Origin of the sequence: Streptococcus sp. DD13 (genome assembly GCF_001578875.1) — a bacterium.
In the GTDB taxonomy this organism is placed as follows: domain Bacteria; phylum Bacillota; class Bacilli; order Lactobacillales; family Streptococcaceae; genus Streptococcus.
This window is the reverse complement of the sequence record NZ_KQ969507.1, coordinates 57,672-115,342: the sequence shown is the minus strand read 5'-3', so window position 1 is coordinate 115,342 and position 57,671 is coordinate 57,672. Positions and strand designations below refer to the sequence as shown.

Annotated in this window: 54 protein-coding genes and 3 tRNA genes (2 of these 57 cut by a window edge); 12 read left to right on the top strand and 45 right to left on the bottom strand. The window is 45.4% G+C overall.

The features are described 5' to 3' along the window. On the bottom strand, positions 1 to 955 hold the 5' portion of the coding sequence (locus STRDD13_RS06850; protein ID WP_067103527.1) for an adenylosuccinate synthase. Its footprint begins 332 nt before the window's first position; only the first 955 of its 1,287 coding nucleotides appear in the window; its start codon is at positions 953 to 955; its stop codon lies beyond the left edge, outside the window. A 315-nt stretch (positions 956 to 1,270) separates the two neighbouring features. Between STRDD13_RS06850 and gshAB the strand changes: the two genes are divergently transcribed. Continuing rightward, on the top strand, positions 1,271 to 3,523 hold the full coding sequence (gene gshAB, locus STRDD13_RS06845) for a bifunctional glutamate--cysteine ligase GshA/glutathione synthetase GshB (RefSeq protein WP_067103385.1): 2,253 nt from the start codon (positions 1,271 to 1,273) through the stop codon (positions 3,521 to 3,523). Positions 3,524 to 3,634: 111 nt separating this feature from the next. On the opposite strand, the gene STRDD13_RS08525 is transcribed toward gshAB, so the two are convergent. Then, entirely contained in the window at positions 3,635 to 3,793 is a 159-nt protein-coding gene (locus tag STRDD13_RS08525; RefSeq protein WP_156471287.1) for a hypothetical protein, read from the bottom strand. Positions 3,794 to 3,968: 175 nt separating this feature from the next. On the opposite strand from STRDD13_RS08525, the gene hslO reads away from it, so the two are divergent. Continuing rightward, positions 3,969 to 4,844, top strand: a complete 876-nt coding sequence (gene hslO, locus STRDD13_RS06840) for an Hsp33 family molecular chaperone HslO (protein ID WP_067103383.1) — start codon at positions 3,969 to 3,971, stop codon at positions 4,842 to 4,844. Next, complete coding sequence (gene dusB / locus STRDD13_RS06835) at positions 4,828 to 5,805, top strand: tRNA dihydrouridine synthase DusB (protein WP_067103381.1); 978 nt, start codon at positions 4,828 to 4,830, stop codon at positions 5,803 to 5,805. Before hslO ends, dusB begins: the two co-directional genes overlap by 17 nt. A gap of 85 nt (positions 5,806 to 5,890) precedes the next feature. Here dusB and STRDD13_RS06830 read toward each other — a convergent pair whose 3' ends face one another. Continuing rightward, a complete protein-coding gene (locus tag STRDD13_RS06830) occupies positions 5,891 to 8,347 on the bottom strand; it encodes an ATP-dependent Clp protease ATP-binding subunit (RefSeq protein ID WP_067103379.1) in 2,457 nt (818 codons plus the stop codon). A gap of 1 nt (position 8,348) precedes the next feature. Then, the gene (locus STRDD13_RS06825) at positions 8,349 to 8,807 is read right to left on the bottom strand and encodes a CtsR family transcriptional regulator (RefSeq protein ID WP_067103377.1); all 459 of its coding nucleotides are present in this window, start codon (positions 8,805 to 8,807) and stop codon (positions 8,349 to 8,351) included. A 187-nt stretch (positions 8,808 to 8,994) separates the two neighbouring features. Between STRDD13_RS06825 and traF the strand changes: the two genes are divergently transcribed. Beyond that, the gene (gene traF, locus STRDD13_RS06820; protein ID WP_067103375.1) at positions 8,995 to 9,330 is read left to right on the top strand and encodes a DUF6568 family protein; all 336 of its coding nucleotides are present in this window, start codon (positions 8,995 to 8,997) and stop codon (positions 9,328 to 9,330) included. A gap of 395 nt (positions 9,331 to 9,725) precedes the next feature. Here the strand turns inward: traF and tsf are convergent, their stop codons facing one another. The 13 genes from tsf to STRDD13_RS06755 form a co-directional block, all read right to left on the bottom strand. After that, a complete protein-coding gene (gene tsf, locus STRDD13_RS06815) occupies positions 9,726 to 10,766 on the bottom strand; it encodes a translation elongation factor Ts (RefSeq protein ID WP_067103373.1) in 1,041 nt (346 codons plus the stop codon). A gap of 81 nt (positions 10,767 to 10,847) precedes the next feature. Next, positions 10,848 to 11,633 (bottom strand): 30S ribosomal protein S2, encoded by a 786-nt coding sequence (gene rpsB / locus STRDD13_RS06810; protein WP_067103371.1) that lies wholly within the window; start codon positions 11,631 to 11,633, stop codon positions 10,848 to 10,850. A 272-nt stretch (positions 11,634 to 11,905) separates the two neighbouring features. Continuing rightward, positions 11,906 to 12,238 (bottom strand): hypothetical protein, encoded by a 333-nt coding sequence (locus STRDD13_RS06805; RefSeq protein ID WP_067103369.1) that lies wholly within the window; start codon positions 12,236 to 12,238, stop codon positions 11,906 to 11,908. Positions 12,239 to 12,240: 2 nt separating this feature from the next. Then, a complete protein-coding gene (locus tag STRDD13_RS06800; RefSeq protein WP_156471286.1) occupies positions 12,241 to 13,110 on the bottom strand; it encodes a hypothetical protein in 870 nt (289 codons plus the stop codon). 97 nt (positions 13,111 to 13,207) lie between these two features. After that, positions 13,208 to 14,125: a hypothetical protein gene (locus STRDD13_RS06795; RefSeq protein ID WP_067103365.1), complete on the bottom strand. Its 918-nt coding sequence runs from the start codon at positions 14,123 to 14,125 to the stop codon at positions 13,208 to 13,210. Continuing rightward, complete coding sequence (locus tag STRDD13_RS06790; RefSeq protein ID WP_067103363.1) at positions 14,122 to 16,206, bottom strand: hypothetical protein; 2,085 nt, start codon at positions 16,204 to 16,206, stop codon at positions 14,122 to 14,124. Before STRDD13_RS06790 ends, STRDD13_RS06795 begins: the two co-directional genes overlap by 4 nt. Positions 16,207 to 16,217: 11 nt before the next feature. Next, a complete protein-coding gene (locus STRDD13_RS06785; RefSeq protein ID WP_067103361.1) occupies positions 16,218 to 16,586 on the bottom strand; it encodes a hypothetical protein in 369 nt (122 codons plus the stop codon). 9 nt (positions 16,587 to 16,595) lie between these two features. Beyond that, on the bottom strand, positions 16,596 to 21,023 hold the full coding sequence (essC, locus tag STRDD13_RS06780; RefSeq protein ID WP_067103359.1) for a type VII secretion protein EssC: 4,428 nt from the start codon (positions 21,021 to 21,023) through the stop codon (positions 16,596 to 16,598). Between the two features lie 12 nt (positions 21,024 to 21,035). Continuing rightward, positions 21,036 to 22,265 carry a type VII secretion protein EssB gene (gene essB / locus STRDD13_RS06775; RefSeq protein ID WP_067103357.1) on the bottom strand — a complete coding sequence of 410 codons (1,230 nt, stop codon included), beginning with the start codon at positions 22,263 to 22,265 and terminating at the stop codon, positions 21,036 to 21,038. 51 nt (positions 22,266 to 22,316) lie between these two features. Beyond that, positions 22,317 to 22,565, bottom strand: a complete 249-nt coding sequence (locus STRDD13_RS06770; protein WP_067103355.1) for an EsaB/YukD family protein — start codon at positions 22,563 to 22,565, stop codon at positions 22,317 to 22,319. Continuing rightward, entirely contained in the window at positions 22,555 to 23,046 is a 492-nt protein-coding gene (locus STRDD13_RS06765; protein WP_067103353.1) for a hypothetical protein, read from the bottom strand. The genes STRDD13_RS06770 and STRDD13_RS06765 overlap by 11 nt, the downstream gene beginning before the upstream one ends. After that, positions 23,033 to 26,089: a type VII secretion protein EsaA gene (esaA, locus tag STRDD13_RS06760; RefSeq protein ID WP_067103351.1), complete on the bottom strand. Its 3,057-nt coding sequence runs from the start codon at positions 26,087 to 26,089 to the stop codon at positions 23,033 to 23,035. Before esaA ends, STRDD13_RS06765 begins: the two co-directional genes overlap by 14 nt. A 58-nt stretch (positions 26,090 to 26,147) precedes the next feature. Continuing rightward, complete coding sequence (locus tag STRDD13_RS06755; RefSeq protein ID WP_067103349.1) at positions 26,148 to 26,435, bottom strand: WXG100 family type VII secretion target; 288 nt, start codon at positions 26,433 to 26,435, stop codon at positions 26,148 to 26,150. Between the two features lie 250 nt (positions 26,436 to 26,685). Between STRDD13_RS06755 and STRDD13_RS06750 the strand changes: the two genes are divergently transcribed. Beyond that, positions 26,686 to 26,756 (top strand) — tRNA-Cys (locus STRDD13_RS06750). On the opposite strand, the gene STRDD13_RS08515 is transcribed toward STRDD13_RS06750, so the two are convergent. From STRDD13_RS08515 to pbp2a, 5 genes are all read right to left on the bottom strand, one after another. Next, positions 26,748 to 26,912: a hypothetical protein gene (locus STRDD13_RS08515; protein WP_156471285.1), complete on the bottom strand. Its 165-nt coding sequence runs from the start codon at positions 26,910 to 26,912 to the stop codon at positions 26,748 to 26,750. The genes STRDD13_RS06750 and STRDD13_RS08515 overlap by 9 nt on opposite strands. 489 nt (positions 26,913 to 27,401) lie before the next feature. Next, positions 27,402 to 27,938, bottom strand: coding sequence for a transcription termination/antitermination protein NusG (gene nusG / locus STRDD13_RS06740; protein WP_067103345.1), 537 nt, complete (start codon positions 27,936 to 27,938; stop codon positions 27,402 to 27,404). Between the two features lie 90 nt (positions 27,939 to 28,028). Next, the gene (gene secE, locus STRDD13_RS06735; RefSeq protein ID WP_067103343.1) at positions 28,029 to 28,208 is read right to left on the bottom strand and encodes a preprotein translocase subunit SecE; all 180 of its coding nucleotides are present in this window, start codon (positions 28,206 to 28,208) and stop codon (positions 28,029 to 28,031) included. A gap of 9 nt (positions 28,209 to 28,217) precedes the next feature. Further along, entirely contained in the window at positions 28,218 to 28,370 is a 153-nt protein-coding gene (gene rpmG, locus STRDD13_RS08305) for a 50S ribosomal protein L33 (protein WP_082781214.1), read from the bottom strand. A 48-nt stretch (positions 28,371 to 28,418) separates the two neighbouring features. Beyond that, entirely contained in the window at positions 28,419 to 30,620 is a 2,202-nt protein-coding gene (gene pbp2a / locus STRDD13_RS06730; protein WP_067103341.1) for a penicillin-binding protein PBP2A, read from the bottom strand. A 167-nt stretch (positions 30,621 to 30,787) separates the two neighbouring features. Between pbp2a and STRDD13_RS06725 the strand changes: the two genes are divergently transcribed. Together STRDD13_RS06725 and STRDD13_RS06720 are read left to right on the top strand one after the other, a co-directional pair. Then, positions 30,788 to 31,759 (top strand): NAD(P)/FAD-dependent oxidoreductase, encoded by a 972-nt coding sequence (locus STRDD13_RS06725; protein ID WP_067103339.1) that lies wholly within the window; start codon positions 30,788 to 30,790, stop codon positions 31,757 to 31,759. Between the two features lie 17 nt (positions 31,760 to 31,776). Then, complete coding sequence (locus tag STRDD13_RS06720) at positions 31,777 to 32,676, top strand: RluA family pseudouridine synthase (RefSeq protein WP_067103337.1); 900 nt, start codon at positions 31,777 to 31,779, stop codon at positions 32,674 to 32,676. 63 nt (positions 32,677 to 32,739) lie between these two features. Here STRDD13_RS06720 and purR read toward each other — a convergent pair whose 3' ends face one another. The 6 genes from purR to rsgA form a co-directional block, all read right to left on the bottom strand. Then, positions 32,740 to 33,552, bottom strand: coding sequence for a pur operon repressor (gene purR / locus STRDD13_RS06715; protein WP_067103336.1), 813 nt, complete (start codon positions 33,550 to 33,552; stop codon positions 32,740 to 32,742). Between the two features lie 87 nt (positions 33,553 to 33,639). Beyond that, the gene (locus STRDD13_RS06710; RefSeq protein WP_067103334.1) at positions 33,640 to 34,581 is read right to left on the bottom strand and encodes a 3'-5' exoribonuclease YhaM family protein; all 942 of its coding nucleotides are present in this window, start codon (positions 34,579 to 34,581) and stop codon (positions 33,640 to 33,642) included. Continuing rightward, entirely contained in the window at positions 34,553 to 35,824 is a 1,272-nt protein-coding gene (locus tag STRDD13_RS06705) for a DNA recombination protein RmuC (RefSeq protein ID WP_067103333.1), read from the bottom strand. The genes STRDD13_RS06710 and STRDD13_RS06705 overlap by 29 nt, the downstream gene beginning before the upstream one ends. Position 35,825: 1 nt before the next feature. Next, positions 35,826 to 36,461: a thiamine diphosphokinase gene (locus STRDD13_RS06700; protein WP_067103331.1), complete on the bottom strand. Its 636-nt coding sequence runs from the start codon at positions 36,459 to 36,461 to the stop codon at positions 35,826 to 35,828. After that, complete coding sequence (gene rpe, locus STRDD13_RS06695) at positions 36,454 to 37,113, bottom strand: ribulose-phosphate 3-epimerase (RefSeq protein WP_067103329.1); 660 nt, start codon at positions 37,111 to 37,113, stop codon at positions 36,454 to 36,456. Before rpe ends, STRDD13_RS06700 begins: the two co-directional genes overlap by 8 nt. A gap of 14 nt (positions 37,114 to 37,127) precedes the next feature. Next, entirely contained in the window at positions 37,128 to 38,003 is an 876-nt protein-coding gene (gene rsgA, locus STRDD13_RS06690; RefSeq protein ID WP_067103327.1) for a ribosome small subunit-dependent GTPase A, read from the bottom strand. A 199-nt stretch (positions 38,004 to 38,202) separates the two neighbouring features. Here rsgA and STRDD13_RS06685 point away from each other — a divergent pair. Next, positions 38,203 to 38,285 (top strand) — tRNA-Leu (locus tag STRDD13_RS06685). A 115-nt stretch (positions 38,286 to 38,400) separates the two neighbouring features. Then, positions 38,401 to 38,489: transfer RNA gene (locus STRDD13_RS06680), tRNA-Ser, on the top strand. Positions 38,490 to 38,781: 292 nt separating this feature from the next. Here the strand turns inward: STRDD13_RS06680 and rsmA are convergent. From rsmA to rnpA, 9 genes are all read right to left on the bottom strand, one after another. After that, complete coding sequence (gene rsmA / locus STRDD13_RS06675) at positions 38,782 to 39,669, bottom strand: 16S rRNA (adenine(1518)-N(6)/adenine(1519)-N(6))-dimethyltransferase RsmA (RefSeq protein WP_067103326.1); 888 nt, start codon at positions 39,667 to 39,669, stop codon at positions 38,782 to 38,784. A 21-nt stretch (positions 39,670 to 39,690) separates the two neighbouring features. After that, positions 39,691 to 40,287: a ribonuclease M5 gene (rnmV, locus tag STRDD13_RS06670; RefSeq protein ID WP_067103324.1), complete on the bottom strand. Its 597-nt coding sequence runs from the start codon at positions 40,285 to 40,287 to the stop codon at positions 39,691 to 39,693. A gap of 32 nt (positions 40,288 to 40,319) precedes the next feature. After that, positions 40,320 to 41,099 (bottom strand): TatD family hydrolase, encoded by a 780-nt coding sequence (locus STRDD13_RS06665; protein WP_067103525.1) that lies wholly within the window; start codon positions 41,097 to 41,099, stop codon positions 40,320 to 40,322. Positions 41,100 to 41,457: 358 nt separating this feature from the next. Further along, a complete protein-coding gene (gene rpmH / locus STRDD13_RS08300) occupies positions 41,458 to 41,595 on the bottom strand; it encodes a 50S ribosomal protein L34 (RefSeq protein WP_082781213.1) in 138 nt (45 codons plus the stop codon). A gap of 89 nt (positions 41,596 to 41,684) precedes the next feature. Beyond that, positions 41,685 to 41,852 carry a hypothetical protein gene (locus STRDD13_RS08510; RefSeq protein ID WP_156471284.1) on the bottom strand — a complete coding sequence of 56 codons (168 nt, stop codon included), beginning with the start codon at positions 41,850 to 41,852 and terminating at the stop codon, positions 41,685 to 41,687. A 695-nt stretch (positions 41,853 to 42,547) separates the two neighbouring features. Further along, positions 42,548 to 43,204 (bottom strand): ribonuclease P, encoded by a 657-nt coding sequence (locus STRDD13_RS06655; protein WP_067103320.1) that lies wholly within the window; start codon positions 43,202 to 43,204, stop codon positions 42,548 to 42,550. Positions 43,205 to 43,527: 323 nt separating this feature from the next. Further along, positions 43,528 to 44,478 (bottom strand): RNA-binding cell elongation regulator Jag/EloR, encoded by a 951-nt coding sequence (gene jag / locus STRDD13_RS06650; RefSeq protein ID WP_067103319.1) that lies wholly within the window; start codon positions 44,476 to 44,478, stop codon positions 43,528 to 43,530. Positions 44,479 to 44,488: 10 nt separating this feature from the next. Further along, entirely contained in the window at positions 44,489 to 45,298 is an 810-nt protein-coding gene (locus tag STRDD13_RS06645) for a YidC/Oxa1 family membrane protein insertase (RefSeq protein ID WP_067103317.1), read from the bottom strand. Further along, positions 45,282 to 45,641 carry a ribonuclease P protein component gene (rnpA, locus tag STRDD13_RS06640; RefSeq protein ID WP_067103315.1) on the bottom strand — a complete coding sequence of 120 codons (360 nt, stop codon included), beginning with the start codon at positions 45,639 to 45,641 and terminating at the stop codon, positions 45,282 to 45,284. Before rnpA ends, STRDD13_RS06645 begins: the two co-directional genes overlap by 17 nt. Positions 45,642 to 46,513: 872 nt before the next feature. Between rnpA and STRDD13_RS06630 the strand changes: the two genes are divergently transcribed. Together STRDD13_RS06630 and STRDD13_RS06625 are read left to right on the top strand one after the other, a co-directional pair. Beyond that, positions 46,514 to 46,951: a LytTR family DNA-binding domain-containing protein gene (locus STRDD13_RS06630; protein WP_067103311.1), complete on the top strand. Its 438-nt coding sequence runs from the start codon at positions 46,514 to 46,516 to the stop codon at positions 46,949 to 46,951. Continuing rightward, the gene (locus tag STRDD13_RS06625) at positions 46,948 to 47,406 is read left to right on the top strand and encodes a DUF3021 domain-containing protein (protein WP_067103310.1); all 459 of its coding nucleotides are present in this window, start codon (positions 46,948 to 46,950) and stop codon (positions 47,404 to 47,406) included. The genes STRDD13_RS06630 and STRDD13_RS06625 overlap by 4 nt, the downstream gene beginning before the upstream one ends. Positions 47,407 to 47,516: 110 nt before the next feature. Here STRDD13_RS06625 and gltX read toward each other — a convergent pair whose 3' ends face one another. From gltX to STRDD13_RS06590, 7 genes are all read right to left on the bottom strand, one after another. Continuing rightward, positions 47,517 to 48,977 carry a glutamate--tRNA ligase gene (gltX, locus tag STRDD13_RS06620; RefSeq protein ID WP_067103308.1) on the bottom strand — a complete coding sequence of 487 codons (1,461 nt, stop codon included), beginning with the start codon at positions 48,975 to 48,977 and terminating at the stop codon, positions 47,517 to 47,519. 130 nt (positions 48,978 to 49,107) lie between these two features. Next, on the bottom strand, positions 49,108 to 49,353 hold the full coding sequence (locus STRDD13_RS06615; RefSeq protein WP_067103306.1) for a hypothetical protein: 246 nt from the start codon (positions 49,351 to 49,353) through the stop codon (positions 49,108 to 49,110). Between the two features lie 14 nt (positions 49,354 to 49,367). Continuing rightward, positions 49,368 to 50,816, bottom strand: coding sequence for a sucrose phosphorylase (gene gtfA, locus STRDD13_RS06610; protein ID WP_067103305.1), 1,449 nt, complete (start codon positions 50,814 to 50,816; stop codon positions 49,368 to 49,370). A gap of 20 nt (positions 50,817 to 50,836) precedes the next feature. Beyond that, positions 50,837 to 51,661 carry a carbohydrate ABC transporter permease gene (locus tag STRDD13_RS06605; RefSeq protein WP_067103524.1) on the bottom strand — a complete coding sequence of 275 codons (825 nt, stop codon included), beginning with the start codon at positions 51,659 to 51,661 and terminating at the stop codon, positions 50,837 to 50,839. 17 nt (positions 51,662 to 51,678) lie between these two features. Beyond that, positions 51,679 to 52,551 carry a carbohydrate ABC transporter permease gene (locus STRDD13_RS06600; protein WP_067103303.1) on the bottom strand — a complete coding sequence of 291 codons (873 nt, stop codon included), beginning with the start codon at positions 52,549 to 52,551 and terminating at the stop codon, positions 51,679 to 51,681. 92 nt (positions 52,552 to 52,643) lie between these two features. After that, positions 52,644 to 53,882: an extracellular solute-binding protein gene (locus STRDD13_RS06595; protein ID WP_067103301.1), complete on the bottom strand. Its 1,239-nt coding sequence runs from the start codon at positions 53,880 to 53,882 to the stop codon at positions 52,644 to 52,646. Positions 53,883 to 53,891: 9 nt separating this feature from the next. Beyond that, complete coding sequence (locus tag STRDD13_RS06590) at positions 53,892 to 56,057, bottom strand: alpha-galactosidase (RefSeq protein ID WP_067103299.1); 2,166 nt, start codon at positions 56,055 to 56,057, stop codon at positions 53,892 to 53,894. 114 nt (positions 56,058 to 56,171) lie between these two features. Here STRDD13_RS06590 and STRDD13_RS06585 point away from each other — a divergent pair, with 114 nt between their 5' ends. After that, complete coding sequence (locus tag STRDD13_RS06585; RefSeq protein WP_067103297.1) at positions 56,172 to 57,014, top strand: AraC family transcriptional regulator; 843 nt, start codon at positions 56,172 to 56,174, stop codon at positions 57,012 to 57,014. A 188-nt stretch (positions 57,015 to 57,202) separates the two neighbouring features. Here the strand turns inward: STRDD13_RS06585 and STRDD13_RS06580 are convergent, their stop codons facing one another. Further along, positions 57,203 to 57,671, bottom strand: the 3' end of a protein-coding gene (locus STRDD13_RS06580) for a S8 family serine peptidase (protein ID WP_067103295.1). 3,950 nt of this gene lie beyond the right edge of the window; only the last 469 of its 4,419 coding nucleotides appear in the window; its start codon lies off the right edge, out of view; its stop codon occupies positions 57,203 to 57,205.

The following is a 57,671-nucleotide window of genomic DNA, read 5'->3' as shown; positions in this document are numbered from 1 at the left end:
GGCGGCTATGGCGCATGACGACAGAGTCAAACCAGCCGACACGGCGAGGACGTCCCGTCGTAGTCCCATATTCGTGACCGACCTCTCGGATCCGCTCTCCCACTTCGTCAAAGAGCTCGGTCGGAAACGGCCCATCTCCTACCCGACTCGTATAGGCCTTGCAGACCCCCACGACCTTATCAATCTTAGATGGTCCGACGCCACTTCCGATAGTCACCCCACCTGCTACTGGGTTGGACGAAGTGACAAACGGATAGGTCCCTTGGTCGATATCCAGCATGACCCCTTGCGCTCCTTCAAAGAGCACGCGCTTGCCGTTGTCCAAGGCATCGTTTAGGATGACAGAGGTGTCTGTCACATATTTTTTGATCTCTTGTCCGTATTGATAATACTCTTCAAAGACCTCTTCAAAGGCGATTGGCTCTGCATTGTAAAGTTTGGTAAAGACGCGGTTTTTCTCTTCTAGATTGATGCGCAAACGCTCAGCAAAGACGTCCTTATCAAGCAAGTCTGCAATCCGAATCCCGACACGCGCTGCTTTGTCCATATAAGCTGGCCCGATCCCTTTGATAGTGGTTCCGATCTTGTTGTCGCCTTTTGACTCTTCTTGCAGGCGGTCGAGCTCGATATGGTAGGGCAAGATGACATGAGCCCGATCAGAGATCCGCAAACTGTCTGTTGAGACCCCTTCTTCTCTCAGGTAGTTTAGCTCCCGTACCAGCGATTTCGGATTGACCACGACACCATTTCCAATGACCGAGATCTTTTCTGGGAAAAAGATCCCTGACGGAATCAAGTGGAGCTTAAACTTCTTCCCATCAATCACGATGGTATGACCGGCGTTGTCCCCTCCTTGGTAGCGGGCGATGACTTCTGCATTGGCGGATAAAAAGTCCGTGATTTTCCCTTTACCTTCATCGCCCCATTGAGTTCCAACTACAACTACTGATGTCATATTTCCTCTTCTTCCATAGATAGCCAGGCTATCCATGCCTTTCTTCAAACAAATGGCAGGAGTCTCACCTGCAAGTCTGTCTTACACCTTATTATAGTATTTCTCCCCCGTTATTGCAATGCAAGAGGCGATTTTTCCTCCTCTGCCAAAGGGACCATCCCGCTCAGAAAGCCCCTTGTTTCAGACAGGTTAATAGGGTCGAGCTCATTTTTCACCCGCTCGGATCGTTCGGTTTTCGTTGAAAATCATTTCAAAAAATTGTATTATATAGCCAATTCGACTAGACTGAAACTAGCATATGACAGGGAGATTTGCATGAAACGTGATCACTTACTACAAGAACTAGATGCCCACACACCGCTTTTGCAAGGACAGTTTGGCCTCGAACGAGAAGGCCTTCGTCTGACACCCACAGGTCGTGTCGCACAGACCCCTCACCCAGCCGTCTTTGGCTCACGCAGCTATCACCCCTATATCCAGACAGACTTTAGCGAGGCCCAGCTAGAGCTCATCACCCCGGTGGCCTCCTCTACCTCTGAAGCCCGCAGAACTTTAGGGGCCATCACGGATGTCGTGGGACGAAGTTTAGATAAAGAGGAGCTTCTCTGGCCCTTGTCCATGCCTCCTGAAATCACCGATCAAGAGATCCAGGTCGCCCAACTTGAAAATCCCATTGAGCAAGCCTACCGCGAAGGCTTGGCTCGAAAATACGGGACCAAGCTCCAGGCCATCTCCGGGATCCACTATAACTTCCAGCTAGGAGACTCTTTGGTACAGGCCCTCTTTGATCATAGCGGAGAGACGGATCTTCCATCCTTTAAGAGTGGCCTCTATCTCAAACTAGCCCAAAACTTCCTTCGTTATTACTGGTTTGTGACTTATCTCTATGGTGCAGCCCCAATCGCTGAGGCAGGCTTTTTTGACCAAGACATCCCACAGCCCGTACGCTCTCTTCGGACGAGCGACTATGGCTATGTCAACGAAGAGTCTGTCGTTGTCTCCTATGCCTCTCTAGAGCAGTACGTGGCAGATATCGAGCGGTTAGTTTCTAGCGGTCAGCTCAGTGCAGAAAAGGAATTTTACTCGCCGGTTCGCTTCCGTGGGCAAAAAAAGAACCGTGACTATCTCCAACATGGCATCACCTACATCGAACTCCGATGCTTTGACATTAACCCATTTGATCCACTCGGGATCAGCCAAGATACACTGGACACCATCCACCTCTTTCTCCTAGCCCTTCTCTGGTTAGAGAGCCCACAGGATGTCTCTTTGGATCTAAAGAAGGGGCATGACTTAAACCAAACCATCGCAACAAGTCATCCACTAAGCCCACTTCCGGACCAAGCCGTCAGAGAAGCCGAGACTCTCCTTGCTGCCATGGAAGAGCTGATCCACCACTTTGAACTCGATACGAATTATACCGACTTGGTCGCGCATTGTCGCAAGCAATTTCATGACCCAAAGCTCACCCTATCTGGACAATTGCTGGAGCATATCAAGCAGGATAGCCTCCTCACCTTTGGTTTAGAGAAAGCCCAGGCCTATAAAGACTATGCTTGGCAAGCCCACTATGCTTTAAAAGGCTACGAAAACATGGAACTCTCCACCCAAATGTTGCTTTTTGATGTCATCCAGCAGGGGATTAACTTTGAGATCCTAGACGAGGAAGACCAGTTTCTCCGTCTCAAGCGAGGAAACCATATCGAGTATGTCAAAAATGGAAACATGACTTCTAAAGACAACTATGTCACCCCCCTCGCCATGGCCAACAAGACGGTGACCAAAAAGATCCTGCAGGATGCTGGATTCCCAGTGCCCGCTGGCTTCGAATATTCCTCACTGGATGGAGCCATCCGCTCATACTCCCTCATCGCCGGGCGCCCGATTGTCGTCAAGCCAAAATCCACTAACTTTGGCCTTGGCATCTCGATTTTCAAGGAAGGAGCTAGTCGTGAAGACTATCAAAAAGCCCTGGAAATCGCCTTTTCAGAAGATCAGTCCGTTCTGGTAGAAGACTATATCCCAGGGACCGAGTATCGCTTCTTTGTATTAGATGGTCAGTGCGAAGCTGTCCTCCTACGCAAAGCTGCAAATGTCATCGGCGATGGAGAGCATAGCATCCGCCAGCTGATTGAGCTGAAAAACCAAAATCCGCTGCGAGGTCAAGATCACCGTGCCCCTCTCGAGAAGATCCAGCTGGGCGAGATTGAGTTACTCATGCTGGACCAGCAAGGCTACACTCCCGATGATGTCCTCCCAGCAGGAGTCCAAGCAGACCTACGTCGCAATTCAAATATCTCAACAGGCGGCGACTCCATCGATGTGACAGAGGAGATGGACGCCTCCTACAAGGAACTTGCAGCTCAGATGGCTTCTGCTATCGGCGCTTGGGTCTGTGGTGTAGACCTCATCATCCCAGACCCTCAAGTCCCAGCTAGCCCAGAAGAGCCTCACTGCACCTGCATCGAGCTGAATTTCAACCCCTCCATGTACATGCATACTTACTGCGCTTATGGACCCGGCCAATCTATTACGCCTAAGATATTGGCCAAGCTCTTTCCAGAATAATCCCGTTCAGACAGGAGGGCCAGAATTTCTGTCCTCCTTTGCACATAGAAAAAACCAGCCCCAGGGCTGGTTTTTCTATTGGACTCGGCTCTCCTAAAGCCGCGTCTTCCATCAGGAATGATGCCAGAAACGATGCCATTGATCATGAACATCTAGCCCGGTTTCCTCTTGAGTAAGGAGGAGGTGGGCCCAGACTCCTTCTAGCCATTCCAGTAAAAGATAGATAAGCGCTAGAGCAAATCCCAACGCAACAACGATATCACCATGCATGGTCGTCACCTTCCTTTTCTCATAGGACAAGGCCTATCCACTATCTCATTTCAACTTCATTATATCACTTTTGAAATCGATTTCAACCTTTTTTCTACTCCCTTCTTCGCCCTGATAAAAAGCGACAAGTTCCAGATATTCCCTCCTTTTTCCAAAATATGGTAAAATGGAGCCTATGGATACACTACTAAAAACAATCTCAACAAATGGAAACTTCCGAGCCTATGTCTTAGACAGCACAGAAACGGTCAAGACTGCCCAGCAAAAACATGATACTATGGCGTCCTCTACAGTTGCCCTCGGCCGGACCCTGATCGCCAACTTGATCCTTGCAGCCAATGAAAAAGGAGACACCAAGGTTACCCTAAAAGTCCTTGGAGACGGCGGACTCGGAGCCGTGATTTCGGTTGCCGATACACAAGGGAGTGTCAAAGGCTACATCCAAAATCCTGATGCAGACTACAAACGAACTGCGACCGGAGAAGTGATTGTCGGACCCTTGATTGGCCAAGGACAGTTTTTGGTCATCACAGACTACGGCATCGGTCAGCCCTACCACTCTATGACCCCTCTGGTGACAGGAGAAATCGGAGAAGATTTTGCCTACTACCTGACCGAAAGTCAGCAAACCCCATCCGCTGTTGGATTAAATGTCTTACTAGACGAGCAAGATCAGGTTGCCCGCGCCGGGGGCTTCCTCTTGCAGGTCCTACCAGGAGCTAGCGAAGCTGAGACCGCCCGGTATGAGCGGCGCATCCAAGAGATGCCAGCCATTTCGACTCTCTTATCCTCCGAAAAGCCCCTAGAAGCCCTTCTACACGCTATTTATGGAGAAGAAGACTACAAGGTCCTATCAGAAGAAAAACTCACTTTTCGCTGTGATTGTAGCTTCGAGCGCTTTGCGGATGCCTTGCGCAGCCTTCCTGACCATGAGATACAGGCCATGATTACCGAAGACCAAGGTGCGGACATCACCTGTCAATTCTGTCAGTCACACTACCATTTTCAAGAAGAGGATTTGGAGAACTTACTAAATGAAAAATCTAAATAGCCCGTTTATGATTGGATCCGTTTCGATCCCGAATCGAACCATCCTAGCCCCGATGGCAGGTGTCACCAACTCGGCCTTTCGTACCATCGCAAAAGAGATGGGAGCAGGTCTTGTCGTTATGGAGATGATTTCCGAAAAGGGGCTCCTGTACAACAATGAAAAGACCCTCCATATGCTCCACATTGAGGAAAATGAAGCCCCCGTCTCCATCCAACTGTTCGGCGGAGATGCAGAAGGGCTAAAGCGAGCTGCGGACTTTATCCAGTCCAATACCAAAGCCGATATCGTTGACATCAACATGGGTTGCCCAGTCAACAAGGTCGTCAAAAACGAGGCTGGTGCCAAGTGGCTCAAGGACCCAGATAAGATTTACCATATCGTAAACGAAGTCACCTCGGTCCTTGATCTCCCTTTGACCGTCAAGATGCGGACAGGCTGGTCGGACCCTTCTCTCGCCGTCGAAAACGCCCTTGCAGCTGAATCCGCTGGCGTCTCTGCCCTTGCCATGCATGGTCGCACACGGGAGCAGATGTACCGTGGTACCGTTGACCTCGAGACCCTGACCAAGGTCGCAAACGCCATCACCCGCATCCCCTTCATAGCGAATGGCGATATCCGCACGGTCCAAGATGCCCGCCAACGAATCGAAGAAGTCGGAGCCGACGCCGTGATGATCGGTCGGACTGCGATGGGAAATCCCTATATCTTCCACCAAATCACCCACTATTTGGAGACCGGCCAAGTCCTGCCTGATCTAACCTTCGAAGAAAAAATGAAAATCGCAACCGAGCATCTCAAACGCCTCATCGCTCTCAAAGGCGAACACATTGCTGTTCGGGAGTTCCGTGGCCTAGCCCCTCACTACCTCAGAGGCACTTCTGGAGCTGCCAAAATGCGGGCAGCCATCGCTCAGGCAGAAACTTTAACTCAAGTAGAAGAAATTTTACATCTCTCTTCGTAACCCTTCTCTAAACACAAAAACCTAGTTCGACCACATAACTTTCTGGCTGAACTAGGTTTTTCTTTATTTCCTGTGATTGAAATCCTTAGGCAGACTCGACTGTCCAATGTAACTGACCAGCCTTGACACCAACCTTGATCTGATCTCCCGCCTTAGCGTCCTGCCTTAACAAGAGTTCTGCCAAGTGATCTTCGATTTCCGTCTGCAAGGTCCGGCGTAGTGGACGCGCCCCCATATCCGGATCATAGCCTTTTTTCGCTAGCCACTTCAAAGCGGATGGCTGTATTTTCAGCTGGATCCCCCGCTCAGCCGTCACTGCAAGCAGAGGTTTCACCATGATTTTGACCACTTCCTGCATATCCCCTTCGGATAAACTATGGAAGACAACCTTCTCATCGATCCGATTCAGAAACTCCGGCCGGTAAGCCCGCTTGAGCTCTTCTAGAACGCGGCTTTCCACATGGGCCTGGCTTCTACTGCGATCCTCTGCCCCAAAACCAACCGTTTTGTCATCCCGCAGAGCGGTCGCTCCTAGATTAGAGGTCATGATGATCAGCGTATTAGAGAAGTCTACTTGACGCCCCTTACTATCTGTCAACCGACCATCATCTAGGACCTGGAGCAAGACGTTAAAGGTATCCGGATGAGCCTTTTCAACTTCATCAAAGAGTAAGACAGAGTAAGGCTTATTGCGAACTTTCTCTGTCAACTCGCCCCCTTCTTCATAGCCGACATAGCCCGGAGGCGCCCCATTGAGTCTGCTGGCCGCAAATTTTTCCATGTACTCACTCATATCAAAGCGAATCAAGGCGGACTCATCATCAAACAAGACTTCCGCTAGGGCCTTAGCTAGCTCTGTCTTTCCGACACCTGTTGGCCCCAAGAACATGAAGGAGCCGATTGGCCGATGGCCCGTTCGAATCCCAGACTGGTTGCGACGAATGGCCCGGCTGATGGCTGAAATAGCTTGTTCTTGCCCAATCACGCGACGGTGTAATTCTTTTTCCAAGTTGAGATATTTCTTCGCATCCGTCTGGCTCAGTTTGGAAACTGGAATCCCTGATAGACCGCTCAAGGTCTGTAAGACAACTTCTTCTGTCACCTGATGCTTATCGTTCCTGACAGCCGACTTCCCTGGTTCTTCCTGATTTAGGAGACGTTCCAGTCGCTTGTATTTCCCATCCATCAAGGCCTGATCCACTTCAGAGAGTTCTGATTGTTCTTGCTCCTTGACCGGGAGATGATTTTGCACATAGGCACTCGCCTCATCTAATAAATCAATAGCTGAATCTGGCAGGTTTTTACTAGTCAAATAACGCTTCGCCATTTTGACAGCTGTCCGGACCGCTTCATCGGAGATATGGACCCCGTGATGTCGCTCATAGCCTTCCTTCAAGCCTTCCAAAATCCGGATGCTGTCTTCTACTGTCGGCTCGTCAATCTGAACCTTCGCAAATCGACGTACCAATGCCGCATCTTTTTCGATATGTTTTTGGTATTCATCCTGCGTCGTCGCCCCAACTGTCCGGAGGCTTCCCCGAGCGAGCGCTGGTTTTAAGATATTAGCAGCATCCAAGGTAGAATCGATGCCGCTTCCAGAGCCCATGATGGTATGTAACTCATCAATAAAGAGAATAACTTTTCCGTCCTCTTCGATATCATTGATGATATTGTTCATCCGCTCTTCAAAATCACCACGAAATCGCGTCCCAGCAATGACGTTCATCAAGTCCAATTCCAAGACCCTCATCCCTTGTAAGCTTGATGGAACTTGACCCGAGGCAACCCTTTGTGCCAAACCTAAGGCTAGAGCAGTCTTTCCGACCCCTGCATCACCGACTAAAACGGGATTATTTTTCGTTTTTCGAGAAAGAATCTGCACCATCCGACTGATCTCCCGGTCACGACCGATCACCGGCTCTAACCGCCCTTCTCGAGCAAGAGCCGTCAAATCCCGTGTATAATCTTCCAGACCCCCACTCTGTCCAACTGGCGGCATCCCCATCATGCTAGCCATATTGTTGCTTGCCGTATTTCCTCCACGTAGAAGAGCTCGAATCGCCTTTAAATCTTCCTTTGAAAAGCAAGCTTTTTTCTCTAAGTTTTTTCGCAGGTCAACAAAGCGAACCTTGTCTTCCACATCCGCAAAATGAAACCCAACCTTGTTTAGTATATTGGCAGCGACAGAGGAGCGATCTAGAAGCATCGCCATAAAGAGATGTTCCGTCCCCAACTGTTTAGACTTAACCACTTCCGCGATCTTTTTTGCAAATTCCACAGTGTCGGACATTTTTTTGGAAGACTCCAAAAAGCCCAAGCCTTCCAAATCCTTATGATAGCGCTGTTCTGTCACGATGGTCGTTGCTGCCTCATAATCCTGGATATCAGCTGGGTAGTCTGCTAGTGTCGCTCCTGCTACCGTTTCTGGGTTGATGACAAACGCCAGAAGCAAATGCCAGGATTCTAGAAACTCACTCCCATAGCGTCTCCCGATAAACTGGGCATCTTCAAATGTTCTGCGTGCCCCTGTTGATAATCTCATACTATCCCTCTTTTCTATCAATTCGTCTCAATATCTCGCGCATCATCCTAGCTCGAATCGCTGGTGCTTCCTCGCCTAGGACCTCATCTGTTGCAACCGAAAGAAACAAATTCCCTTCTCTTTCTGTCAATAATGACTCATCAAACAACATCTGCAAGATGTCTGAAAAAACAGTCATGGAGACTTCTTTCCCCATGTTAGTCAACAAATTATGGACCAACTCGTGCTTATCTGAGAAGGTAATCCGCCCGATGCGGATATAACCGCCCCCGCCACGCTTACTTTCGACCACGTAACCTCTACTGGCTGTAAAACGCGTCTTGATGACATAGTTAATCTGACTTGGCACAACTTCAAACTGACTGGCCAAGTCGCTTCTCTTCAATTCTGCTATACTTGCTTGTTCCAATAATGCCTTGATATGTTCTTCGATATAGTCGGATGTATTTTTCATAGCCATATACTCACTTCCTTCCACCTCTGACTATCTTTGACTATCATCTCATTTATCTGGCCTAAAGTCAATTATCTAGTGGCAAATCGTCTACAAGTCCCTATTTATCTATCGGAAAAAATCTCATCAGACTCTTTAGTTGCTTTTTTCCCACCAATTGCCTACAATAAGGAAAACAACAAAGGAGAGTCCTATGGCATTTACAGATGTTTTTCATGAAGTCACCCCTCAGCAAGCAGAGCAATTCCTCGCTGCCCAAGAAGGAGCCATCCTCTTTATCGGAAGAGAAACCTGCCCCTACTGCCAGCGTTTTGCTCCAAAATTAGCACAGGTCGCTTCTCAAGAAGGCTGGACCGTTTACTATCTAAACTCTGCTTCGACTACAGATGCAGAAAAAATTCAGGCTCTACGCAGTCAGTACCAAGTCCCAACGGTCCCAGGATTCCTCTATGCATCCCCAGCAGGAGTAAAGGTCCGTTGCGATTCAGGCATGTCTCCAGAAGCCATTTTAGACTTCGTTCAAGGATAAGAAGGCAAGCAGAAACTTCTATTTCAAACTCGTTTAGCACAAAAAGAGGCTGGGACAAAAGTCCTAGCCTCTTAATTGTTTTTGAATTGTCGAGCAAGACGCAGTGGTTGAGTGGGCTCTATTACGCTGATTTCATCCGCTTTTACAGCCCGACTCAACTGTGCGGAGGTGGGACGACGAAATCGACTTCTAAGGAATGACCGATTTCTGTCCCACTCTCTTTTGATGTAGACCGAAAAATCCGGTCTTGTCCCTTGCTATAGAAACTTCCCCCCCTCCTTAGCCAAGACACAAACGATCCCCTCTTTTCCGGTTGATCTTTTTCGAATCGTTCAAGAAAGCTCCTCATCAGTCCATAAAAAAGAGGCCCCAACCAGAACCTCTTTCATTCTATCTTAGTTGTTCAAGGCTGCTGCCATTGTAGCTGCAACTTCTGCTTCAAAGTCATTTGAAGCTTTTTCGATACCTTCCCCAACTTCAAAGCGAGCAAACTCAACTACTGAAGCATTCACTGACTCAAGGTAAGCTTCAACCGTCTTGCTGTCATCCATGATGTAAACTTGTGCAAGAAGAGTGTATGCTTGGTCCACTTTGGTGTTGTCTAACAAGAAACGATCCATTTTACCTGGGATGATCTTGTCCCAGATTTTTTCTGGCTTGCCTTCAGCAGCTAATTCAGCCTTGATATCTTCTTCTGCTTGTGCAATAACCGCGTCTGACAATTGTGCTTTTGATCCATATTTCAAGTGTGGAAGAGCTGGTTTACCAACCATTGCACGGCTTTCGTTGTCTTGGTCGATCACGTGATTGAGTTGAGCCAATTCATCTTTCACGAATTGCTCATCCAATTCTTTGTATGAAAGAACTGTTGGTTTCATCGCTGCGATGTGCATGGATACTTGTTTTGCAAGAGCATCGTCGCCACCTTCAACAACAGAGATAACACCGATACGACCACCATTATGTTGGTAAGCACCGAAGTGTTGCGCATCTGTCTTTTCGATCAAAGCAAAACGACGGAAGGAGATTTTTTCACCGATAGTAGCTGTTGCAGATACATAGGCTGCTTCAAGGCTTTCACCTGAAGGCATAGTCAATGCAAGCGCTTCTTCGTTGTTTGCTGGTTTGCCTTCAGCAATTACTTTCGCTGTTTCGTTTACCAATTCAACGAATTGAGCGTTTTTTGCAACGAAGTCCGTTTCAGCATTCACTTCGACAACTGCTGCCACGTTCCCATTCACATAAACACCCGTCAAACCTTCGGCGGCAACACGGTCAGCTTTTTTCGCTGCTTTCGCCATTCCTTTTTCGCGAAGCAATTCAATCGCTTTTTCAATATCGCCTTCTACTTCAACCAATGCTTTTTTAGCGTCCATGACACCAGCACCGGATTTTTCACGCAATTCTTTGACAAGTTTAGCTGTAATTTCTGCCATTTTCTTTTCTCCAATTGTTTTGATGAAATAAAGGGACTGGGCTGAGCCCCGCCCCTTTAGGTGTGTTACTAATTCTGACTGTTATTCAGCGTTGTCGCCTTCAACCACTTCAACGATTTCTTCGATGGATTCAGTTGCTTCAGCACCTTCAGCCAACTCAGCTTCAACCGCTGCGACACTGTCTTCACCTTGATTTCCTTCGATGATCGCATCTGCCATCTTCGCAGTGATCAATTTAACAGAACGGATTGCATCATCATTTGCTGGGATGATTACATCGATATCATCTGGATCAGTGTTTGTATCTACCATAGCTACAACTGGGATTCCCAATTTTTTCGCTTCTTTCACAGCGATTTGCTCTTTATGTGGATCCACAACATACATCACGTCAGGAATACGTGGCATATCTTCGATACCGCCCAAGAATTTTTCAAGACGAGCGCGTTGTTTGTTGAGAAGGGCAACTTCTTTCTTAGGAAGAACATCAAATGTTCCTTCTTCTTCCATACGTTTGATTTCTTTCAAACGAGCAATCCGTTTTTGGATTGTATCCCAGTTTGTAAGAGTTCCACCCAACCAACGGTGGTTGATGTAGTATTGACCAGCGCGTTCTGCTTCTTCTTTCACAGCATCTGCAGCTTGTTTTTTCGTACCAACAAACAAGATGACAGCATCGTTTGCTGCGGCATCACGGATAAAGTCATAAGCTTGGTCCGCCAATTTTACAGTTTGTTGCAAGTCGATAACGTGGATTCCGTTACGCTCTGTGAAGATGTACTTCGCCATTTTTGGGTTCCAACGACGAGTTTGGTGACCAAAGTGTACACCAGCCTCAAGAAGTTGTTTCATTGAAATTACTGCCATGAGTATTTCTCCTTTTTGTTTTTTGCCTCTCTCAGACTTCAACTTGCAGTGCCACCACACGGGCAACAACACCACAATGGATCTGAGATGAGTATTTGTCGCCTAAGCAACCTAATCAGTATAGCAAATTTTCATTCAATTGGCAAGCAGATTCTTTCCTTTCCTGACGGATACCGATTTAAAATTTTCATCCGCTGATCGCGCCTTCTAAAAAACACTCCCGTCTGTAACAGGATAGGAGAATTTAGCCAATCATATCCTTTCATAAAGGCTCAGGAAAAATAGTCGTCACTTCGGGTTCGATCCAAGGCTTTTTTGTATCTAGGCGAACTTTTTTGAAGAGCCACCGTCATTCCAAACTGCTTGGAAAGTTCTTTATCGTTTTCCTCGAATTTTTTAGCCAGGTTTGTCAGGAAGGAGTTATAATGCGAGACCACTCCGACCAATTTCCCTGCATTTTCTTGGAGAAGTTTCCTACATTTTTCTAAAGGTTCTCTAGTAGTATCGTCTACCGCCCTTCTCCCGTATTGACCCGTGACCGCTATTTCGTTGATTGTCGTTTGCGAATCTGTCAGAAGAGCTGTCTTTATCGCTACTTTTCCCATTTCTACTCCTTTCCACTTTCTGGATGTGCCTTTTCCCATGCTTCATAATCCGCATAGCTTCTGATTGGCGTCTTTTCACCAGTTTCACTATCTTTCGTGTAGAGTTCCATGACTTCTTGCCCTTTTGGCGCAAACCAATGGATAATGGTGTTAAACCAGGTAGCTTTATCGACCATGGTCGGGCGGGCATAGATCGCTCCGCCGTCAGTCAACCTTTTGGCAATCTGAGGATACTCCGTTGAAATATTTAAGTCTTTTATACCTTTTGCCTTCTGAAAATTGTAATTTAATGAATACTGTCTTAGATCCATATTCAAATCAGATAACTTATCATCAATACCAGTGTAGTAACCCCCTTTAAAAATTTGTAAACTATTTTGAGAACCCTTACCTTTGTATTGGGTAAAAGCCTTTGTCTTCAGGTTATACCAAACCACACCAGAAGAATACTCATCTTCATCATATCCGATGGAGAGGTAGTCTTCCCCTTGATAGGTTATGGCATAGACGTTTACAATTTGATAGGTATAGTTGGCCTTGCGCCATCTATCGGCCAAATCAAAACTTCTTTTGGTAAAATCACTTGTATTTAAATCATAGGTGGTCACCATGATGGACTCTCCCTCATCCATTTGGTAGGGATTGGACAAGCGATCCGTTCGCTTCTTAGAATCCACCGATACTAAGTAATTCTGCGAAACCGTGATACCGCTTCTCCAACCATCAGTTGTCCCTTCTTCTACAACGACCGAGAGATACTGCTTCTGGTCCCCAAACAGTTCCATAGATGTAATATTAGCCGCATGTTTCTCCTCGAAGCGGTATTCCAAAAAATGGGAATAGACAGTATAGGCAATCGTGCTCACTATCAAAAATACAGAGACACTTCCGAGAATCTTTTTTACTTTTTACTTTTTTGCTTTTCATTCTACGCTCCCTTCCACATGACTTGAGACATGGCAGATCGTTTTATTCAGTCCCAAATTCTGGATGTGCCTTTGCCCACGCTTCATAATCCTCATAGCTTCTGATTGGTGTCTTCTCACCAGTGTCGCCATTTGGCGCGTAGAGCTCCATGACTTCTTGCTCTTTCGGCGCAAACCAATGGATAATAGTATTGAACCAGGTAGCTTTGTCACTGAACAGTGGACGGACATAGATGGAGCCACCATTGGATAGATTTTGGGCAATCTGAGGATACTCCCTTGAGATATTCAGGTTTTCTATCCCTTTCGCCTTATTAAAATTGTAATTTAATGAATACTGTCTTATATCCATGTTCATCTCAAACAATTTTTCGTCTAAGCCAGTCCTATATGTCCCATCCAGAAATTCAAAGATACTTTGAAAATCTTTTCCACCATATTTTATAAAGGTTCCTTTCTCCAAACTATACCAAAGCATACCAGAAGTGTATTCATTTTCTTCGTATTTGACAGCAAGGTAGTCTTCCCCTTGATAAGTTATGGCATAAACGCTTATGATTTGATAGGTATAGTTGGCCTTGCGCCATCTATCAGCCAAATCAAAACTTCTTTTGGTAAAATCACTTGTATTTAAATCATAGGTGGTCACCATGACGGACTCTCCCTCATCCATTTGGTAGGGATGGGACAAACGATCAATCCGATTCTTAAAATCCACCGATACTAAGTAATTCTGCGAAACCGTGATACCACTTCCCCAACCAACAGTTGTCCCTTCTTCTACAACGACCGAGAGATACTGCTTTTGGTCGCCAAATAGCCCCATAGATGTAATATTAGCCGCATGTTCTTCCTCAAAACGATATGCGAAGAACTGGGAATAGACAGTATAGGCAGTCGCACTCAGTATCAAAAATACAGAAACACTTCCGAGAATCTTTTTTACTTTTTTGCCTTTCATTCTGCGCTCCCTTCCATATGACTTGTCTTTGCATTACCAGTCAATCCATCAAAGTCACGGTAATTATTGTCATAATACCGAGTTACCCAACTTAATCCGTCTTTCCTATTTAGAACATAGGTGATTTTATTCATTTTATTTAGAGCATCTCTAATCAGATCCGGTCCGACTTCAGTGATCGGCTTATCACTGTTTCCTGTTAAAATATCCCGCATATCCTGAGACATGGCAGATCGTTTTATTCCGTCATCAAATCTCTCCAATGCTTTTCCATCATACTGCCTCAAGATATAACCCCTGACCCCGTTTTCTTGGAAGTCAGAATACTGTAGGCTGGCGGAGAGGTCAAAGACGATATGACTCTGGGAGCTGGTGTTCTTATCCCCGACAGTGATACTACTGCCTCCAATACCAAACAATTCTCCTTGAGCATTTCGCTTTTGCTCATCCTTCTCGCTTGAGAGGGCAGCCACGGACTCTATGTAGCTAAAGAGTTTACTGGTGGATTTTACGCCTCCTTTGGCTCCTTTCGTATAGCCTTCCCCCAAAGTTGTTTTGGACCAGTCGTTGCCATCTGAAATAGCCGAACTAACTTTTCCTTTCTCTAAAATACTTCTTGCAAATGAGCCTACACTAGAGAAGCCAGGAATCACCAGATCCGTTCCTACTAGAAGCAGATCTTTAACGAGATCCTGCAAAGCCTTCTGCTTTTTCTGTTCTAATTCCCGGTATTTCTCAGCTGCCTGATTGACATCACTTTCAACCCTTGAGTCCGTATAGCCGTTAGTAACCGCTTCTTTGCGAACTTCTCGCTCATATTTTTCACCCGTATAGGTGACGGCATCCCAGCTATAGCTTCCCCCGACTTGACGTAGATTCTCTAGTCTTGTCGTAATCGGTATCTCTCTATCGGGATTGTCAGAGCCTACAGGACTAAGAGACTTCCCGACCCCTGCAATGATTGCAGACTCAAACAGCGTGTTAAGGTTTCCCATGTGAAGAAGTTTTTCTCTTAGTGCTACGAGTTGACCGGATGCTTGTAATTCCCGCCACTCTTTCATGTAACGATCATAATCCCCCGTGACTTTCGGTAAGCGCTGTGTGCCCATGCCTGAAACTAATGATGCCGCAAGCGTCCCGGATACTGCTAATTTTTCGAGATAAATCTGAGCCTTCTCCTGGTCTTGTTCTTGTAATTTTCTGAAAAACTCCTGTAAATGACCGATATGATCCGAATTCTCTAAAATCCTTGCATAGGCCAGATTCATCATGTTTTGACTGACAAAACTCGCATCCACTTCCCCTAATGTAGCATAGAACGTTTCCTTGCTTTCACCTTCGCTCAGTATAACTTCCAACATTTCATCATCACCCTTGTCCCGGATACTATCTATGACCTCCATATTGTCTACCGTTAGATATCCTCGTGCCACCCACTTATACAGAGTGGCAACGGGCACCTGAGATACATAATAGGCGTTCGTCAAGTGGCTAGACAAGGTGGTTAACTCTCCTTCTAGACGCTCTAGTTGATCACGGAAGGTTTGCATATCCTGGGTGATATTGTCGTGCTTAGTCTGACGGGCTTTAGCGAGACGACTGAGCTCCTCGTAGGCTTCTAGTTGAATGGAGCCGGTATCTAGACGGATATCCACCTCCTGTGGGGACAGAGCAAGGGCTCCCTGGGCTTTTTTGATAACGTCATCAAGGTTGTTCTCCTTGCTCTCTATACTATTGTAGCGTTGCCGTGTTAACCAGTCCTTGATGTCTGCGATCCCTTGATCGCTAGACTTAATCTCCTGATCCCCCGTGAAACCTTCATATTCTAAGGATTTGGTGTAATTGTGGATCGTCTCTCCTAAGCGATCCAGCAAGTCTGGGTAAACTGAGAAAACATTGGTGGATAGGGTGTTGATTTTCTCAAGAAAGGTGCTAATGGCTGCTCCTTCTGAGCCTTCTATTCGCATCTGAAAGGAACGATCCGCTTCTGCGGTCGCTTCGCGATACATCGTTGCGGCATTCTTGGCCGCGTAACCTATGGCATTCAAATCAGACTTTGAATGCACTGTTATCATAACCATTGCTTTTTCTCCTAATCCTTGGTACGGGCTTGTTGGGCTGTTGTTGCAGCTTCGTCTGCTCGTCGAGAAGCGCTAAGTTGCAAATGGACGCTTGTTTGTAGATTCTTCAACCGGGATAGATTCGATTCAATCTCACTCATGATTTTACTTTTCTTACTTTTTAGTTTTGTACTGAAACCATCAATCACATCGTTTTCTTCTTCATACATCCTATCATATTGTCTCCCCTCCACATGGTCGCTATAAGCGCCATTATAGGTTGATTTGACCTTGGTTGGGCAATTTGACAAGATTTCCGAGACTTCCTGCAGGGCCTTGATTTTGGCATCCAATGCAGTGAGCTCATGTTCAAGTTGGATGGTCTGTTCTGATTTTAACATTGCACCTCCTTATCCTATGGGAACCATGATTTTTTCGATGGTATGATTGGTCAACCAGTAGTTTTCCTGTGAAGCCAAGGCAGCCTCTCTGACCGGACGATTGCTCGGAGAAACGATGACCTGGTCCGCTATCCGAACAGTGATTAAGGCCTGTTGAATCGTCTTAACCGACCGAGATGCTGGATCCGAAAGCTTGCTCAAATTACTTGGTCGAATCAAGATAACATGCGCATATCCAACGGATGGACCTTTTTCTAACAGCTCTCGCAATTGCTCCTGCTGGTCAGGGTTTAGCTTAGAAATGACCTCCTCAAAGTTTGGCCAAAGGATAATATGGGTCAACTCTGTCCGTCCTTCTTGCATCCGGTTTGCCATCTGACGGGTCAGAGCATCAAGCAACTCCACATACTGAATCGCACTATCATAGCGAGCCACTTTCTCATCTATTGTCAAGAAGCTCATTTCTGGCAGGACAACTGCTGGCTTGTAGCTTCCTTCTGCGATACGATGAAACATGAAGTCTAGCATCCGAACAAGCTCATCATCCTTACTGTAGAGGTAAAGGAGATTGCCTTCTTTTGGATTCCATGAGCAAGCTTGGACCGTTTCTTTCTCCAGTCCGAGTGGGAACTCTCCTTTTTTAAGTGCCTGCTGACTACTTGGATACTGAGTCATAAAAGCTTCTTCAGTCAATTTCTCTGGCACCATAGGGATGGCTTCCGGAGTTTTTCCAGTCCATAGTTGCTTGAGGTGTCGGACCTGATTACGTAAGGCATTGATTCGATCGATATCATTATCCCCTAAAACAGGCAAAGCCAGCTGCAGGACATGGACATCCTCACGTTTCAGGAGAGCACGTCCTTTGATATCCTCCATGCTAGTCGCTAGAGGGCTAGCTCCCACTACACTACGGATTTCTGCAACATCGTGTTGAGGCAGTGTCAGTTGGTGCTTGAAGTTAGAGTAGAGCTGGGCCCGAAGGTTGTTTTGTCGACTAGCCGTGACGACGAGGTGCACCCCTACACTAAGACCTTCCCGAGAGATGCGCATCAGGAGTTTAAAGAGTTCGTTTTCAAAAGGCTCATCCTTCATAGACTCATAGCTATCTAGGAGAAGGACGATCACCGGTTCCTCCTCTCCTGTCACTTGACGATAGAGGGCCAAGGTCCCTACGCCCTGTTCTGCGAGCAATTTCTTGCGCCGATCCAGTTCTTGATGAATGACCCGAATAAATTTCTGAACTTTCTCCGACTGCTCTAGCAGGATACTATCCGCTACATGAGGCAGTTGGGAAAGCGGGGCGAGACCGTTTGTTCCAAAATCCAACAAGTAAAGGGTCAATTCTTCTGGGCTAAGCTTGCGGGCTAAGTCCATAGCTACTGTCTGAAGGAAGGTCGTCTTTCCTGTCCCAGGTGCTCCATAGAGAAGAATATTGCCCTCTTCGGATAGATCAATTTCTACTGTCTCTTGCTTTTGTTCTTGAGGGATATCTGCTACTCCGATCAAGACCTTTGGAGATGTCTTCTTTTGCCACTCTTGAACGGGAGAAATCGAATCTAATTCTTCCAAATGGACTCTTTCTGCTAGCGGAGGCAACCACGGTTGTGGAAGAGCTGCAATTCCTGCTACTCGGTGAAGATGGCGAAGCTCTGCCACAATCACATCTAGTTCAGTTGGTACTTCTCGGATATCCTCTGCCTGATCAAGCCCTGACAGATCTTCCCCCAGAATTTCATATTGGCCAAGGTCGTTAATCCGATAGATAGAATGATCTTCAATCCCCAGTTTGTCCTTTTCCACTTGGTAGTCCGCCCCAGAATAAGCTGTCTGAAAGAGCTCATAAACTTCATTGTTCCCCACTTGTAAATAGGCACGGCCAGCCTGTGTAATCGTTGCTGCATCGGGAGTTTTGAGCATTTCTTGTGAGCCTGCCCGATCTGCTACCTTAAGCGCCAACTTAAAGCGAGAGTTTGACCAAATTTGATCATCCACAACCCCAGAGGGTTTCTGTGTTGCAAGGATCAAATGGATCCCAAGCGAACGGCCAATCCGGGCGGTCGAGACCAACTCCTTCATAAAATCAGGTTGGTTCACTTTTAGCTCTGCAAACTCATCCGAGATTAGAAAGAGGTGAGGCAAAGGCTCCGTTGCTTGACCAAGTTTGTATTTTTTCTGGTATTGATTGATGTGGTTAACCTCATACATTGAAAAGAGACGTTGCCTCCGCCTTAATTCAGCCTGGATTGAGGCCAGAGCCCGCATAGATTGGGCTCCATCTAAGTTGGTAATGCTCCCTAAGAGATGAGGGAGATCTTTAAAGAGATGGGCCATTCCGCCTCCCTTATAATCAATGAGCAGAAAGGCCACATCGTGTGGGTGAAAATTGACCGCCAAGGACAAAATATAAGACTGAATCACTTCTGATTTCCCAGCCCCTGTCGTCCCTGCTATCAATCCATGGGGTCCATGGGCCTTCTCATGAAGATTGAGTTCTACAACGTCGCCTGGACCTCGCCATCCTATCGGAACGGCCAAACTCTTGTGCGGCGCGTGATTCTCCCATCGATCTGGGATTTGAAGATCCGATAACTCCTTAGCACCATACAGCTCAAGAAAGCTGACACGTTCAGGAATCGAGCTTTTCAAGTTTTCCGTATGGCGAAGGGGAGCCAATCTTCGAACAATTTGCTCCTTGTCAAAACCTGCTGGAAAATGGTCCAAATTGAATCGTTTTTCTCTCAAGTGTCCTTCTTCCATCAGCAATTCCCCTGTCGTTACATCTCGAATAGAAATCACTGTTTTGACATTCTCAGCTAGAGAAGACAGAACATCCTTGACAACGATAAGGCTACAGCCAAGCGCTGTCGGATCTTCCTTAAAGAACTCCATGATCATATGGTCCATAACCAACTCCTCCGCTGTTAAGATAACAACATAGTGGGGGCGAAAGAGGGGGGACTGACCATTTTTCGCTTCCAAGGCTTGAGCCTGCCGTTTCTTGAGTATCTGGGTCAAGCTATTGAGGATCTGATCTCGGGTTCGTTGGTTGTAAACCAATCCACGAACATTCATTCCTTCTAAGGTCAGATGGGGCAAGAAACGCATCCACTTCCACTCGCCCAGCTCTTCCTCAGGTATGATGGGGATAAATTGCACCTCGTGGTAAGAATGAAAAGTGGCTAACTGATGAACCAGCAACTGCAACTGCTCTATCACGAGTTTTCTAGGGCCAACATATCCGACCGGACCATGTAAAAGATTTGCTACAACGGGCATCTGGCTTATCTGACTATAGCTGCGAAAAAGCTGATAACCCGCTTTTTCAAGATGATCCGACTCTTTGCTCCGCTCGATTTGGTCATACCGCAAGCTATAAGGCGGCTGGACTGTCCCCAACCCTAGCCTGTAATGTAAAAAATCAACCTGTTGAGACGTTTTTTCATAGATCCGATGATCATAGCGATTGGTCAGCTTTCTGATCTCATCGATGGAAGGATAGTGGTAGAGTTGGCTCTTACGATATTCCTCGACCTGCTGACGCAATTCACGCGCCTTAGCCTCAAGATAATACTGGTAGTTGTCTATCCGTTCCTGCACATCCTTTTTATACTGTTTTCGATTGCGCACATAATTGACTCCGGAAAGGCAAGTTGTCATCACAGACATGAGGACAGTCACAATAATGTATAATCCCCTTGGCTGAAATACAGCCATCAACAAAGTGACTCCAATCATGACAATCGGAGGCAACATCATTTTGAGCAACTCATCAGACGGAGGCCGAACTTCCTGAGGGGGTCGGGTAATACAGAACTGTTCTTTAGAACCCTGATACATCAGACGGGGAGAGCGATGATAATCTGGAAACCCGGGATAGAGATCATAGCAGGAATCCCACCGCCTAGACAAGTTGGCCCCTGGAATTCCATCTCCCCATATCTGGCACTCGTCACGAAACAGTTTGATTTTTTCCTTCCCAAAAGCTAGTTCATCCCCAAAAGTTAAGTAGATATCGGACTCCTTTACTGCGAGATTGTTTCGATAGACCTGTCCCGCAAATATCTGAAGTCGCCAACCTCCTTCTTGACGCTCTACCAACAGATCTAAACCACTCTTTTGAAAGAACAAGTCTGTACGGTCATCCTCTCCTATCCAAAGAGTTTTCAATGCCCCGATATCAAAGACCCGCCGCTGACTTGTCTGGATACCACCGAATACAACATCTGAACTCACTGTTGTTATCCTCTCTCCAGCTAGTTCCTGTCCATCATAGAAAGTCCGCAACTTCCCATCAAGAATAGTCACTTCCAGCTCATGTTCAAACTGGTAAAGCCGGAGATCGCAAGGGCCAGCCCCGGCAATACGGTAGTGGTCCTTTTTACCTATTAGTAGTTCATATCTGTAGCCCTTATAATAAATCGGTAAAAACCCCTTCATCTACTTCCCTTTCTAATCAGACGATGCTAGTGTCCTTGTAGTCGAAGTACCTGTACCGCTGCTGTCAGTGCTAGCTGTCGCTTCCTGCCATTGCTTGCGATAATCCGCAATATCCTTTTGGAGTTTATCCATCAATGTCTCTCGCTCTTTGCCTGATAAATGCTCATCCTTTCGTACTTGCGTCGCCCGCTTATCCAAGGCATACAGGATCAATTGAATATCTTCCAACCGTTTCGCTGTATCAAGCGCCCCTTCATAGTCTTCACGACCAATTTCAATCCAAAACCGTAAGTAGAGTTGTTTGGACTTCATTGAGATATTTTGCATGATGACATCCCGTTGCTCTTCTGACACATCCAATGTCTTTACGACCGAGTAAGCCAACTGATACTGCTGCGTGTACGGCAAATCGTCAATCTGCAAGAACGAAAGCTGAGTAACCAAACCAGAATAATCCTCCTTGACAAAGCTGGTATCTGCATCTAACAGAGCTTGGTAATAGGGGGTTCGCAAAAAAATAAAGTACAGGAGCGGAAAGAGGAGAGCACAAGCGGCCAGACTAGCCCAAAGACTTGAGTATTTATATAGTCGGTAGTGTTTTTTTGAGACCAGTTGGAATTCCTCTGCTTCTTCTGCTAGCTGGTCTTGATAGGCTCGCTCCAACAAGAAGCGAATCTCTTCCGAAGATGGTGCTTCCACAATTTCATTCAAGTAAGTTGGCAGTTTTGCCACTTCTAGAGACCCTTCATACAGGGCCGTATATTCCATTTCCGAAAGAACTGCTACCACAAAACACTTTACCTGACGAAGAAAATCCTCCTGATTCATCTCTCTTGGAGGCATCACATGGGGAAGCCCCCGATAAGATAATTTCAGCAGTCCGTTCTTACTGATAAATAGAGTCTCCGGATGTAAAAAGAAGGTAATCGGCAAGGAAAAGCAGGCTTCCAAATCTAAGACGTTAGAAACAATCCGCAGTTGTTCAGAAAAACATTTTTTTCTTACATCCTCTAAGCTTAAACCATGCGTTTCAAGGGCATAGCGAAAAACGATCTCCTTTTCATCCCAAGAGACACTCTGCTCCAACAAGAGAGGATGTTGCAAATTCAGTAATTGCAAGCGTTTCACTTCCTGAGTCGCCACTTCTGACCGAGGAATTCGCACCTTCCATTCCTCTTCTCCCTTCTCATAGCAGTAGGTCGTCCCACCAAAGGACACATTCAACTCTCCCGCTTCTGTCATTTCATCTCCCTTTTCCTTCTCATCTCTTTTATTCGAAAAATATTTAGCCCGCTACTTGCTCCATTCTGCAATCCCCAGCAATTCAATCCGGTCCCCTGTCGACAAAGGGTAGTCTGCCAGTCGTTTCCCTTCATCCAATAATAGTCCTTTGCCTACCACTTTCAACTGGCCTTTATAGGGATTGACCTTCAGGTGGAAGATAGTGGCTAGCTCTCGAATCAGGTGCCCAACTTCAATCTCTAAAGGAATCCGTAAGTCGATCGCTGTGTCCCGATACATCAAGGTAATATTAATATGCATTCGATGCTCCTTTAACTCTTCCCACCCTGGTTGATATTTTAGACAAACCGATTCCTACTCCTATTAACACGACCAGAAGGAGTCCATAGCTCCACCATACCAGGGATTCATCTGCTCCCTCGCTGTCCCGAAGAGAAGCGATATGAGAGGTATAACGATGCGCGGTTGCTTCTCCTTTCCGAAACAAGTCTTCTCGAGTCGATTTTACTTGTTTCGGGAGCGACCGTCGAAATAGCTCGTCTTTTCCTTGTCTTTCCCCTAGCTCTCGCTGTGTTTGGTAAGTTTTTAGCTTGAGTTGATCTGTCATCTGAAAAAGAGAGGCTCCTACTGCAGACACATCTCCTATTCCATCGGTCGGTGCTCGTCCGATACGATCGGTTGGGATGTTTAATCGGTTGTCCTGATAATCCTCTGCTTGAATCGGTTGATGCATCCCTAGTCCAAAAAACAAACAAACCAATAAAAACTTAACTCTTTTCATGTCTTTCTCCAAATGAGAATTTTTCTTTGACCTTTGGGAAAAAGATGGTGATGCTGATGACAAGAACGGATAGAACTACGAGGACACTAAGGGATCCCAATCCAGCTGGCCATCGGTTTAAATAACCCATCAAGATCGACTCAAAATACAGGAGAATATTGCTATTTTTCAATACAGCCGAAAGGCCAGTCACTGTGCCAGCAGTCCCGAATGAACTGGTCAAATAAATATAGGAAATCAAAACCAGCAAAGACACTCCCATACCATAAACTTGGAGTCCTTTGATCAGTAGATAATGACCATGCACCAGAACGATACTAAACAGTATCACAATCAGGATCCAAGCAGAAAGATAGGATCGTGAAACAGCTAAGGAATTCATTGAAAACGCTCCTATAATAAGCCCAAGAAGGACTGCTCCTCTTGTCAAAACAAGACTCGTCCCGCCATTCCACAGGGAGGCTGTTTGAAACTGACGCACTTTCTTTCGATGGCTACCGCTTATAGCCAAGATATAGCCTACAAACAATGATATGAGGTCCAACAAGAGGATCCAGGTAAAGGGGCGACGGTTATTAGTAGCGGTATCTAAACTTTCCGACTCAGAACGAACGGGATTGGAAAGGAACTGAATGAGAACATCATTAGCAACACCATCATGGTAGGCATTGTTAAATACTTTCGAAAAAGAAGCAACAAAGTCCTTACTTTTTTCATATTCACTATTAAAGGCGACTTTCAGAGTTTCTGCAGTCACAGATAAGCGACTACTATCTTCTTCTACCTTCTTTACAGCCTGGTGAAATCCTTGGAACTGCCGGTCCACCCCTTGCACCAGTTCGATTGTTTGGTTGGAGCTATTGCGTGCAGAGGCCGTTGATTGCAATAGACTTTGTAACTGATGATAGAGATGGGCTGTCGCCCGATCCTGTTCTTTCTGGCTAGATTGAGCCTGGCTCGTATCTTGGTTTAGCCGGTCCATCAACAGGCGGATATTCGCTAGCCGATTTGTATTTTCTGCCAATGAATGATGCAAATCTTGGTTGGCACGATCCATCTGGTCTAACTCGCGAACCAATTGCTCTCGCTCTTGCTCTAATTGTTGAATCTGGTCCGTGAGGCTGGTCGTCAAGGAGAGACTGTTTCCATCATATCCTGCATCTGTGGTTATTCGCACGATGAGATTTGATAGATAATCATCCAATGAGAGATGGGCTATTTCCTCTAACTCTAAGACAGAGAATTGCCCTCCCGGTCCCTTTAGTAGATCCATCATGAAATCGGCACTTTCATAGGTTTCCTGGAGTTGCTGGATAAGAGCATCTCTCGCAATTTGTTGGAGATTCGATACATCTACTTTTTCAGTTTTTGTCCCCTTGGTCGATCCGTTGACGCTCATGTCCACACCTAGTTCAAAATCGGTTTGGCCTGCAGATAGGTTGACTGTATAATGGTATTGAATCGTTACAACCTCTTCTTTTTTCACCTCTAAGGAGGGAAGCCCATTGACCGTCACGCTCTCTACTGTCAGTCCCGTACTTGGATGTGTCTGAAGTGTCAAGAGCCCACCATCTGTCACTGTATAGGAAAAACTTCCTGAACCGGCAACCTGACCATTCGCTGACTGGAGACTTTGAAGGAGCTTATTTCCCCCTTTAAAGGTGACAGGCGGAACTCCTCTTTCAGAGGCGAAGCGATTAAACTGCTCTACATGATCATATAAGACAGTGGATACAGGACTCTTTCCTTCTACCATTAGCGTCGCATTGAGAGAGGCAATCACTGAACGGTCTGGTAAACGATCGCCCAAAGCATGCTGTAGCACCTGTTGTTGACGGCCTAGTTGCTCAGCGCTATAAGATTGCAAATTAGCCACTGACTGCACCTTCGATACAAACTGAGAAACTGTCAGTTGTCCTACCAAAGCCCCCTTCTCATCTAGATCCAAGCCATACTCTTGAGCAATCGCCTTCTTGACCGCTGTTTCTAGCCCCGCTACACGCTCCCGACTCCTCTTCTTTTCATCCTCCACTTGTTGTTTTAGACGTCCAATTTTCTCATTGAGAGTCTTGATAATCCCTGTTTTTATCGTCTCCGTATGCTGATCTAGGTCTGTCACTACTTGGTCTTCACGCAAGTTTGCGAGCCCCTGAGAAAGGATGGTCTGTTTTTCTTGCATCTCTTGGGTCAATCGATCTAAAACATTCCGGCTCGTTTCTGTATCTAACTCTAGTACAGTCGATGCGAGCTGACCAAAATCTCTGGAACTCCCTTGTCCACTAGCGATAACTTCTGCTAAGCCTTCCCCAGTCCTTACCTGTTCAGACTGGTTTCGTTGGAGCATCTGTTCCACACTCGTAACAGAGGTCAACACCTGTTGATTCAGGTCTCGGGACGCTTGAGAATAGGCCGATAAATGTGGGAAGCCCTGTGAAAAGGCCAAGGTTGATTGGTACAGACCCGACTCAAACTGACCAAACTGAGCTCCTTGTTGTTTATTAAACATAGCCATATTGCGCTGAGTGGTATGTAAGTTCTGGAGGATACTTGCCATGTACAGATCCACGAGTTGTGCCCGTAAGTTGGCAACAATCCTCTCTCCTTCTTTATTAGCAACTACTTCAACCTGGGGATTTCCATTTGAACCGACTTTGTAGCTGATGGTCGCTTGCTCCCCAGTCATCTGATTGATATCGGCAATCTTGGAGGAAAAATTGCTGGGAATCACCACCATGAGTTGGTAATCGTGATTTCGTAGACCACTTTCAGCCGTCGCTCTGGAAACCACCTGCCAATGATGTTCTTCGCTGCGCTCTAAGCCCTTCACATAGGAAGACCCCAAGCTATATTTCTGACCGTCACCCGTTACGTAGGGGAGATCCTCATTGACCAAGGCAACATTCAACTTGGTACTCACTTGCTGACTTTCTTCACGTTGCCTGTCATCTTGTCCTTGACTAGCTAAATTGAATCCAATTCCGACTACCGCAAACAATAGAACGGCAAGTCCATAAACAAGATATTGCTTTCGTTTCCTCTTCATCCTAAATCTCCCTAACAAAAAAGAGGAAGACCCCATCTTCCTCCTCAACTGTATCCTATTACGCATTAATTTGAGAAGCAATAGTGCTATCGGTTTCCTCAATAATGCTTGCAACCTTGTTCAATTGAGTATTGATGTCTTCTAATAATTGAGAAAACTGTTGGATTTTAGGAGTTAGCTCGCTAAATTGATTGTCAAAACTATCAAAAGCAGAACCCGACCAGTTGGCACGAATAACTTGCTGCTCTTGCGTTAATCGGTTCAATACTTCTGTAACTTGTTGCGATCCTTGCGTGTATTGAACAGCGGATGTCCGCAATTCTTCGGGGGTTAACTTGATTTCCATAAGGTCAATCTCCTTTATATATTTTATTTCGGATAGAGCAATTTTCTCAGAATGTTCATAGACTTTACAAAATAGTGCTGTCCCCATCATTCATGATCATCAAACCACTGTTTGACTTGTCTCTACTAGTTTATTCGCATTCAAACCAAGTTCACGGACATTTTTTTAAAAAAGAATCAGAATTTCTATCTGGCATCTACACTTTCATCTTGACCAAAGAGTTATTTTACGGTAGAATAAGTTTTGTTATGGCGGTATAGCCAAGTGGTAAGGCACGGCTCTGCAAAAGCTTGATCGTCGGTTCAAATCCGTCTACCGCCTTTTTGTACCTGATTTAACAGGATTTAACCGAATAAAAAGCCCGTCAAATCGGGCTTTTTTGTTTGATGGTTCGGTTAAAGAAAGAAAAAGGGCCCCCAGCAATAACTGAGAGCCCTCATCGATTTCAATTTTTATTCTTTTGATATTGCTTGACATTTTCCTCCTTCTCCTGAAAAATGGTATAATGCACTAGAAGGAGTGATCAGAATGAAAAATTTTATACTCACTAAAACAAAGTTCAAATTACCTTGGTATTACCAATCTTGGTTCATAATAATGGGCTACATTTTATCGCCCCTATCATTGTTTCTTTCTCTATACTCCCCGATTGTACTTTCCTACTACAGAAACAAATACATTGCATACCTCGCCTACTGTGAACACTATGGGTTTGCTCCCCAATTTCATCCTCTGGATAAACGAATATATAAAATGAAAGTAACTATTTACTAGTTACTTTTTTTAAAACGCGTCAAAATCAGCCTGAGTAGCTTTCCGGCTACTGGATTGTTCCTGTGTCCGCCAGTTCACGTAATCTGTCTGGAAGTTCAGTGCCATTTCTTCAGTTCATCGCAAAAACACCCCAAAGGTTAGATTTTTTCTGTCTAACTTTTGGGGTATTTTTAATTTTCCGGTATTCCATTCTTAGAGTTCAGCGATTTGGTTTAAATTCACTTCTGCTACCGTATCGTTTCCAAACATGGTAATGATCATCTTCACCTTGTTATTGTCAATTTCAGTGATTTTTCCAGTATAGTCTGCAAAAGCTCCATCGATGATTCGGACAGTATCTCCTACCTTGACATCAATATTAAAGTCTTGAACAGTTTGACCCATTGAAATCAAGATTTGACGAATTTCATCTTCCAACAGAGGGGTTGGTTTGGAACGGTTCCCATGAGAGCCAACAAATCCAGTGACATTGGGGGTGTTCCGCACAACAAACCACGCTTCATCGGTCATGACCATCTCTACGAGCACATAACCTGGAAAGCGATTTTCTTCTACTTCTTTGGTTTGACCGTTCTTCTCAACTTGGACGGTTTGTGTCGGAATCTCTACTCGCAGAATATTTTCTAGCATATTATATGTATGCGCACGTTGGAGCAGGTTTTCCTTCACTTTATTTTCATATCCCGAGTAGGTCTGTAGGACAAACCAGCCTTTATCAAAACTATCCATCATCTATATCCTTTCAATATAAAAAAGCCCGAAGGCTTTTTGCGTTTTCTGCTTCTATTATAACACTACCTGTCGCCAACTAGCAAGTAGTTATCGTAGAAACTGAATTAATTGATAAATTCCTTGTGAAACGACCAAATCAAAGAGATAGATCAAAACGACAAAGAAAGCTGTGTACTCAATCACAGAAACGAAGTCTGTCCAACCCTGTTTACGGCTTGGCCAAGTGGTCTTCCGTAAGAGTCTAAATACATCACCGATAAACTTCACAACAATCTCCTATCTTGTTTCTTTATGGAGTTGATATTGTCCACAATGTTTACAAAATTTCTTTACTTCTAATCGTGTCGGCTTGGGATTACTAGAAATCGAAATAGAATAATTCCTCGATCCACAAATCGTACACGCTAGGCTTGCTTTTTTTAGTGCCATAAGCCCTCCATCCCGATTATTCTATCATGTTTTTCGCCATTTGACAACTCATTGGAACAATCCTACAAAGCTGTCCCATAGATTTTTAGCTTTCCCAGGGATATCGGCGTCTTCAATTCCTTGACGGGCATTCTCAATCAGACCCTTGGCGCGATCGGTCCAACTTTGTTCCTGACTTGGGTTGGTTTGAGTCCGATTGTCGCTGGTAGTGGATGAAGTATCCGACTGATAGCCATTTTGATAGTAGGCATTGGTCACATTAAATTTGGTAGCAGCCGTTTGTGGTAGGATGGTAGCTGCGACATTTCTAAAAATATTGGCCGACATCCAGGTACTATTGGCATCAATATAGTGGGTCTGGTCTGTCTTTTCAAAACCAACCCATTGGGCAATAACGATATCTTTTGTATAGCCAATGACCCATTGATCATTGGTCAGACTTCCATCAAAGCTGGTCTCGGTCGTCCCTGTTTTTCCTGCAATATCATAGCCATATACATCTGCCGTCACCCCTGTCCCGTTTGTAAACGTTCCGAGCATCATAGAGGTCATTTGGTCTGCAGTCGAGGAGCTGATAACCTGAGTAGTCTTCTCCTCGTGGGTTTTTAAAACCTTCCCATTTGCCGTTTCTATCCGCTTAATCAAATGGGCGTCTTTCATTTGGCCACCATTTGCAAAAGCGGAATAGGCCTGAGCCATTTGCAAGGGATTGGTGGTCACTTCGCTACCGATAGCGACGGCCAAGTTTTTGTCGACCTTATCCATATTCAGGCCAAAGCGATTGCCATAAGAGAAGACGGTATCTAACCCGAGCTTATTTGCCGTATAGACCGCTGGTAAGTTCAAGGACTGGGCAAGCGCCTGATACATCGGGACATCTTCAGAGGTCGTGCGATCGTAGTTTTGCAAATGATAGGAACCATAGGTTTCCGTATGGTTATCCAAGAGAGTAGTCGTTTTCCAACCCTGTTCGATCGCTGGTGCGTAGTCTATGAGTGGTTTGATAGTCGATCCAGGACTCCGCTGTGCCTGCGTCGCGAAGTTGAAACTACGGAAAGAGGCATTGGAACTGCCTACCCGCCCGACCAAGGCACGAACACCACCTGTTGTCGGATCAACAGCGACACTAGCTGACTGGGCGTATTCTCCATCAGAAGCAACTGGAAAGAGGCTCTTCTCGTCATAGATCGCCTGCATGTTGGCCTGAGAAGTCTGGTCCATCTCCGTATAGATCCGGTAGCCATTGTTGATAATATCACTCTCAGAAAGGCCATATCGTTCTTCTGCTTCTGAGATGACCGCATCAAAATAGGAAGGATAAGCGTAATTGGATTTCTTTCCGACATAGGTATCTTTTAGCTGACTGGACAAGTCTTCTTGCTTGGCTTGGTCAGCCTGGGCCTGACTAATATATCCTGCATCCACCATAACCCCTAATACGGTATTGCGGCGGTTGGTGGCCTGCTCAATAGAAGCATAAGGATTATAGATTTCGGGTCCTTTTAACATCCCTGCAATGAGAGCAGACTGGCCCAAGGTCAATCCCGTCGCGTTTGTCCCAAAATATTTTTGACTGGCGTCTTCCACACCCCATACACCGTTTCCAAAATAAGCATTATTGAGATACATGGTGAGAATCTCATCCTTGCTGTATTTCTTGTTAATCTCCATCGCTAGGAAAAATTCCCTAGCCTTTCGGCTGATGGTCTGTTCTTGGCTTAGATAAGCATTTTTGGCCAACTGTTGGGTAATGGTGGACCCGCCCCCTGATTTCCCAAAGGTTGCTAAAGCCAACAACGTCCGACCAAAATTGACACCCGAATTCTTATAGAAGCTGCGGTCTTCCGTCGCAATGACAGCATGTTGAAGATCTTCTCCAATCGCAGAAAGTTCGACATAGGTTCCTTTTTGACCTGTTAACGTCCCTGCCTCGTTTTCATCTTTATCATAGATGATGGTCTGCGCCTTTAAAGCAGCCTGTAAATCTCCGACATTAGCTGTTTTGGCCAAATAGAAAAGGTAACCTCCTACTACGACAATAAATAAACCAGTGATGATCAAGAGAATCTTGGTCAATTGGTATCTTTTCCAAAATCGTTTAAACGGTCCAGCTGTTTTTTTCTCTTTTCTAGGCTTATCGCTAGGACCTGATTTCCGTCGACTCCGTGAGCGGGTAGGTTCGATTTCTTCATACGCTTCTATCGTATCTTCATATGGATCAATTTCTGGATAATCGTAATCGTCTCGCATCTCTCAATTCCTTTCTTATCAGAAGTACCAGACCGTTCTTAATCTGATATTTCTTCATTATACACCATTTTTCTAAGGGAAGGCTACTAGAACCTCTATCCGACCAAAAGATAAAATCTCAACTTTATGATAAAATAGGATGAAGTTCAACAGAAAGAAGTACATAAATGACCCAAATATATGATATTACTATCGTTGGCGGAGGGCCTGCTGGACTCTTCGCTGCCTTTTATGCCCATTTGCGCCACGCTTCTGTCAAAATCATCGATTCCCTGCCCCAGCTAGGTGGTCAACCTGCTATTTTGTATCCTGAAAAGAAGATTTTGGATGCTCCCGGCTTTCCAAGCGTGACCGCACAAGAATTAACCGAACGCTTACTGGATCAACTAGCTCCTTTTGAAACCACTATTTGTCTAGAAGAGACCTTGCTAACTATTCAGGCTGGCGAGATCATCCAACTAGAAACCAGCAAAGGGACCCATCAAACAAAAACCCTCATCATCGCAATGGGTGGGGGAGCTTTCAAACCTCGCCCTCTCGAGCTAGAAGGGGTCGAACAATATGAAAACATCCACTACCATGTGTCTTCTATCCAGCAATACCAAGATCAAAATGTGGTCGTTCTTGGAGGGGGAGACTCTGCTGTCGACTGGGGACTTGCGTTTGAACCTATCGCAAAGGAGACCCACCTCGTTCACCGACGGGAAGCCTTTCGGGCTCTCGAGCACAGTGTCGCAGACTTACTGGCATCACAAGTAGAAGTTCACACTCCCTTCGTCCCTAGCCGCCTCATTGGTGAGGGAACCCTGGCTTCTGCCATCGAATTTCAAAAGGTTAAGTCTGACGAGACCTTAACCTTGCCTTTTGACCATTTGTTTGTCAACTATGGCTTTAAATCCTCTGTCGGCCGCCTCAAGGACTGGGGCCTGGAGCTACAACGTCATAAAATCAAGGTCAATAGCAAGCAGGAGGCGTCTATCCCAGGTATTTACGCTGTTGGGGATTGTTGCTACTACGAAGGAAAAATCGACCTGATTGCTACTGGTTTTGGGGAAGCCCCTACGGCCGTTAACAATGCTATGAATTACATCAATCCAAAGGAGCGGGTGCAACCCAAACACTCCACCAGTCATTCTTAAACATCCGGAGAAGTTCTATGAAGTACGGCATTCCTATCCCCGAACAGTTTTCTGACATGACCGTCAAACAACTACTGGAAGATTGTTTCCTTATTCCACGTAAGACGCGTCATTTTCTTCGAATCAAAAAGAAGGTTCGGGTGAATGGACAAGCGGTGACCTGGCAGAGTCCTGTGCGATCAGGTGATCAGATTGAAATCAGCTTTGATCCTGAGGATTATCCTGAAAAAGAGATTCCAATGGGGCAGGCAGGCCTCGTTCAAGTTCTCTATGAAGACGAACATCTGATCATTGTCAACAAACCCGAAGGGATGAAGACTCACGGCAACGAACCCCATGAACTGGCCTTGCTCAACCATGTATCGGCCTATGTCGGGAAAACCTGCTATGTCGTCCACCGACTGGACAAGGAAACCAGCGGGGCACTAGTCTTTGCAAAAAATCCGTTTGTCCTTCCAATCCTAAATCGCCTACTCGAAAATCGGCAGATCAAACGAGAATATTGGGCTCTTTGTCAAGGAAATATCCTCAGTAAAAAGATGATCATCACAGAACCCATCGGTCGAGACCGCCACGATCGCCGAAAACGACGTGTAGACAAGAAAAACGGTCAATTTGCCCGGACAACGGTTCGCCTTCTCAAAAAATTGAAAACTGCTAGCCTAGTAGCCTGTCAACTGGATACAGGAAGAACCCACCAAATCCGCGTTCATCTAGCCTATAGAGATTATCCCATCCTCGGGGATCCTTTGTATTCGAGTCCGTCTGCCCCCCGGCTGATGCTACATGCCCATCGGCTAACCTTGCTCCATCCTTTCACGCGTGAAACCATTCAAGTAGAAGCACCTTCTGAAAGCTTTGAGTCTCTCCTTCACCAACAAAATCTCCCCAGTAATTCGAAGATACAAGATCGCTAACTGGAGGATTTTCTCATATGATAGGGATATAAAAAAACGAGCCATCTGCACGGCTCGCTTTTTTTAGTTGAAAATATTCCCCAACTTCACATCAATCTGATTGTTCGGAATATCGATATCCGTCACAGCCAGAACCGATTTGTAATCCTTGATCGTGCTGGTCCCTTGTTGATTTTCTGCAAATACGGCAACGCCTGCCAGACTGGAATCAAACTCTGACAAGAGACTAATCATTCCATTGATCGTTCCACCATTTTTCAGGAAATCATCCACGATTAAAACGCGACTTCCTGGTTTCAAGCTCCGTTTGGACAGGAACATTTTCTCAATCCGGTCACTGGAGCCAGACACATAATTGACCGACACTGTCGATCCTTCTGTAATTTTGAGATCTCGTCGGACGATCACAAAAGGGACGTTTAAGACATTTGCTACTGCATTGGCCAAAGGTACTCCTTTGGTCGCAACAGTCATGACAGCGTCAATCTGCTGATCCTTAAAGCCTTCTGCAATGATACGACCCACGTTTTTCAAGATACGAGGGGTCGATAAAAGGTCTGAAGAGTAAATATAGCCTCCAGGCAAAATACGATCACTCTTTGCCATCTGATCCCGGATATCCTCAGCGATAGCACGTGCCTCAGCACTTGAAATCGACGGAGTAAAAATCACCCCTCCATTTGCTCCGGTGATTGTTTCGATTTGGCCGATCGAACCTTCCTCAAATGCCTTTTTAATAATCGTGATATCTTCTGAAATAGAGGATTTGGCCGATTCATATCGTTCAGCAAAAGTATTGAGATTGGTCAATTTATAAGGATGATTAATAAGGTAATTGGAAATCAATACCATACGTTCGCTTCTTCTGATTTTCATGAGTCATTCCTTCCAGTAAATTACCTCTATTATAGCATACTATCCTAAAAAACGAACCTTTTTTGTTTAAAAAGATTCGTTTTCGTTTTAGTCTAAATTTGGCTTGTAAAAACTCCGATTATCCAAGGCGAAAATCCGATTGGTCATCTCTCCTGGTCCAATCCGATCCAAAGCTGTCAACATCATCATCATTTCTGCATCAATATTGTCAATCATATGGATGATTTCAGCTTCCATCACCTGAGGACGAACCGGGCTACCATATTCTAAGAGTCCATGGTGACTGAGGATGCAATGCCGCAAGACAACCACTTCTTCACTTGCGTCATCAATCCCTAACTCCATAACGACCTTGGTAATTTCTTCATCAATCAAGGAGATATGGCCAATTAAATTTCCTCGAACCGTATAGTTGGTATTGTCTGGTCCTGTCAACTCGATGACCTTCGCTAGGTCATGCAACATAATCCCTGCAAAGAGTAAGCTTTTGTTGAGTTGTGGATAGATATCGCCAATCTTATCCGCTAGCCGAACCATAGTCGCGGTATGAAAAGACAGACCTGAGTAAAAAGCATGATGATTGGTCTTGGCCGCTGGGTAAGAATAAAACTCTTTGTCATAACGGTTATAGAGAGCCCGAACGATCCGTTGCCAAGTGGCATTTTCAATCTCAAAAATCTTGTGACTGAGATACTCTTTTGTATCTTCCACATCCACAGGTGGTTTCTCCTGAAAGTCTGAAGGATTATTGGGCTCTCCTGCTTGTGGTAAGCGAAGCGTAATTTGGTTGACCTGGGGAGTATTATTGTAAACCTCTCTCCGACCTTCCATATGGACTACCGTGCCTGCTGTAAAATCCTTAATCTTTCCAGCTTGTGCGTCCCAAATTTTCCCTTCAATCTCCCCAGTATCGTCTTGAAAGACAAGGGCAAGATAATCTTTGCCAGCTCTTGTCTTTCGTACTTCAGCTGACTTAATGAGGTAGAATCCTTCAAAATACTCATCCTTCTTCATCTGGTTGATTTTCATCTCTTATTCCGTCCTTTATTTCTTTTGGCATTTCTAAAAAACTACGGGTGGCATCGTCCTCGTAGAGTTCGATGCTCCGCAAGGCCCGTTCGATCGCATTGGTTCGTGTATGAAGCAATTTATCGAGGGTCGAGCTCGCTTGCTGCAATTGTTTCTGAGTCTTCGTTAATAGACCCCCAAACTTTCCAAATTCTAACTTGACCGTCCCCAACACCTTACTGATATCATCGGCTGATTTCTGAATGTTGAGGGTCTTAAAACCGACCGACAGGGAATTCAATAAAGCCGAAAGGGTGCTGGGTCCCGCTACAAGGATTTGTTCTGATCGACGTAACTCATCAAAAAAGGAAGCATTTCGTACAACCTCCGAATAAAGACCTTCTGTCGGTAAAAACAGGATAGCAAAATTTGTAGTATCAGGCGGGGAGAGGTACTTGTTTCGGATATCCTTGGCAAAGCGCTTGACACTGGCCAATAATGATTTTCGATGGACTTCCACTTGCTCCTTATCCCCAAGCTCGTAGGCATCCTCCAGCCGGTAGTAATCTTCCAATGGAAACTTAGAGTCAATCGGAAGGTAGACATAACTCCCTTCAGAGTGTCCCGGCATCTTAACAGCATATTCCACGCGTTCAGTAGAACCTGGAACCGTTGAAAATTCTCGTTCATATTGGCTCGGAGTCAAGATATCTTCGATGATTTGTCCTAGTAAAATCTCTCCCATAATCCCGCGTGTTTTGGTGTTGGATAGGACTTTATTCAGACTTCCAACATCACGCGCGACTTGTTGCATCTCGCCCAGTCCGCGATTGACGGACTCTAGCTGTTTCGAAACCGTTTCAAATGACACTTGCAGGCGGGTTTGAAGAGTCTGTTCTAACTTTTCATCAACGATTTGCCGCATGTCATCCAGTTTTCGCTCATTCGACTCCTGCATCCTCCGCAGGCCCAGCTCCGTAGCTTCTCGATTTTGGGAAAGATTTTGATATAGGCTCTCTCGCATATCTGTTAATTGATGATAGAGATCCCTCCTAAGCTCAGTCACTTGTTTGATCAACTCTTGTTGTTGTAACAATTGACGTTGGGTTTGTTGGTCCAATTGGTAGGTCATCTGATCAGACAAATGGTCTGCAATCTCTTCCAACTCTTCTCGAACTTGACGCGCTCTTACCTGTTGATGCCCGTAGAGACCAATCCCTACTAACATCACTGCTAGAAAGAGCAACAGCAGCAGTGCTTCCAAATTAACTCCTATCCTTACTATAAATTACAACCACATACCCTTGATCCACACGGATTGTGATCTCTTCACCTATAAATTCGTTACTGCTATAGCATTTTTTAGAAAAATAATTGTCCTGATTCAAGGGATACTTAGCCCCTATAATCTCTACTCGTGTCTGGTCAGCAGGCATAAAGGAAACGTAGGTCATCCCTTCTTTCCGTAAGATTTGATGCGTTCCCTTAGGCCGAAATTGAACACGATTGTCCAGACTAACCAGCTCAATCTGTCCCATAAAGGGCGCTAAATCTGGCTCACTTGCAAGAAAAACAGCCGCCAGGGTGTGATCAAGTCTTCCCCCCAAGCACCCATATACCGACACCTGAGCGGTCGGAAAACGATGAAATACAAGCTTGAGAGCATACTCCAAATCGGTATCGTTTTTTTCACTCGGCAACTGAACAAGTTCTTGTGCTTCTTGACGGATCCAGTCCAAACCCAACTCCGTCACAGAGTCGAAATCTCCAACAGCCAAGTCTAGAGGAAGCCGATGATCTAAGAGATACAAGGAGCCGGCATCCACGCCTAGATAGACATCTGCATCACTTGGAACCTCTCCTGTAACCTCCCCACCGGCCACTAGTACGATCCTACTCATAAAGAGCGTCCCGCAAGGTTTGAACTCTCTCTTCCAAATCCTCTTTAAAAAGATAGGATCCAGCTACAAACACGTTGGCTCCTGCCTCTTTGGCATGGCGAATCGTAGTCGCATCAATCCCACCATCTACCTCAATATCAAACTCAAGCCCACGCGCCTCACGGAGAGACACAAGCTCTGCTACCTTTCGACCCATCTCAGGGATATAAACCTGCCCACCAAAGCCAGGGTTGACTGTCATAATCAGGACTTGGTCCACCATATCGAGCACATAGTCAATAGCCGAAAGAGGGGTCGCTGGATTTACTACAACAGATGCTCTCATCCCAGCTGCTTTAATCTTTTGCAAGGCTCCGTGCAGATGATTCGTTGCTTCTGCGTGAATCGTCAAGATATCTGCTCCTGCCCGGGCCATGGTTTCAATGTGTTGTTCTGGGTTGGAAACCATCATGTGGCAATCAAATACCAGCTTGCTATGCTTTCGCATCGCCCCAACTACATCTGCCCCGAACGAGATATTTGGAACAAAGTGTCCGTCCATGATATCGATATGGACATACTCTACACCGGTCTTCTCGATGCGTTTCAGCTCTTTTTCAAAATTTGCATAATCTGCCGCCAAGATAGATGGCGCAATTTTGTATGAACTCATGGTCTACCAACTTCCTATTTCATTTTTTTGCTGACCTTTTTATAGGTCTCCCGCTGTTGCAGGATTTCACTTAAAAACTGTAGATAATTGTCATAACGACTGCGTGAGATGAGGCCTTCTTCTACCTCCGTCTTGACCTGACAACCCGGCTCGTGGGTATGCGTGCAAGTTCGGAACTTGCAGGATTGACTGGCTTTTGCGATTTCAGGGAAGCAATCACTCAGCAAGTCTGTCTCCGTCACTTCGTAATCAATCGAGGAAAAACCAGGAGTGTCTGCGATTTTACCTCCATAAACATCGTAAAAACTGACAGCTCGAGTCGTATGTCGACCCCGTCCCAAACTATTGGAAATCTCCCCTGTTTCTAGCGCCAACTCCGGCGCCAAGCGATTTAACAAAGTGGACTTCCCGACACCCGTTTGACCCATAAACACTGTTATTTTCCCTGTTAACAACGGGATCAACTCCTCCAGACTTTGAACAAAATCATAGCCAATCTCCTGATAGATCTGACGATAAGGGGCAAAATCATCCGCTTCTGTCAGCAAGTCTGTCTTAGAGAGATAAATAATCGGATGGATCTCTTTTTGCTCCAAGAGAACCAAGTAGCGGTCTAACAAGTTGGCATTGAAATCAGGTTCCTTGGCCGACATGATGACAACGGCTTGGTCAATATTGACAATAGGAGGACGAACAAGGCTATTTTTCCGATCGTGAATGACCAAGATGTAGCCTTCAGATTGTTCTTCGGCAGAAAACTCGACCCAATCTCCCACATAGGGAGTCTGGCCTTTCTTTCGAAAGTTTCCTCTAGCCCGTGTCTGATAGAGCTTTCCGTCTACCTCCACATAATAAAAGCCCGCTAGTGCTTTAACAATTCTTCCTCGCACGTAAACTCCTCATCCCCTTCTTTTCGGACCAGTCAAACCATTCTGGAGCCTGCATCCACAAAACCTAATCATCACGCTTTAGATAAACCTATTATACCAAAATTAGGCCTTCCTTGCGATGGCCTAGAGGGTTTAAAGGGAAAAATCCCTGAAAGGACTTGAAAAATTAGAAAAATATCGTATAATAGGGAATGTACTCGCGGAGGTGGTGGAACGGCAGACACGCATGCTTCAGGCGCATGTGCCCGTACGGGTGTGAGGGTTCAAATCCCTTCCTCCGCATTTTTCGATCATTTGACAGTAGCCTGTTTCCCAAGGTCTATTTGCGGGGGAAGGGTCGCAGTCAATGAACTCTTCTTTTCCTACCACTTCGGATCGTGGTGGAATTTTTCCTTTTGGAAAGGTGGCCCAGCTTGGTACGGCACCGGACTCGAAATCCGGCAAGTGGACTTTGTTCATGCGCGGGTTCAAATCCCGTCCTTTCCTTCAAGAGACCTTAGGGTCTTTTTTTGATGGCATTTTCGCCACCAACCGATCTTTCCTCTGACAAAAAAGTTGTAAAGAAGGATGACAAAAAGAGGCTGGGACAAAAGTCCTAGCCTCTCCATTGTTTTTAGATTGTCGCGCAAGACGCAGTGGTTGAGTGGGCTCTACTAGGCTGATTTCATCCGCTTTTACAGCTCGACTCAACTGTGAGGAGGTGGGACGACCAAATCGAATTCGAACGAATGACCGATTTCTGTCCCGCTCTCTTTAGTCATTCGAATGGTTCTCCTGTCTAGCTCTGGATGTCCGCTAGGCCTTCTGCTATCAGGGCATTGGACAGGCGAGCAAAGGCTTCTAAACTGAGAGCTTCACCCCGAACGCTAGGAGATAAGGCTGCTCTTTCGAGGGCTGTACTTAACTTTTCCTTGGTCGTATCTGCTTTTCCAAAGTAACCTGTCAAGTTGTTCCACAGGGTCTTACGACGGTGCGCAAAACTAGCCTTGCTAACTTTGAAGAAGAAATCCTCATCTTCTACGTGGACAGCCGGCTGAGAAAGACGAGTCATCTTCAAGATAGCCGAGTCCACATTTGGGGCAGGGACAAAAACTGTCCGCGGTACAATAAAGGCAACCTTAGCTGTCATATAATACTGAACGGCGATCGAAAGAGAGCCATAAGCCTTAGTATTTGGCTCCGCTGAGATGCGGTCGGCCACTTCCTTTTGCATCATGACTACAAACTCGGCAAAAGGAATCTTGCTCTCTATCAGGTGTATCAGAATGGGCGTGGTGATGTAGTAAGGCAGATTGGCCACCACCTTAATCGGAAGGTTTGGATTTTTAAACTTTTGAATTTCTGTCTGCAAGTCTGCCTTCAGGATATCCTGGTTCAGAACTTGGACATTGTCAAAATCTCGCAAGGTATCCGCTAAAATTGGGACCAGACGGTCGTCAATTTCAAAAGCCATGACCTCCGCGGCACTTTCTGCCAGAAATTCTGTCAAAGCCCCTATCCCTGGACCAATCTCGATCACATTGACCGACTGATCGATCTCAGCTGTTTCCACAATCTTTCTCAAAATATTGGTATCGGTCAAGAAATTCTGCCCGAAGGATTTCTTAAAGGTAAACCCATGGCGCTCTAAGATGGCGCGGGTCACTGTTTTGTCTGCGATTCTCATGTGTGCTTCTTTCTTCTTTTTTTATACACTGGCTTCAGTTCCATGTATTGTTCCCTCGTAGTCTGCCATCGCTTCTTCTACTTCTGCAAGCGTCAGGCCAAAGAGTTCTAGTCGTTTGAGGAGTTGTTTGCCGTTGGTATAGCCGATGCGAAGAGCTTCCCCCAGAAACTCCCGACGTTTCCGGCTGTCCTTTCCCATGAGAAGACCTAGCCGCATGAGATCACTACGGGTGACATCAAAAGCATTCTCATCATCATAGGTGCCGAGTAGCCCGGTCAGGGCCTTTTCTAGATCTGCTTGACTCGCATGCTCTACCCCGAGCGAACGCCCCTTGTTCTTAGACTTCGGAGCCGCTTCCCCCCGATTTAAAAAAGCATGTTTGGCAGTCGGAATCGCCTGCATAATCCGCTTGCGGATACGCTCTCCATTATAATCAGGATCCGTAAATACGATGACTCCACGGAGCTCATGCAGAGCTTGAATCCGCTCCAAATCATCTTCATTCAGGGCAGAGCCACGCGTCTCATAGGTATCCACCTCATAGTAGCGTCGGAGGTTGGCCGTGTCATCTTTTCCCTCGACGACAAGGACCTCGTGAATTTTTTGTTTGCTTGTCATATCTTCCTTTTGAACAGTGGTTTGGTCTCAGTCTACTGGCTGTCCTTCAAACCAAAGAGTTTAAGAGCATTTTCCGTAGTCGCTTGTGCCAGCTCCTCCATCTTCATCCCTCTTAACTCAGCGATTTTTTCCACCACATAGCGAGTGTAGGCTGTCTTGTTTTCCTTACCACGTTTAGGGACAGGGGCTAAGTAAGGAGCATCTGTCTCGACAAGAATCTTGTTCAGAGGCAAATGGGTCGCCGCTTCCTGGATATCCGTGGCTTTTTTGAACGTCACGACACCGGAAAAGGAGATGGTCATCCCAAGCTCGACAAAACGCTGAGCATCGTCTAAAGAACCAGAGTAAGAATGCATGATTCCACCTCGGGGACCAACTCCCTCGCTCTTAATGATCGCATAAGTGTCTTCAAGAGCATCTCGTGTATGGACGACAAAGGGCAAGTTCAGCTCCTTCGATAGCTGGATCTGACGACGGAACACCTGCTCCTGTACATCCTTAGGCGCTGTCATCCAATGGTAATCCAAACCAATCTCCCCTAGGGCAAGGACTTTAGGATGTTGGAGGCGGTCAAGAAGGAAGTTCTCCGTATCCTGGTCATAATCCCCGGCTTCTGTCGGGTGCCAGCCCAAGGTCAGGTAGACCTGCTCAAATTGGTCTGCCAATTCGATCGCCCGTTCGATGGTTGGGCGGTCAAAGCCGACGACGTTGTGCCGAGTCACCCCCAACTCCTTTGCTAACGCTAGCTCCTCTGCGACCTTATCTGCAAAATTTTCTACATTTAAATGTGTATGGGTGTCAAAAATTTCTATCGCTCCCACCAATCTTCCCTCGCTCTTTGAACTTATCCCACATATTATACCATAATTCGACTTCCTCTGATGGGTAAGGCTTGTGAAAAACAGGTCCTCGACTTCCTTTTCCAAAATCAGTCCTAAGGCCGATGTTCCAAAGGAAACTTTCTCGTATACTAATACTATCCAAACTTTCTACTTACTAGGCAACCTAGTAAGTTTCATAAATCTCCTTTGAGTCAGCCAGGGATGGCTGGCTCTTTTTGCGAGAAGTCGATCCCATTTCGCAACTATTCCGAAGGAGGCTTGTCTATCAAGTCCTCAGCTAGCATATAGAAAAACCAGCAGTCTCGAGTCTGCTGGTTTTATCTCTTTTTTACGCTGCCGTCAGCACTTTACGTCCTTTGCGGCGACGAGCTGCTAAGACGCGACGACCGTTTTTAGTTGACATACGGTTACGGAAACCGTGTTTACGTGCACGACGGATTTTACTTGGTTGAAAAGTACGTTTCACAATGAATACCTCCTCATAGATTTTCGTATTCGTTTAGCCGGCTATTTTTGATCAGTTACTAAACATACTAAGATAGTTTATCTGAAATATTATGATTTGTCAAGGACTTCTTTTGTCAATTGTTTCTGAATACCAGATGTTTCCTTAGGTAAATCCAGTTCTTTTCCTTCTTGAGCTTTAACTTGACTGATATCAAAGACCGGGACAGGTTTAAAGTAGGTGACTGTTTCAGGTTTATTTGTTTCAGAATTGATCACAAGGTTCCCATCTTTATCTTTCTTTTTGACAGTAACCGGAATTTGGATAGAACTAGCAGTAGAAAAGGGTTTTTCATCGCAGTTTTCCTTTATTTATTGTATGATTATATCAGAATATTTTTAAAAAATGAAAGGGTTTTCTATGGAGCATGATATCTTTTTTGATTATTATTTAAAATCACTTAGCTTTCATTTTCGTGATAGGTGTAAGGATATTGGATTTATAACGTTTTTCAAAGATGAAAATAATTGCTTTATTACTATAGAGGACTATGTTTTAGAAGCATTCGTCATATTGACAAATATTTTGAGTACGGATAGGATTGTGTTTTCTTGTGGATTGATTCACAGCAAGGGGGTAGTGACTGGAGTAGAAGTCTGTATGAATGTATCAGAGTTAGAAAGATTAAATAAATTGTATAAGCTATAATTTTGAAGAATAGTAAATTTTGTCGGACAATAGCCAAGTGGCCCGTCTAGTCATTTTGGAAAAATAACGTTGGGGGACTTATGGCAGTCGCCCAACTTTCAAAAAATGCCCTTGCGTCCTTAGGATTCAAGGTTTTTTGGTATGTTCTTTTCTACTCCTTCTTTGTCCGAATAAACTCTTTAGAATAACGATTTTCTAGTCTTTCTAGCAAGAAAAAGGGAGCAGCTACGAACTACTCCCTAGACAGATCTATAAGCTTTAATTCTCAGATTGCTTCCCACTTTCCTTTTCGCTCATTTCGAGTAGCTTCATAAAAAGGGAGCAAGCGCTCCTTAGCCTCCTGCAATTTTTCTAAAATCACAGATAAATCCTCCGCCTGGCTGAGATTGATATCTTCCTTCACTAGCACCTTGCGAACTGTGCCTTCCGTCACTTGCTGGATGAGTTTTTGACGGTTGACCTCCGTCCCCTCAAATCGCTGGCTAATTCCATCTATCTGTGCAAAATAATAGAGGGGAGGCTCTATCGGTACTGTCAAGACTTGATTCTGCTTGATGAGACTGTGGTCATCCTTCTTGCGCTCCATAAAGCTTACTTCCACCGAAACCCCATAATCAGAAGAATCTCCATAGAGTCTCAGAGCAAATGTAGGATCAGACACTGCTGTGCCTGCTCTCAGGTACGCCCAAAAATGAGGTCGTAGAATCTGTCCTTGATTCATCCATTGGCTCGTTCGATCCGCCTCTACCCCGGGATTTAAGCGCAGAAAATCCGCAACCAACCCAGTGAAACTCGCTCTAGCGGCCTGTCCTTGTTGCTTGTAAGATTCCATTAGGCCCTCTAAGGGACCAGCTTTCAATGGAGTCTTATAGTGTTCGCCTCTTACAGAGAGAAACTCCTGAATAGCTGGAAATAATGTCATTTTTTCTCCTTTACGTTCGCATCCTTATCCGTTTCTTCCAAATACGGAGTCTAATTTGGAAGAAACCAGTAAAAACAGGTCTTCTAATTCCCTTTTAGATTGACCTCTCATACAGCACTAGCAGGACCTGGTCCTAACAAAGAGAGTGGGACAGAAATCGGTCATTCCTTAGAAGTCGATTTCGTCGTCCCACCTCCGCAGAGTTGAGTCGGGCTGTAAAAGCTGATGAAATCAGCCTAGTAGAGCTCAGTCAACCACTGCGTCTTGCTCGACAATCCAAAAACAATTGAGAGGCTAGGACTTTTGTCCTAGCCTCTTGCTGATTAGTCTCGAGTCCCCTCGATATCTACCACCACATAGCGGTTTGGCTCGCTTCCTTCTGAATAGCTCGTCAGGCCTTCCATTTTGGAAATAATCCGATGGATAATCTTACGTTCATTGGACGTCATTGGATCCGTGTGGTAAGCTTCTTGATCCGCGAGGACACGATCTGCTAGTTTTTGAGCGTAGCCTTGTAGGACTTCTGCGCGGTGTTCGACGTAGTCGTTTACATTGATCGTGATATAGAAGTTCCGCTCATAGCGATTATATAGATAGTTCTGAGCTAACAACTGCAAGGCCTTCAATACTTTTCCGTGGTAGCCAATCACCCGTCCAGGCTCATTGGTATCCACTTGAATATTGATGGAACGACGGTTATGGGTTACTTCCAGCGAGGCCTCCACATCCATGTCATTCAAAATGTTTTGGACATAGTCTGTAATATCTGTCACGACTTCTTTCACATCAAATGAACGTTCGATTTTGATATCGATCTCTTCAAAATCTGTCGTCTTAGAAGTACTTTCTTGTGCCAGCGTCTCATCTTTTAAGATTTCGATACGACCCGTTTCTTCAAGAATGGTGGTCGCTTCCTTTTCATTTTTTAAAATTTGGGCCTTGATTTCATCGTCGAGTACTTGACCGGACTTTTCAAACTCTTTCACCGCAGCGACCACACGACCCAAGTCGATCGTCGCTTCCGATACACTTTTTACCGGCTCATTTAACTCATTGATCGCTTCCGGAACTCCACGGACAGCCTTTTGATTGGCTTTCACAACGGTCGTTTCATTAATGGCTTCTACTTCTACAATGGCTGGTTTTTTCCCAAAACCTAGAAAACCACGCTTCTCACGAGCCACTACGACAATATGGGCTTTTTTTCGAGGAATTCCTAAACTTGATAGACCTGTTTGAATGGCATCTTCAACTGTTTTTCCAGTAAATTTCATCGTCAATCTCCTATTTTCGTTTTTGAGCTTTTAACTTTGCCTTCCTTTGTTTGGAAACACGCTCTTTTTCTGCCCGTTTAACCGCTTCACGCTCCGCGACAATCTTATAAGGATTATTAAACAGCAGGGTTTGGACTACTTGATAAGCATAAGATACCGCCCAGTAAAGGGAGACCCCACTTGCAAAAGATCGGGCTGAGAAAAAGATAATAACGGGGAGCACGAGGGCCATCACAGTCATAGCTGTGCTCCGTTCGGGTGCTGCCTTATTGGTCAGGTAGGTACTATAGAAAGTGAAGAAAGCTGCTAAGAACGGCAAAATCAGATACGGATCCGGCTCCGCGATATTCAACCAGAGGAAATGCCCGACCTTTAGAGCTTCAATTCGCGTTAAGGCTTGGAAGAGAGCAATCAAGATAGGCATTTGCACCGCCAGAGGAATGAGGGTCGCATACATGTTGACCCCATTTTCCTTTTGGAGACGCTGGGTCTCTTCGGTTAACTTCGCTCGAGTCTCCCAATCTCGACCGGAATAGCGTTGTTGTAATTCCTTGATCTGAGGCTGAATCTCTTGCATCTTCCGAGAAGAGTTCATCTGCATTTGGTAAATCGGAAGAAGAACTGTCCGTAAAATCACGGTAAACAGGATAATCCCAATTCCAATATTTCCAAAGGATAAGGCCTCAATACTTTGTCCAATCCAATAAATCAACTGATCCCACCAGCCTGTCGACTGGCTGGTAACCTCCGACGTCCCACAGGCTGTGAGCAACAGGAGAGATAAGGAAAGAATCCCTATCCATTTAACGTTCTTTTTCAAGTGGTTCACCTTCCTGGTAGAGTTTTGCTAGCTTTAAAACATGGAGTAAGTTTTTCTTGATCTCTTGATAGTCCAGCTCTTCTACTCCCTTACGTGCAATGACAACAAAATCCATGGCACTTAGGCTTGGACCTAGTTCCATCAAGGCATGGCGGAGTTTTCGCTTGATGGCATTTCGCGTAACGGCGTTTCCTAATCGTTTACTGACCGATAGGCCGACGCGGTAATGCTTTTGATTGGTCTCAAGCTGATAGACGACAAATTTCCGATTGGCAACGCTGTCCCCTTTGGTAAATATGTCATTGAAATCACGCTCTCGCTTGACACGATAGGTCTTCTTCAAAACACTTCTCCATCTTTCAAAATTACATCTATTATACCATAAATTCCCAAAAAGCCAATAACCACGCCAATCTATCGGGATACAGAAGCTTTCTGTTTTCCATTTGCTGGGTGTCAAAGAGCGGATAGGCTTTCAAAAAGCGAAAAAAGGGGGCAAGTAGGCCTAGCCACATGGCGTAGAATCCTACACTGCCCCATATTAAAGTGAAGAAGGTGACAAGGAATACTATCGGATGATCAAGCATTGATCCCCTTGTTTGTGTGTTGTGTGTTGAGACTACAGGAGTCAAAGTATCCTGGTGCACTATCCTTCACCTATGGACAAATGAATGTATGAAATGGAGAAAATAAGTGAAACCCTACTTCCTGGATACCGGATAAAAATGGTCTTTCCTCTCCAAACAAATCCTTAAATAATCATTGTTGGAGCGCTTTTCGTTTCTATCCATATTATAGAACCACTCTGGTGAAAAATCAATCATTTCAAACACTTTTTGTTTAAGAAAATGTTTTTAGAAAAACTTTCAATAACATCTGAAAACATTCTGACCTTGCCTTGTTTTTCAATAAATTTTTCCTGTTTTTTTCCAAAGGAGGGGAGCGGTATCTTCCGAGCAAGAGTAGCTAATGGGTGCTAACCCTTGCTAAATCCACGCTAAGCCAACCACCCGGACGAGCATTGCAAAGAGCTTCTTCATTCAATTCTAGAGCCGGGATTTTTCTTATTTCCCATTCTTGTTCGTGATTTTCCCCACCTCAACCACTTAACCAAGTAAACTGACCACATAGACAAAAGGCCTTGTTTTACGGAGCCTTTTGAGGTTTAATAAGGATGAAGCGAGAGCCACCTCGCGAAAAAGAAAGGTTAGCATCATGAAAGTTGAATTACACATCGACCCACATTTGGGCGAGGAGACAGCCATCCTCCAAGGGCCTGAACGCTCGACAAATCTCCAACAGGTTGCGGAGTTTATCCAACAGCTCGAGCAAGAATCTCGGCTAAAAGCCCGTCAGGGGGAAGAACGCTACCTGATAGAAGCCCAGCATTTCTACCGTATCTATGTGGAAAATCGTCAGGTCATCGGCCAGACCGCCACAGAGACCTATATCCTGACAGGCCCCCTCTACAAGGTCAGCCAAGACCTCCCGCATTATTTCCTCAAAATTTCGCAGTCAGAGCTTATCAATACCAAACAGATTGACCACCTGCGTTTTACCCCGAGCGGATCTGTCGCAATCCACTTAAGCAATGACGCCATCAGCTACTCATCTCGGCGTTACCTCAAAAGCATCAAGGAGGCTTTATCATGAAAAAACATCTCACTAACGGACTTATTGGTATTTTCATTGGCATCATCGTCTCTAGCATCTTCTCACTAGTTTATGCCTCTAAGAGCTACTACCCTCTCAATCCTTTCTCAGGTATCGGCCAATGGTTTGAGCAACTCCAGATTCATGGCAGCCTCGTCATGCTCTACTGCACCGTCATCTGGGCCGCCATCGGTCTCCTCTTTAGCTATGCCGATACGCTCTTTCATAAGGAATGGAGCCTCCTTCGGGCCACCCTCACCCATTATGCCCTGACCCTACTCGGCTTCGTTCCCTTAGCCACACTAGCAGGATGGTTCCCAGCACACTTCTTCTTCTACCTGAGTCTGATCTTAGAATTTAGCCTTATTTACCTAGTGGTTTGGGGAATCTCCTACCGCAAAAATGCCAAAAAAGTTTCTGACATCAACCAGCTTCTCGCTAAAGACAAGCACTAATCGACTAAAAAAGTCCATGGCTCCAATCGGAGTCATGGACTTTTTTGTCTAGCTCTATAATTTCTGTAGTGGGTAAATCCCCTATGGATCTTATGGAGCCTATTTTGTTTTTATTGTGCAATTTCTTTCAACATATGGTCGATATGCTGGATGGATTTTTCCCGGCCAAGCAAGAAAATGGTGTCTGGCAACTCAGGCCCATGCATTTCTCCAGAAACCGCAATCCGGATTGGCATAAAGAGGTTTTTTCCTTTAATACCCGTTTCTTTTTGAACAGCCTTGATTTGTGGGAAGATATTTTCTGTCACAAAGTCCTTATCCGTCATGGCTTCAAGTTTGGCTTTGAAGGCTTCCAGCACAGTTGGCACGGTTTCGCCTGCCATGACTTCTTTCTCAGCTTCGGTCAATTCTGGGAAGTCAGCAAAGAAAAGGTCTGTCAACGGCACAATTTCATCGGCTGATTTGAGCTGTGGTTTGTAGAGTTCGACCAACTTTTCTGCCTTATCTGTCAGACGTCCTGCTGCTTCCAAGTAAGGCTTGCAGAGAGCAAAGACGGTGTCAAAGTCCGCATGTTTCAGGTACTCATTGCTCATCCAGTCCAGTTTCTTTTGGTCAAAGGCTGCTGGAGACTTGCTGAGGCGGTTTTCATCAAAGAGTTGGATCAGCTCCTCACGAGAGAAAATTTCTTCTTCGCCACCAGGGTTCCAGCCCAAAAGGGCGATGAAGTTAAAGACCGCTTCTGGTAAATACCCTTTTTTACGGTAGTCTTCGATAAATTGCAGGGTGTTGGTATCGCGTTTAGACAATTTCTTCCCTGTCTCAGAGTTGATGATGAGGGTCATGTGGCCAAACTGAGGGGCTTCCCAGCCAAGCGCTTCATAGACCATGAGCTGTTTCGGCGTGTTGGCAATGTGGTCATCCCCACGGATAACATGGCTGATTTGCATGTCATGGTCATCAATGACCACGGCGAAGTTGTAGGTTGGGTAACCATCTTTCTTTTGAATCACCCAGTCACCGCCGATGTTGCCACCTTCAAACTCAATGTCGCCTTTAACAATATCCTGCCATTTATAGATACCTGATTCATTGACAGCCAGACGAACAGTTGGAACAATGCCTGCTGCTTCACGCTCAGCGATATAGGCTGCTTTTTCAGCTTCGGTCATGCCCAAGAATTCGTTGATATAGCGCGGTGTTTCACCAGCGGCTTCTTGACGTTCCCGCTCAGCTGCCAACTCTTCTTCGGTGACGTAGGATTTGTAGGCTTTTCCTTCCGCTAGCAATTGGTCGATATATTTTTGGTAAAGTTCCAATCGTTCGGATTGACGGTAGTTTTCATGCGTTTCAGGACTTTCATCCCAGTCCATCCCTAACCAGCGCAGGTTTTCAAGTTGTGAACGCTCTCCATCTTCGACATGGCGTTTGCGGTCGGTATCCTCGATCCGGATAATGAAGGTGCCACCGTGGTGACGTGCGTAAAGATAGTTGAATAAGGCGGTACGGGCATTCCCGATGTGTAGTAGTCCTGTTGGACTTGGTGCGTAACGGACGCGAATCTTATCTGACATGTGATACTCCTAAAGAAATGTTTTAGTAACAGGATTGCAGGGCTCAGGCCCATCTTTCTTATTATACCAAAAAAGCCGCAAGGGACAAAGTCCCCTGCCGACTTTTCGTATGACGATAGCTTTTTCTCGCTTAGATATAATGAATTTCCATGCTACTAAAGACAAGATCCCCTGTCACCAGCAGTTGTTTCTCCGAAGTCGTAGGAGCTCCAACAATCTTGATACTACTCAAAATCTTATCTCCTACGTAGTCCACCGCCCACTGGCGAGGCACATAGAGCTTGACTGTAGAAAAGACAGCATCTCCAGAATAGGTAGCTTGGTCTCCTAACATCACCGCTTGATCAAAATAAAGACACTTACTACCGAAGACCACAACAGGCCTTCTTTTTAGAGTCGAATCTCACGTTGAGACGCTTCGTCTCGTTCTGTGATGACAAATGTCTGATCTTGGAGGTTTGCAAGAAGCTCAGCCACTACTCCTGCATCTTCATTGTCCCAGATGATGCGTAGGGTGTGTTCATCAACTGCCTCAACGGCAAACTCTCCGTCAAAGGCAGGACTTGTATTACGGAATGTCAACAAGTTAAAGAGAGACTTGACCACTGGGCGCTCCACTTCCCGATTAATCTCATCCAAATCATAGTAATGGCGGTTGATATTGCGACCTTCCTTTGTAGACTCAAGGAGCTCGATGTCATTTTCTCCTGCTAGAAGACCTACATAGTAAATCTGCGGAATCCCTGGTGCAAAGCACTGAAGGACACGGGCCAAGAGGTAGGCTTGGTCATTATTTCCAAGAGCAGAGTAATAGGTGCAGTTGATTTGGTAGATATCCAAGTTGTTGTAGGCCTCTGTACTGTAGATTTTTTTGACATTTGCTCCTTGAGCATAGAGTTGCTCACGGGTAAATTCGGTCTCTTCATCTGTCAATAAGTCCTTCACATCCACAACACCGATGCCATCGTGAGTGTCTAATGTCGTAAATTGCTTCCGAGGGCAGATTTCCATCCAGTGTACCAGGCGGTTCACCTGACCGCTATAGAGGCCATGGAGCACCAGCATGGGGAGGGCAAAGTCATACACATAGTAGTCTTGCTCCGCAATTTTCTGCTGAATGGTGTAATGCTCGTGAATTTCTGGCAATATCTCTATCCCCTGAGGTGCCAAGAGACGACGTGGAAAATACAGCATGTCCCAGATATCAGGTTCCACAAAGAAACAGTTGGTCCCAATTTTTTTGTTGGCATAGGCAAAAGCATCCAAACGGATGATAGAGGCACCGTGTTTTGCCAATCCTTCCAGATTGTCCTTGATGAATTTCCGAGTGGTCTCAGTCGTGACATCTAGGTCGATCTGCTGCTCGTCAAAGGTACACCAGACTTTTTCTTCTGTCCCATCCGCAAATCGTGCCATCCGGTATGGAGCACGAGGTTTGCGCTTGTAGATCAAGTCCACGTCTTCTTGCGTCGGCTCCCCATTTGGCCAAAAATGCTTGTAACGAATAAAGAGATCGGCGTATGCTGACGCATCTTTTTTCTCCAAGAAATCCAGGAAATAAGGCGACTGGGCAGAGATATGGTTGATCATAAAGTCAAACATGAGATAGTAGTCTTTGCTGAGGGCCTCTACATCCTCCCAGTCCCCAAATGAAGGATCCACCTTGGTGTAGTCCATTGGAGCAAAACCACGGTCCCCCGACGATGGGAAGAAAGGCAAGATATGGACTCCCCCCACAGTATCCTTGAGCGGGCCTTCTAGTACTTGTTTCAAATCTTTGAGGTTCTTACCTAAACTGTCCGCATAGGTAATCAACATGGCTTGGTTTTTAATTTTCATAAACTCCTCTTCCTTTGCGATTATTTGACAGAGCCACTGGTCATGCCGGAGATGATATTCTTTTGGAAAACAAGGTAAACAATCAAAATCGGGATAATTCCAACGACATAGGACGCAAAACTTGGACCATAGTCACTGAAATATTGACCTTGGTAGTTGTATTGGAAAAGAGGCAGGGTCCAGGTGCTGTTATCACGGTTGAGCACAAGGAGAGGCAAGAGGAAGTCATTCCAAATCCACAGAGCATTGATGATAAGCACTGTTGCATGCATCGGCTTCATCAAGGGGAAGATAATCTTGCGATACATAGTAAACTTGCTCGCCCCATCGATAGAAGCAGCTTCATCCATCTCTTCAGGTACGATCGTTTTGATATACCCCACATACAAGAAGAGGGTCTGCGGAATCGCATAGGTTAAGTAAAGAATGGTCAAGCCAACTAAGTTGGTCATGCCTAGTTTACTCATCAATTTGGCCATTGGTAGCATAATGACTTGAAACGGAACAAACATGCCCAAAATCAAGAGGGTATACATGATGACAAAAATCTTACGACGACCCATATGACGCGCAATGGCAAAGGCAGCCATCGGAATCACCAAGATAATCAAGGCAACACTTCCAATCGTTAGAAAAGCGGAATTTCCAAAATACTGGATGATCCCATCACGAAAGAGACGTTCGTAGTTAGACAGCGTCCACGTTTCAGGCAATCCAAAGAAGTTCCCCGTGATCTCCCGGGTCGTCTTGAAAGAACTAATAATCGTCACTGCAAGCGGAATCAACATGAGGAGGATTCCAGCAATCAATACTGTATAGGCATGGATATTCCTTTGTTTTTTCAATTTCATCTTGAGACACCTCACACTTCATACCGTCTAGACAGGCTAATTTGTACAATAGAAATCACAGCGATAATCACAAAAAGGACGACAGCTAAGGCATTGGCATAGCCAAATTGGTTGTTGGTAAAGGCATTGTCGTAAACCAAAAGTCCCAGTGATTTGGTCGCCCCATCAGGGCCACCGCTAGTCAAGGCATAAATCAAATCAAAGGCCGTCAAACCAGATTTCATCGCTAGAATAAAGACCATAGAAATCGATGGCAAGAGGAAAGGCAATTCAATTTGGAAAAATTGTTGGGATTTACTCGCTCCATCAATTGCAGCTGCCTCTTTGACTTCTTCTGGGATTGATTGCAAGCCAGCTAAAAGGATCACGACCGGCATGGCAAGACCCTGCCAGAGAGCCACAAAGAGTACAGAAAGAAAAACAGTTCCCTTTTGAAAGAGCAGGTTAGAACTCAACCAATCAATTTTCAGCAACTCCCCGATTTGGGGTAAGCCGTAGTTAAATAGCTGACTAAAAATCAAGCCAATCGTCACAGTAGAGAGTACGGCTGGAAAGAAATACCAGGTCCGAAAGAAACCAACTGCCCGAATTTTACGGTTCAAAAGGGTCGCAATCCAAACTCCAATCACAATCTCTCCCACCACAAGACCTATTGTAAATAGGATGGTAAAGCCTAAGCTTTGGTAGAAAGCCCCATCTTGAAAAATCTTTAGATAGTTGTCCAATCCAATAAAGTTGTAGTTCCGTGTGAGTCCTGTCCAGTCTGTCAAGGAGTAGATAATCCCATTTACCAAAGGATAAAAGAAGAATACCAACTGTAAAATAATTGGAATAGCTACAAATATAAAGGGCCAATAGGTATTGACAAAACCACGTTTGTTCATTTGTGTCCTCCTATAGTAAGGCAAAGAGTCCGGAGGGTATGCCAGACTCTTGCCATTCAAATATTTAGTTCAAGAGATAGGACGTCATCTGCCTATTTCATAGTGTCAAAGAAAGTGTTTAGTGCTTCCGTATAAGCGGTCAAATCTTTGCTCTTGATATAAGAAACATTCGCATTCCAGAAGGTTTCTTCTGAAGTCCATTCGGATTGCAACCATACGGCTTGTTGGTCGGTAAAGGCTAGGGCAGCAACATCTGCAATTTCCTTGAATTTACCTTCTGTTTCAACCCCTTTTACAGCAGTTGGAGAGCCATCTACGTCATAGTATTTTTGCATAGCCTTTGCGGAGCTAAGGTATTTGACAAAATCTTTCGCTGCATTTACGTTCTTGGATTCTGCTGAGATGGAAACTGCCATATCTGCTGCACCCACTGTCATAGCAGGAGCATCTGAGGTCAAACCAGGCATTGCAAAGAATCCAACTTCAAAGTTCGGATTTTGTTGCTTGATCACAGGCAAGGCCCATGACCCGTTTGCCATCATTAGGGCATCTCCTGATGCAAAGGCTGCGACGGTGTCTGCATAAAGTGCTCCGTCAGAGTTCTTTTGACCATTGCCAGCTAGAAGATCCAAGTAAGCTCCTACATTTTTGGTCACTTTGTCGCTTGCGGAGATAGCTCCCTTACTGCTAAACCGTAGGTAGTCGTTGGCTGCTTTTGCACTGCCAGCAGATTGGATCCAGGCTAATTGAGCATAACCATTGAAGGTCCATGCATCTCCTAGCGCTTCGGCAAATGGTGTTTGCCCATCCGCTTTAATTTTTGCAACAATTTCTTGGAATTCCGCTAAGGTTTTCGGAACCTCGATTCCCAATTTTTTGAACGCATCCTTGTTGTAGTAGATACCAGACACATTGGTTGTCAACGGGATGTTGTAAATCTTATCATTGACTGCATAGGTTTGAGCTGCACCGTCATTCAATTGATTCAAAATCTCCTTTTCAGAGGTCAGATCGACAAATTGGCCATCCGCTGCCCAGCCTTTGAAGTCTGCATTTTGTGGGTAGATGTTGATGACATCTGGTGCCTCACCATTTGAAATACGGGTTTTAAGTACTTTTCCAGCATCTGGAACGCTCGTCAATTTTACGGTGACATCGTCCTGTGATTTGTTGTAATCATCCACAATTTCTTGCAAGGTAGCTTGCATTTCTGGCTTTTGCGAGAAAAACTCAATCTCTGTTTTACCACCGCTTGCAGTATTTCCACATGCTGCAAGGAAAGTGGCCATCGCAACAAGCGCTGCACCTTTTAGATACGTTTTGAGTTTCATACAATCCTCCTAAAGTTTATTGAAAATATATTGAACACTATAGTAATCTTTTTGGACAAACGGCATCGTCAAGCCGACGTTCATCAGCTCGTCTCCGTAGAAGACCGCGTCCAGATTTGGACAATGGTAGCGGGCACCAGGATCCAGTCCTTTTAGACGGACCTGAATGAGCGGTGCCTCTGGTTGAGACAGGACTTTCACATAGGTAAAGACCGCTTGACTTTGATCCTCAGCAACATAGTTGCAAGCATAAGTATTCGCTGTCTTTTTAAGGCGATAGAGTTTGCCAAATTGCACCGTCTGACGAATAGTCTTGTAGGTAGCAGTCTGCTCTGCTACTTCTGCCAATTCGTCCTCTGATAAGAAAGTTAAATCCAGTTCATATCCCAGATTGCCCATCATCGCGACATTCCCCCGGGTAGAAAAGGGAGTAATCCGCCCAACCTGATGGTTAGGTACGGCTGAAACGTGGGAGCCCATCGAAACCACGGGATAGATGAGGCTCGTCCCTTCTTGAATCGACAAACGACCGATCGCGTCCGTATTGTCACTCGCCCAAGCCTGGGGCATGTAGTAAAGGACACCCAGGTCATTACGACCACCCCCGCCTGCACAAGACTCAAAGAGAACATGTGGAAAACGACTTGTCAAGCGGTCGAAGACACTATAGAGCCCTAGCATATAACGATGGTAAAACTCATGTTTTTTATCGTTGGCTAAACCTTCTGGGATATTAGTGATATTGCGATTCATATCCCATTTGACATAGGTGATATTGGCTGAGTTCAAAACCTTGCCGACAGCTTCTACAATATAATCACAAACAACTTCCTGGGATAAGTCTAGCACCAATTGCTCTCGGCTGTATGTATGGTCCCTGCCACTTGTCCGAATGGCCCAGTCAGGATGGCTACGATAGAGGTCTGAATCCACCGAAATCATCTCAGGCTCAAACCATAAGCCAAACTCCATACCCAGATTATTGACCGCATGAGCCAGGCCATCCAGGCCATGTGGCAATTTTTGCTTATTCACCATCCAGTCGCCTAAAGAGCTTTCATCGTTGTTCCGATTCCCAAACCAGCCATCATCGAGAACAAAGAGTTCAATACCTGATTGGCTGGCAACCTTAGCCAATTCCAACAATTTCTCTTCTTTGAAGTGGAAGTAGGTCGCCTCCCAGTTGTTGATCAGAATGGGACGTTCTTGCTTGGTAAAGGGACTACGGCTGAGATGATTCTTAATAAAGTCATGGCTAGTCTGGGTCATCCCTGTCAACCCCTTATCCGTGTAGGAGAGGAGAGCTTCTGGCGTTTGAAACGCATCGTTTACTCCGAGAGACCAGCTGAATTGCTCATCATTCAGCCCCATCCCCCACCGGGTCGTATGAAGCGGGGTTGCTTCCGCAAAAGCCGTAAAATTCCCGCTGTAGACCAGGTGTGCCGAGTAGACTTGACCATGGTCTTCTGTCACATCCTTATCCGCTAAAGCGATGAAGGGGGTTCGGGAGTGACTAGACGCCCCTCGAATACTCCCAATACTGTATTTCCCAAAAGGCAGTGGGGTTACCGTCCATTCTTTTTCAAAAGCGTAGCGACCCGTCAACGTATGAACATGAACATCCATGTGCGGTAAATCAAGGGTAAAGGACAAGGCCTTCTCGATTTGTGCCGGATGGCTACCCGTTTGGATGTTAGCGGAGCGAGCCAGATAGTTGGCTACTGGAAAGACACTGTAAGACAAGGTCACCGTGACCTCGGTTAACTCATCGTAGAGATCAATCTCTAACGTCTCGACCGACTCTTCGTCGCCAAAGCTAGCTGGTAGACCAGATAAAGATTTTTTCCCTTTAAAGATACGATGTCCCTTGTACTTGAGATCCAAAGCAGTTCCAAATGCACTGCGTAAATCAATGGCTGCTGTTCGAAAATCACCTAAGCCATTGCTGCTGTATTCCTGTGGCAGGGTATCCAGGGAAAAAGTTCGGTTCCCTGCAAAAGGACTTGGTGAGAAGGAACGATCCAGGTAAACTATGGTATTGCTCGCATCGAAATGGTTGATTTTTTTACCAAAGTAACGGTGTACGAGATGTCGGCTATCCAGGACCTGCAGGATGTAGGAAAATTCTGCTGCCTGCAAGTGAAAGAGACCTTCTTGCTCTTGGTAACGTATCACGTCGTCTTCTCCTTTTCTTAATCTTGACCTTATTTTACCAAGCTAAAACGATTTCAAGAATAGGTTTTTGTTCTGTAAATATGGTATAATGTTTCCTATTGAGGAGGACAGTCATTGAATATTCTAAATGCCTATGACGAGTTTGATAGCCAACATTTCGACTTAAATGTTGACCATTATGGAGCAGAAGTATGTGCTCGCAACTACTCTTTTGGACCTACCATCCGGGATAATTACGTCCTCCATTTCATCCTAAACGGCAAGGGAACCTTCATGATCGATGGGCAAACAACGCTTCTTCAAGAAGGGGACATCTTTGTACTTCCTAAGGACAAGCTCACCTTTTATCAGGCTGATGCAAAAGAGCCTTGGGCCTATATTTGGGTTGGTTTTAGCGGTTCACGGGTAGAGAGCTTCTTGCGGCAAAGCACACTCCTAGATCACTACTATCTGCACTCTTCTCAAGAATCTCAGATCTTGGAAGACATGATGGCTATCGCCCGCCAGGCCCGCCACGGTCACGGTGTCATCCGAGAGCTTTTCCTCATCGGCGAACTGCATAAGCTTCTGGGCCACTTGATCGAAGAATTTCCTCAAAAGGAGCTCTCCGAATCCAAGCACATCGCCCATAGCTATGTCCAGCAAGCAATGAAAATGATTCATGCTCAATATGGCTCCCCTTTGAAGGTAGCAGATATCGCTGAGAACCTCTCCCTCAGCCGTTCCTATCTCTATAAGATTTTTAAGGAAGAGACCGGTTATTCTATTAAAGACTATATCTTGCATGTGAAGATGAACCGCTCTACCCAACTCCTCCAAAATCTCAGCCTATCCATTGCTGAAGTAGCCTATTCTGTCGGATACAAGGATCCCCTCAACTTCAGTAGCACCTTTAAGCACTACTATCACATCAGTCCCAGTGACTATCGAAAACAACAATCTCAACCTCTCCTCTAAGAGGGGTTTTGTGTTAGACTGATGGAGACAGTCTCGCCACAAATCTCGTCTCGCCTGTTTTAAATACGCAAAAACCACCCTGTAGATTTCCCAACTTGACTAGGATCAAGAGAGAAATCACAGAGTGGTTTTCTATTGAAACAAGACTTTATTCAGCCTTGAAATGGTGCAACTATCCTGATAGGGGCTCACACGCGTTTTTCTTTGGATTTTTTTGGTTTTTTTCCATCCAATTTTTTCTTGGCTGCTTTGAGTTCATTCACTGCCTCTTTGACATCTTCTTGGCTGGCACCAGGATTCTTGAGAACTGCTTGTGCTTTTTGGAAGGCGATCAGATAAGCCTCCTTCACTTTAGCCGAAGCATAGAGGAACTTTTCGTTCTTTTCTTGTTCTTTGGCCTCTTTCTGGATCAATTTTTCAAGACTGCTAAAGTTTGTCGCCTTCCCATCTAGGGCTTTAGAGGCTTGATCCAGTTGAGTTAAGACTTGGTCCACTTGGTTTTGGGTGACTTGGTCAGCTGTCAAGAGTAAAGCCAAGGCTTGGAAGGCCCGGTCAAAGGCTTGCTGCTTGCTGGCTTTCGCATTCGCGTAGCGTCCTGTCTGTGTCAAAGCTGCATAGTCCTGAACCCGTCGTTTCAAAGCGACGATATCGGTTTCT

Excerpts from the sequence above, each read along its gene's own strand:
- STRDD13_RS06720 (WP_067103337.1), top strand. The coding sequence starts at position 31,777 with ATGAAGTACGGCATTCCTATCCCCGAACAGTTTTCTGACATGACCGTC.
- rpmG (WP_082781214.1), bottom strand. The coding sequence starts at position 28,370 with ATGGCACTAAAAAAAGCAAGCCTAGCGTGTACGATTTGTGGATCGAGG.
- STRDD13_RS06710 (WP_067103334.1), bottom strand. The coding sequence starts at position 34,581 with ATGAAAATCAACCAGATGAAGAAGGATGAGTATTTTGAAGGATTCTAC.
- STRDD13_RS06770 (WP_067103355.1), bottom strand. The coding sequence starts at position 22,565 with ATGCATATTAATATTACCTTGATGTATCGGGACACAGCGATCGACTTA.
- STRDD13_RS06790 (WP_067103363.1), bottom strand. The coding sequence starts at position 16,206 with ATGGTTATGATAACAGTGCATTCAAAGTCTGATTTGAATGCCATAGGT.
- STRDD13_RS06625 (WP_067103310.1), top strand. The coding sequence starts at position 46,948 with ATGAAAAAACATCTCACTAACGGACTTATTGGTATTTTCATTGGCATC.
- STRDD13_RS06785 (WP_067103361.1), bottom strand. The coding sequence starts at position 16,586 with ATGTTAAAATCAGAACAGACCATCCAACTTGAACATGAGCTCACTGCA.
- rnmV (WP_067103324.1), bottom strand. The coding sequence starts at position 40,287 with ATGACAAGCAAACAAAAAATTCACGAGGTCCTTGTCGTCGAGGGAAAA.
- STRDD13_RS06825 (WP_067103377.1), bottom strand. The coding sequence starts at position 8,807 with ATGGCTATGAAAAATACATCCGACTATATCGAAGAACATATCAAGGCA.
- STRDD13_RS08515 (WP_156471285.1), bottom strand. The coding sequence starts at position 26,912 with ATGTCAAGCAATATCAAAAGAATAAAAATTGAAATCGATGAGGGCTCT.
- rpsB (WP_067103371.1), bottom strand. The coding sequence starts at position 11,633 with ATGGCAGTAATTTCAATGAAACAACTTCTTGAGGCTGGTGTACACTTT.
- essB (WP_067103357.1), bottom strand. The coding sequence starts at position 22,265 with ATGACAGAAGCGGGAGAGTTGAATGTGTCCTTTGGTGGGACGACCTAC.
- STRDD13_RS06765 (WP_067103353.1), bottom strand. The coding sequence starts at position 23,046 with ATGAAAAGAGTTAAGTTTTTATTGGTTTGTTTGTTTTTTGGACTAGGG.
- traF (WP_067103375.1), top strand. The coding sequence starts at position 8,995 with ATGGCATTTACAGATGTTTTTCATGAAGTCACCCCTCAGCAAGCAGAG.
- purR (WP_067103336.1), bottom strand. The coding sequence starts at position 33,552 with ATGAAAATCAGAAGAAGCGAACGTATGGTATTGATTTCCAATTACCTT.
- STRDD13_RS06830 (WP_067103379.1), bottom strand. The coding sequence starts at position 8,347 with ATGAGATTATCAACAGGGGCACGCAGAACATTTGAAGATGCCCAGTTT.
- dusB (WP_067103381.1), top strand. The coding sequence starts at position 4,828 with ATGAAAAATCTAAATAGCCCGTTTATGATTGGATCCGTTTCGATCCCG.
- STRDD13_RS06805 (WP_067103369.1), bottom strand. The coding sequence starts at position 12,238 with ATGGGAAAAGTAGCGATAAAGACAGCTCTTCTGACAGATTCGCAAACG.
- STRDD13_RS08525 (WP_156471287.1), bottom strand. The coding sequence starts at position 3,793 with ATGCATGGTGATATCGTTGTTGCGTTGGGATTTGCTCTAGCGCTTATC.
- STRDD13_RS06700 (WP_067103331.1), bottom strand. The coding sequence starts at position 36,461 with ATGAGTAGGATCGTACTAGTGGCCGGTGGGGAGGTTACAGGAGAGGTT.
- STRDD13_RS06655 (WP_067103320.1), bottom strand. The coding sequence starts at position 43,204 with ATGACATTATTTCCAGCTATTCAGGAGTTTCTCTCTGTAAGAGGCGAA.
- STRDD13_RS06630 (WP_067103311.1), top strand. The coding sequence starts at position 46,514 with ATGAAAGTTGAATTACACATCGACCCACATTTGGGCGAGGAGACAGCC.
- STRDD13_RS06795 (WP_067103365.1), bottom strand. The coding sequence starts at position 14,125 with ATGAAAGGCAAAAAAGTAAAAAAGATTCTCGGAAGTGTTTCTGTATTT.
- nusG (WP_067103345.1), bottom strand. The coding sequence starts at position 27,938 with ATGGATAGTTTTGATAAAGGCTGGTTTGTCCTACAGACCTACTCGGGA.
- gshAB (WP_067103385.1), top strand. The coding sequence starts at position 1,271 with ATGAAACGTGATCACTTACTACAAGAACTAGATGCCCACACACCGCTT.
- esaA (WP_067103351.1), bottom strand. The coding sequence starts at position 26,089 with ATGAAGAGGAAACGAAAGCAATATCTTGTTTATGGACTTGCCGTTCTA.
- tsf (WP_067103373.1), bottom strand. The coding sequence starts at position 10,766 with ATGGCAGAAATTACAGCTAAACTTGTCAAAGAATTGCGTGAAAAATCC.
- rpe (WP_067103329.1), bottom strand. The coding sequence starts at position 37,113 with ATGAGTTCATACAAAATTGCGCCATCTATCTTGGCGGCAGATTATGCA.
- STRDD13_RS06755 (WP_067103349.1), bottom strand. The coding sequence starts at position 26,435 with ATGGAAATCAAGTTAACCCCCGAAGAATTGCGGACATCCGCTGTTCAA.
- rsmA (WP_067103326.1), bottom strand. The coding sequence starts at position 39,669 with ATGAGAATCGCAGACAAAACAGTGACCCGCGCCATCTTAGAGCGCCAT.
- hslO (WP_067103383.1), top strand. The coding sequence starts at position 3,969 with ATGGATACACTACTAAAAACAATCTCAACAAATGGAAACTTCCGAGCC.
- essC (WP_067103359.1), bottom strand. The coding sequence starts at position 21,023 with ATGAAGGGGTTTTTACCGATTTATTATAAGGGCTACAGATATGAACTA.
- gtfA (WP_067103305.1), bottom strand. The coding sequence starts at position 50,816 with ATGAAAATTAAAAACCAAGCCATGTTGATTACCTATGCGGACAGTTTA.
- gltX (WP_067103308.1), bottom strand. The coding sequence starts at position 48,977 with ATGTCAGATAAGATTCGCGTCCGTTACGCACCAAGTCCAACAGGACTA.
- STRDD13_RS06725 (WP_067103339.1), top strand. The coding sequence starts at position 30,788 with ATGACCCAAATATATGATATTACTATCGTTGGCGGAGGGCCTGCTGGA.
- jag (WP_067103319.1), bottom strand. The coding sequence starts at position 44,478 with ATGAAATTTACTGGAAAAACAGTTGAAGATGCCATTCAAACAGGTCTA.
- STRDD13_RS06595 (WP_067103301.1), bottom strand. The coding sequence starts at position 53,882 with ATGAAACTCAAAACGTATCTAAAAGGTGCAGCGCTTGTTGCGATGGCC.
- STRDD13_RS06600 (WP_067103303.1), bottom strand. The coding sequence starts at position 52,551 with ATGAACAAACGTGGTTTTGTCAATACCTATTGGCCCTTTATATTTGTA.
- pbp2a (WP_067103341.1), bottom strand. The coding sequence starts at position 30,620 with ATGCGAGACGATTACGATTATCCAGAAATTGATCCATATGAAGATACG.